The following is a 57,671-nucleotide window of genomic DNA, read 5'->3' on the forward strand; positions in this document are numbered from 1 at the left end:
ATGGGATGTTGAATGGGCCGGCCTCTTCGCGAGCAAGCCCGCTCCCACAGGGGGGCCGTGGCGGTCATAGGATTAAGGTTCACTGGAGATCAACTGTGGGAGCGGGCTTGCTCGCGAAAGCGGTGGGTCAGGCAATGGGATGTTGAATGGGCCGGCCACTTCGCGAGCAGGCTCGCTCCCACAGGGGGGCCGTGGCGCTCATAGGATTAAGGTTCATTGGAGATCAACTGTGGGAGCGGGCTTGCTCGCGAAAGCGGTGGGTCAGGCAATGGGATGTTGAATGGGCCGGCCTCTTCGCGAGCAAGCCCGCTCCCACAGGGGGGCTGTGGCGGTCATAGGATTAAGGTTCACTGGAGATCAACTGTGGGAGCGAGCTTGCTCGCGAAAGCGGTGGGTCTGTCACAGGGATTGTGAATGAGCCTGCGGAAACAGGTTGTTTAATGTCTCCAGCAACCGTATGTGGTAGATGGGCTTGCGAAACAGGTCGAGCACCTGCAGGCGCAGCATGTCGCTGACGTCCTCCATGTCCGCATGCCCGGACGTGACGATCACCGGCAAGTGCTGGCGCGAGGTGTGTTCACGCAAGCGCTTGATCAGCGACATGCCGCTCTCCTCCGGCATGCGCAGATCGGTGATCACCAGGGCGATATCGGGGTTGCGGGTCAGGTGATGCAGGGCGAGCTTGACCGAGGTGGCGGTAAAACAGGTGAAGCCCTCGCCTTCGAGCAGTTCCGCCAGCTCCAGCAGCGCGTCCTCTTCGTCGTCAACCAGAAGCAACTGTTGGCGTGGTGGCGAAGAGGGATTCATGGGCTGCACCTGAAAACTGAATGTAGAACCGAGTGTAGCGTGTCATTCATCCTGCGCAGCCCGCCGTGCTCAAGGCGTTTGCGCCGGCGCGGTCTGGGACGATCCGCCCAGGGCCATTATCAAGTTGTTGAAAATCGCAAAAACCTTGCCGCCGATGGGCGTGACAAACACCACGACCACCACCGCAACCATCGCCACCACAATCGCGTATTCGATGGCCGAAGCCGCTTCGGTATTACTCAGGAACAGACGCGCCCGCGCCATCAAGTATTCAAAGAGCATGGAAGTTCTCCTTCGTGCCAACGGCAGCCAGACAACAACAATCCAAACACCACGCCAGCACCCGAACGTGTCATCCCGTGGCAAAAACGGGTGACGAATGTACGGGCATCACTGATGGGCGAATCAGCTCGATCAAGGCGTTGGTTTGGTCGGCGCCGTGCCGCCCAGCGAAGTCAGAACAGCGCTGAAAATGTTGTAGACCTTGGTACTGACCGGCGACACAAACACCACGACCACCACCGCCACCATGGCTACCACAATCGCGTACTCGATCGCCGATGCGCCTTCAGTACTTTTGAAGAACAAGCGGGCTCTGAGCAACAGATATTCGAGAATCATACGTCTACTCCTTCGCGCCTCTGGCGCCGACGAAACGGTACTGCGACAGGCTTTCACCGTGCCACCAAAGCATTGTCAACAAACCCCCGCGCAACAACTGTAAGAACGGATTAATCACAAAGGATTAGTCAGAATCCGCCCGCAAAAAAGACTCGTTATTTGTTCATTTCTCATACTTTTGTATAGATATTTTCGGTGCGTAATGGCGTTTTGAATTAGATCGACTAGCGTGGAAATAGCGAAATAGTTGCATGTTCATAGCTGCCTGATTGCGAAGACGCCTTGTCAGGAATGGCGAGTTGTCAGTGCAGCGGGAAAGGGAGAGCCGTCATGAACAGTCGCATCACCATGGGCCTTGCCGGCTTGCTTTTACTCGGGGCGATTTTTGTCGGCTATTGGGGGTTGGTGCTCAGTCGTCAGCCGCTGCCTGTTGCGGCTCCAGTTGCCCCGCCGACCGCTGCCGTGACGGTGGAAAAAACCGTCGCCGCCGCCGAAGACCAGACCCGCCAGCCAGTGGTCGTGCTGACCCACGACGTGCCGCCGTTCACCCCGCTGACCGCCGCCGACCTGACCGTGGAAAAACTGCGCAGCGCCCCCGCCGGCAGCCTGAGTAATCTCGACCAGGCGATCGGCCGCACGCCTTGGCGCCACCTGAGCGCCGGCACCTGGCTCAGCGATGACAGCTTCCAGGCCGGCGGCACCCTGGCGCGGATGATCCGCAGTGATGAGCGCGCGCTCGCCGTGGCCGTGGATGAAGTGATCGGGGCTGCCGGGCAATTGGCGCCCGGCGACTATGTAGACGTGCTGCTGTTCCTGCGCCAGGACACCAGCAACTTGCAGCAATCCGCGCAGATCGTCGTGCCGGCCATGCGCGTGCTCGGCGTGGGTGAGCAATACGGTCTGACCAACGACGGTCAACCCGCCAGCCCGGCCCTCAGCGCCGACGACAAACTCAAACAGGAGCAACGCCGCATCGCCGCCCGCACGGTGGTGCTGGCCGTGCCCGAACAACTCTTGAGCCGGTTGATGCTGGCGACCCAGGTCGGCACTTTGCGCCTGGCGGTGCGCAGCAGCGAAGAGCAGCGCCTGGCCAAGTACTGGGCCGGCGAAAACCAGGCGCCGGGCAAGCTCGACAGCGCCAACAGCCAGCTCTTCCAGTTCACCCAACTGGCCCTCGGCGGCGCACCGAAAGGTCCCGCCAGCGGCGCAGCCCCACGACGTGCCATCGAAGTGATTCGCGGCAATCAGCTCACCCAACAAACCCCATGACTGATCAAGGATGCCGCTGCATGCAGAGTCGTTCCATGCCGACCTTCAAACCCGTGCTCTGGGCCTTGATGCTGATAGCTCTGCCCATGGAAGCCGCGTTTGCGGTGACTGGCAATTGCGCCGCGCTGGGGCGTTTGCCACCGGTGATCGAGATCGGTGAAGGCTTGCAACAGGACCTGCAATCCCCCGTTGCAATCACTCGCCTGGCCATCGGCGATCCGAAAATTGCCGACGTACACCCCAACGGCAGCAGCGCGTTTTTGTTGACCGGCATGGCGCCCGGCGCCACCAGCCTGATGATCTGGACCGCCTGCGCCAGCGAACCTCGGCAGAGCATGGTGTTCGTCCAGGGCCGCGCCACGGCGGCCCTGACCAGCGCCAGCACGCTGCCGTCGGATGACACGGCACTGCCGTCACAGGTGCAAACCGACATCCGCTTCGTCGAAGTCAGCCGCACCAAACTCAAGGAAGCCACCGCCTCATTGATCGGCACTCGCGGCAACTTTTTGTTCGGAGCACCGGGCACGTTGCCGGCCATCGACGGTGTGGTGACGCCCAAGTTGCCGGTGGACAACAGCCTGTTCAACTTCTCCTGGATCGGCGGCAAAACCATGATGATCATCAACGCGCTGGAGGGCAGCGGCTTTGCCTACACCCTGGCGCGGCCGAGCCTGGTGGCGCTCAGCGGGCAGAGCGCAAGTTTCCTCGCCGGCGGTGAAATCCCGATCCCGGTGCCCAGTGCCGGCAGCGATAACGTGTCCATCGAGTACAAGGAGTTCGGCATCCGCCTGACCCTGACGCCAACCATCATCAGCCACAATCGCATCGCACTGAAGGTCGCGCCGGAAGTCAGCGAACTGGACTTCAGCAACGCCGTGAACATCGCCGGCACCACCGTGCCGGCCCTGACCATCCGCCGCACCGATACCAGTATTTCCCTGGCCGACGGTGAGAGTTTCGTCATCAGCGGCCTGATCAGCACCACCAACAGTTCCCAGGTGAACAAGTTTCCGGGGCTGGGCGACATCCCGGTCCTCGGTGCTTTTTTCCGTAGTTCGCAGATCAAGCGCGAAGAGCGCGAGCTGCTGATGATCGTCACCCCGCACCTGGTTCAGCCCTTGGCCGCCGAGGCGCAGTTGCCGTCGTTGCCGGGGGAAAAACTGCGCAACTACGACCCGAATTTCTATCGCATGTTCTTCCTCGAAAACGGTAACTTCGACAAACGCAGCGGACTGTCGCAATGAGTCAGAGCCTGAGCCAGACCTTCCTCGCCATCACCCGCAACAGCACCGATCTTGAGTGGCTGCAAGGCGCCCTGGCGCCCCTCGGCCAAGTGGTCAGCGCCGGCGGGGGCAGCCTCGACGAATTGCTGGCACTGGTGGACGTGACCTTCGCCAGCCTGGTGTTCGTCGGCCTCGACCGTGAACACGTGGTGGCCCAGAGCGCGTTGATCGAAGGGGCGCTGGAAGCCAAGCCGATGCTCGCCATCGTCGCCCTCGGCGATGGCATGGACAATCAACTGGTGCTCAATGCCATGCGCGCCGGGGCGCGGGATTTCGTCGCCTATGGCTCGCGCTCCAGCGAGGTCGCCGGGCTGGTGCGGCGCCTGAGCAAACGCCTGCCGCCCGTGACCACCAACACGCAACTGGGCGGCCTCACGGTGTTGTACGGCACCCAGAGCAATGGCGACGGCGCACTGCTGGCCAATCACCTGGCGCTGGTGGTGCAAAAGAGCGGGCAACAAACTTTGCTGATCGACCTCGGCCTGCCCCGGGGCGACAGCCTGGCCTTGCTGGGGCTGGAGAGTTCGTTCCACTTCGGCGATGCCCTGCGCCACTTGCGCCGTCTCGATGCGACGCTGATCGACAGCGCCTTCACCAGCGCCGAAGCGGGGCTGCGCATTCTCGCCTACGCCAGCAACGACGAGCCCCTGGAAAGCACCAGCGCCGCCGAGCTGTACATGCTGCTCAGCGCCTTGCGCCAACACTTCCAGCACATCGTGGTGAACCTCACCGGCCAGCCGGACAGTGAAGCCCTGCGCACCTTTGTCAGCCATTGCGACAAGTTGCTGTGGTACAGCGACCAGAATGTCCTCGACTGCCGGCGCAACCTCGCGGTGCTCAACCTGTGGCGGGAAAAAGGCATGAAGCTTGACCACGGGCGCTTGCTGATCGACCGCTACCTGGGCCACATCGCACCGGACTCGGAAACCCTCGGCAAGACCTTCAACCTGGAAGTGATCGCGGTGCTGGCCTACAGCCCGGAAGTGCGCCTTAACGCCAAGAACCAGGGCGTGACCCTGTTCGAACTGGCGCCTCGGGAAAAACTCACGCAAAGCCTGCGCACCCTCGGCGAACGTCTGGCCAAGCGCTCCGAAGGCCTGGCCAAGCCCAAGACCGGTTGGCTTGATCGTTTGAGGGGCACCTCATGAGCGAAAAACTCTTCGGCGCACCTTCCCGTAGCGCCGCCGGCAACACCGACCATGAAGGCCTGAAACTGGTGCTGCACCGCTACATCATCGATGCCATCGAAGAGTCGGGAAAAAACCTGCTGGAAGGTTCGCGGCCACTGCTGGCGCAGTTCGTTACGGATAAGGTCGCCGAATACATCGCCCGCCTGCACCTGGCGATTTCCCGCTATGAAATGGAGCGACTGGCCGAGGAAATCGTCGACGAACTCACCGGTTTCGGGCCGCTGGAAGTGTTGCTGCGAGACACCGCGGTCACGGAAATCCTGGTCAACGGCCCGCATCGGGTGTTCATCGAACGGGACGGGGTGCTGCACCTGAGCGACCTGCGGTTTATCGATGCGCACCATGTGGAGCGGGTCATGCAGCGCATCCTCGCGCCCCTCGGTCGGCGGCTCGATGAGTCGTCGCCGATGGTCGATGCGCGCCTGCCCGATGGCAGCCGGGTCAACGCGATCATCCCGCCGATTGCCCTGGATGGGCCGTGCCTGTCGATTCGAAAGTTTCGCAAGGACATGCTCAAAAGCAGCGATTTGATGGCGATGCAAACCATCGACCAGGCGATTTTCGAGTTCCTGCAAAACGCCGTCGGCAAACGCTGCAACATCCTGATCAGCGGCGGCACCGGCACGGGTAAAACCACGTTGCTGAATATTCTCAGCCAGTTGATCAACCCCCACGAACGGCTGGTGACCATCGAAGATGTGGCCGAATTGCAACTCGGTCACCCCCATGTCGTGCGCCTGGAAACCCGGCCGCCGAATGCCGAGGGCCACGGTGAAGTGAAGGCCAGCGACCTGATTCGCAACGCCCTGCGGATGCGCCCGGACCGGATCATCCTCGGTGAGATTCGCGGCGTCGAAGTGCTCGACGTACTCACCGCGATGAACACCGGCCACGACGGCTCCATGAGTACGGTGCACGCCAACAACGCCCAGGATGCGTTGCTGCGCCTGGAAACCCTGGTCGGCCTCACCGGCCGCGCGGTGGCCGAGCGCACCTTGCGGCAAATGATCTGCGCGGCCCTGGACGTGATCATCCAACTGACGCGCATGCCCGATGGCCGGCGCTGTGTCAGCGAAGTGGTGGAAGTGGTGGGTGTGCGCGAGGACGTGTACGTCACCAACACCCTGTTCCGCCTCGACCGCCGTACCGGTTTCGGCTTCTTGCGCGAAGCGGTCAACCCGGCGGGTGACAAGCTGCGTCACGAGTCGAGCCTGGGCTGATTCCATGGAGCATCCAGCATGATTGTCCCGCTCATTCTCAGTCTGATTTGCGTGGTGCTACTCGGGCTCTCGGGGTGGCTGTTTTTGCACGGCATCCGCAAGACCGGCAACGAACGGGTGCTCGGTCGACTGGCCCAGGGGCAGCCGCAATTGACGGCGCAGAAAACCACGTGGGTGGGTCTTGAGCGGATGTTTTTGCGTGCGGGCCTGGGTCGTCCAACCGAGCGTCTGGGCCTATGGTTGGCCCTGTGGGCGGTGGCGCTGTTGCTGGGTTATCTGCTCGCCGACTGGATAGGTTTGCTCACGGTTGTGCTCGCGCCGCCACTGCTGCTGCGGCTGTACATTTCATGGCTGTTTCGCCGCCGGATCAAACGCATGGTCGAGCAGTTGCCGCAGTTGCTGGACTACACCGTGCGCAGTCTCAAATCCGGACGCACCCTGGCCGACGCGGTCATGGGCGGGATCGAATCCAGCGAAGATCCGCTGAAACGGGCCATGGGCCGGGTGCAGCGCAACGTGCAGCTTGGGGTGAATCTGCCGGACGCCGTGAGCGATTTCGCCGAGCTCTATGAACAGGACGAACTGCGCATGTTTGCCCTGGGCCTGAAGGTCAATCATCGCTATGGCGGCAACGCCAGCGAGTTGCTGGAGAACCTGATCAAACTGATTCGCGAACGGGACCAGGGTGCCCGCCAATTGCGCGCCTTGACCGGGGAAACGCGGATGACGGCTTGGGTGCTGGGGTCGCTGCCGATGATTCTGGTGAGTTACTTCATGCTGACCAACCCCGGCTACATGCTCGGCATGTGGCATGACTCGGGCGGCCAGGTCATGTTGATTGTCGCCGTGGTGCTGCAGGTGTTCGGCTGCCTGGCACTGTGGCGCATGTTGCGGAGTGTTTGACATGGTTTTGCTGGCCAGTCTGATGCTGTTTCTCGGGGCCTTGCTGCTGGTGGTCAATCACCTGCTGCAAGCACGACGCCGGGTGCGCCTGGTGACCCAGCGCTTGCAGGGGCAACTGGTGCGCGAGAACCGTTTCGGCAATTGGCTGCGGGCGCTCGGCAACAGCCGTTTCGGCCAGCGCTCGGTCAGTATCGACAGCGAAACCCAGAACCTGCTCGGCCGCCTGGGCTGGCGCCGCGCCAATGAGCGGGCGGTGTACGCCGCGTGCCAGATCGGCACACCGTTGTTGCTATTGGGGCTGGGGTTGTTCCTGCGGGAAGTGTTTTTCCCGCAAGCGGCCAACGGCTGGATCGTGCCGCTGCTGGCCACCGGCATGGGTTACTTGCTGCCCAAACGCCTGTTGGCCTACGCCGCGGCACGTCGGCAGCAAACCATCGCCGTGGAAATCTCGACCTTCATCCCCCTGCTGCGCATCCTCTTCGAATCGGGCATGGCGGTCGAACAGGCGTTGCGGGTGCTCAGCACCGAAGGGCAGAAACTCTTGCCCGAGCTGACCAGCGAATTACGCCTGATCCTGACCCGCGTCGACTCCGGCCTGGAACTCAGCCAGGAATTGCACAAGGCCGCGGTGATGCTGGCGGTGGACGAATTCAGCGACACCTGCGTGATCTTGCAGCAGTTGATTCACCAGGGCGGCGGCGCGATGAAATCCCTGCTGGCGCTCAAGCAACTGCTCGACGATCGGCGCCTGACGCGGCTGCAGGAATACATCTCGAAAATGTCGGCCAAGATGTCCGTGGTGATGATGCTGTTTCTGTTTCCGGCCCTGTTGATCGTCCTGGCCGGCCCCGGGTTCACCGCGATTACCCGGGCGTTTGCCAGCTGAGTAACGCACCTTTTGAGGGAACATGATGAAAGCATTGATTGCTGTGGTGAGCCTGCTGATGCTCGCCGGTTGCGCCACCGACGGCCAGGCGCCGTGGTCGGCGATGCTGTCGCCGGCCAGTTGCAGCAAGCTGAGTTCTGATCAGGAACTGGCGTTGAACCTGGCCGATGACTTGGCCAACGACGGCAAGCTGCACGCCAGCCTGGCCAACTTGCAGAGCCTGCCCGACAACCTCAGCGAAGTGCGGTTGCGCAAGGCCAAGGTCTATCGCTTGCTGGGGCGCAGCGAGGCGGAACCCCTGTATCGCAGCCTGCTGGGATCATGCCTGTCGGCGGATGCCGAACAAGGGTTGGGCCAGTTATTCGCGGCTCGCGGAGATTACGGACAGGCCCAGGCCCATCTGCAACGCGCCGCTCGCCTGGCGCCCACCGACGAAAAAATTCGCAATGACCTGGGCGTGGTGTACCTCAATCAATTGCGGCTCGACGATGCGCGTTTTGAATTCCTCACCGCCATCGAACTCAAGCAACACGACAACCTTGCGGCGGCGAATCTGGTGACGCTGCTGTTGTATCAGGACAACTGGCAGCAAGCGGCGGAAGTGGTCAGCCGCGCACACCTGACCCCGGAACAGTTCACCGACGCCCAGGCCCGGGCGGAAAAACTCAAGCAGCCGGTCAAAGGCAAAACGGCGGCGGGTGATCAAGTGGCGACGGTGACGGATACCCAACCGACGTCCGTTAAATAGGAGCTGGCGATGATCAAATTATTCGGCTTGAGCCTGTTGATACTCCCCCTGATCGCCATGGCCATCGACGCCGGCCCGTCCTCGCCCCAACAGGCGGAAACCGAAGGTTGGCTGGTGCTGCAAAGCCGCAACAAAGCCGCCTCCAAAACTCCACAAACCGCGAGCGCGGCGGAACGGGAAGAGGCGATGCAGCGGTGGTTGAGGAAGTATCGGTATGAGATTCCGGATCTGTATGACCCGGATGCGGGGGGGAAGATTGAAATCAGCAAGTAGGGTGTCGCTCACAAATACGGTGCTCGCCGAAAATCCACCGTGGGAGCGGGCTTGCTCGCGAAGGCGGTGTGTCATTCAACTTATAGGTCAACTGGCACGACGCCTTCGCGAGCAAGCCCACTCCCACATTTAGATCGAGGTGCATTCAGTCAAATCAGTGGGCGGTGACTCTCTGCCACATCCCCGAATTACTCGGCGACAACGCCAGTGCCAGTTGCGTGCGGTTATGCATATGGGTCAGGCGCAACACCTGGGACACGTACAGCTTCACGGTGTTTTCGGTAATCCCCAACTCACAGGCAATCTGATAATTGGTCTGCCCTTTGCCCACCAGCCGCGCCACGTCCAGTTGCCGGGGCGAGAGCTGATTGAAGATCGGTGGGATTTCGTCCTGGTTGGCGTCGCTGACCACAAAATCTCCAGGCCCGGTAGACGAACGCGGACTGCGACGCACCTTGTCCAGGTCTTGATAAAGGTCATCGATGGATTCGGACAGGTACTGCAACTTCTGATTCAAATGCCCCAGTTGCACGTCCTTCTGCCGCTCCTGCAACGCCACTTCCTGGCGCTGCAAGCCTTCCAGCAATTCATCCAGGTCGATCGGCTTCTGGTAGTAATCGGCGATGCCGGCACGCAAGGCCTTGATCACATCCTGCTTGTCGGCGCGGCCGGTGAGCATGATCGCTTCGAACGCCCGATGCCGGCCGCACAACCGCTGCATTTCTTGTACAAGCTGGATGCCGTCCATGTCCGGCATGTGCAAATCACACAGCACCAGACCGATGTCCGGATCCTGGGTGAAGCGTTCCAGGGCTTGGGTGCTGGACTCACAAGGAACGCAGCGATAACCGCTGCTTTCAAGGAATTCACAGAGTTCTTCGACAATCAGGGGCTGGTCATCGACCACAAGGACTTTTACCGCAGACGTAAGCTTGTTCACGTGCCACTCCATGTCAGGTCAAAGCTGACCGTTCCTGTACTAGTAGCCACAAGTTGTATAACTACTCTAATTGGAAAGTAGACGTACTTTCCGACTATGTACATAGAACTAGCGGCCCGCCGCGACTAATGGATCCAAACGAGCGTACACACCAAGCCTACCAGCACGAACGGAGCATATGGCGGCTTATTTGACGATTCTGGGCTAAAATATCGAACATTACCCCTAAGCCATTGATTCATATGGAGCCAGACTTTTGGCGCTAACAGCAACCACGCGGCACTCGCCAGGCCAGCACCGATAAATGCCCCGAGCAGGTGCATACCGTCTGTCGCCAGGCCCAAAGCTGTCATTAATTTCACATCGCCGGCACCCATTCGCTTCATCGCGTAGCCCGGCAACGTGAAAGCCAGCGCCAGCAAAAACGCCCAACCGCCCTGCTCCGCTTCAGCGCCGAGCCAGGTGTTGCCGGTCAACAACAGATAAGCCAGCGCCAACCCGGCGGCACCCAATGTCAGGGCATTGGCAATGTGTCGCTGCCGCGCATCCTGCACGGCGCACAGGGTCAGCCAGATAATCAAGACAAGGCTCTGCATCCGGTAAAAACCGTCCGTTTTGGCTGAATGATTCTATGCTGATATTACGCAGTGATTGTCAGGGTAGACGCACTCATGAAAGCAGGCCTCCCCAGCAAGCAAAAAGGCGCCGTGGCGATTGAGTTCGCCCTGGTGTTCGTGATCTTTTTCGCGGTGTTTTACGGTTTGGTGAGCTACAGCCTGCCATTCGTTTTGATGCAGTCGTTCAACCAGGCCACGGCCGAAGCGGTGCGTCGCAGTGTGGCGGTCGATCCCAACACGCCTGGCTATGCGACCGTGGTGCAGAACACCGCGAACGCCACGTTGCAACAGCAATTGTCGTGGGTGCCCACCGCGCTGAACCTGGTGATCGGCGTCGACACCAGTGCGGTCTACGACACCAGCAAAGGCACCCTGACCGTCAGCGTCAATTACCCCACCAGCAAGCTGAATCAGGTCATTCCGTTTCTGGTGTTGCCAGGGCTGGGGACGGTGCCGAACCTGCCGACCAACCTGAGCGCCACCTCGAGTCTGCAATTTTGACCTCCGGGGATAAGCTGTTCGCCCGCTTGCTCAAGCGCCCCACCCTTGCCGCCATCGAGGCGCCCGAGCCGTTGCCGGTGCAAGCCCTGGGCCTGCATGTGCAGTTGGACGACAACGGCCATGTGCTGCAAATGGCCGGCCCGCTCCGACATTCCCTGGCCCAACAACCGCCCCACGACCAGCCGTTGCCGCTGCACCGCTACGTGCTGGCCCACAGCAGCCTGGTGATCGAAGGCCAGCCCGGCGACTGGCAGGGACAGAGCCTGGACCTGGATTTCCTCGGCCTGGCCGACCAGACCCTGCACCTGCGCGGCTGGGTGCAACCCTCGGCCGGCGGCTGGCTGTTGCAGTTGATGGACATCGGCGACCTGTTGCTCGAACGCCATCAGGCCCACAGTCGGGAAGAATGCCAGGTGGTGGCCGGGCAGATCAGCGAGCATCTGCGCGCGTGCAGCCTGGCGCGGTTGTCGGTGATCGTCAGCGAACAACTGCAAACCATCGCCCAGCGCTGGCACATCCCCTGTGTCGCCTTGGCCTTGCTCGATGAACAGGAGGATGGCTGGCAAATCCATTGCCAGTTCAGCGCCCATGACGCGCCATCGCTGTGGCACAACGCGCAGCGCCTGGGCACCGTGCTCGACAGTTTGAACGGCTCCGCGCCCCAGCGTCTGGGCATCAGTCATGGCCTCGACGAACACCTGCGCGTACAAGCCTTGTTCGGCAATGCCGAGGGATTTGCCGTGCCCTACAGCGATGACCACGGTGTCGCGGCGTGGCTGCTCTGCGGTTTTTACCCGGTGCAGGAGCACGCGCCAGACTTGGGTGATCGCGACTGGTTGCTGCTGGTCAGCGCACTGGCCGGGCCCCTGCTCGGTCGATTGCGCGAGCAACACCATCACCTGCAACTGGAGCGAATGGAGTCGCTGCAAGCCTTGCTCGGTACGGGCTGGTGGGAGGTGTTCGGCGCCAATGAAATCCTCTTGGCACCGACCCTCGCTGCCACGTTGCACCTGGAAACGTCCAGGCTGACGCTCCAGGACTGGCTGATGCAGATCCATCCCGCCGACCGCGAAGAGCTGCGCAGTCGGCTGCACGCGCTGCAACATCACGACGAACCGCTGACCCTGTGCGTGCGCCTGCACCGTTGCGACAGCGAGCAGCATCCGCTGTGGTATCGCCTGCAAGGCCAGGCCATCGGCACCGGCGACGGTCGGCGACTGGTGGGCTTCATGCTCGACATCAGCGACATCAAGAACCAGCAACAACACACCGCCGCCGCCCATGCGCGACTGGACAACCTGATCGCCAGTTCGCCGGCGGTGATCTACGTCCAGCGCTACGTCGAAGGCGCGCTGCACCCGACGTTTTTCAGCGCCAGCCTGCAACCGTTGCTCGGCTGGAACCTGGAAAACTGCGATGCCGCCGCGCTGATCGAACGGGTGCATCCCGAGGATCGCGACCGCTACTTCGAACGCACCCGCCACCTGCTGCGCGAAGGCTCGGTGCGTGCGCGTTATCGACTGCGTGACTGTCGCGGCAATTACCATTGGCTGCTCGACGAAGCCAAACTGCTGCGCGATGACCTCGGGTTGCCGGTGGAGGCCGTGGGCCTGTGGCTGGACGTCACCGAAGCGACCCTGGCCGCTGAGCAGGTGAAACAGAGCGAAGAGCGCTATCGGATTCTGGTGGAAGACTCCCCGGCGATGATCTGTCGCTATCGCCCGGACCTGACGTTGAGTTTCGGCAACCGGCCGCTGGCGATGTACCTGGAATGTGAGCCCGATCAACTGCCGGGTGTGAACCTGGGCAGTTGGATGTCGGAGGAACAGCGCGAGGCGTTTGTCCAGCGCCTGAGCCTGCTGACCCCGGAGGTCCCGGTCAGCACCGCCGAAATCAGCCTGCAACTGCCGGGGCGTGAGCATGCGTGGTGGGTCTGGTCGGATCGCGGGGTGTTCGACGAACAGGGGCGCTTGCTGGAAGTCCAGGCCGTGGGCCGCGACAACACCGAAGTGCGGCGCTCCCAGCAACAACTGACCCAAAGCGCCAAAATGGCCACCCTCGGCGAAATGGCCACCGGGCTGGCCCACGAAATCAACCAGCCGCTGAACGTGATGCGCATGGCCATCGTCAACGTGCTCAAGCGCCTGGGCAATGGCGATGTGCAAATCGACTACCTGACCGACAAGCTCAACCGCATCGACGCCCAGGTCCAGCGTGCGGCACGGGTCGTCGATCATATGCGCGTGTTCGGCCGCCGCTCGGAGATCGAGCAACACCCGTTCAACCCGGTCGAGGCCATTGAAGGCACGCTGTCGCTGCTGGCCGAAGGCATGCGCGGCAAAGGCGTCGACCTGCGGGTCAGCGAGACCGGGTTTACCGTGCAGGTGCGCGGGTATGTGGATCAACTGGAGCAGGTGCTGATCAACCTGATGGTGAATGCCCGGGATGCGTTACTGAGCAAGCGCGAAGGGGATCGTGAGTTCAAGCCGTGGATTTCGGTGTACGCCGAACGGGATGCGCAGTGGGTGCGGCTGTGGGTCGAGGACAACGGTGGCGGGATTGACCCACGGTTGTTGGAACGGATTTTCGAGCCGTTCTTCACCACCAAACCGGTGGGGGTCGGCACTGGATTGGGGTTGTCGGTGAGTTACGGCATCGTCGAGAACATGGGTGGGCGGCTGAGTGTGAGCAACTCGGTGGAGGGGGCGCGGTTTTGCATTGAGCTGCCGCTGGTGCCGGACGATCAGATCACTAAGTAGGCTTTGCCGGGTTGGCCGCAGCTCAGGTTGGCGCCCACCTGGATTTTCCCGACCTCGATGCCCAGGGTTTTCAGCACCGTATTGAGCAGGTTATCCAGCAGCGGGCTCAGGATCGAATTCAGGGTGGTGGTCAACAGCGTCAGCACGCCACTGACCAGCGTATTCAACGTACCGAAGACCACCGCCAGTAAGGGGCTGGGGCTGAACGTTGGCGTATGGACGATTAGTTGCACGCCATTGACGGCTTGCGACATGCCGGCAATCGCGTTGGAGGCGGTCAGGGTATAAGGAGGGTTCGAGGGGTCCAACCCGACTTTCGGCGGATTGATAAACGTGGTGCTGGCACTGGTTTGTAATGCTGGACTGTCGATTTTCAACTCGGCGCCACCCCCGGAAAAGGGCACGCCGGCGTACCGGATGTCGAGCAGGGTCAGGGGCGTGACGCTCATGGGGGCCGTTGACGAAGCCCAGTCCGAATTGACCCGCCCGACCCGCAACTCAGCCACGGTGGTGGTGGTCGTGGCGGTCAGGCTTTTGTTGGTATCGCTGAGGCAGGTGTAATCGGTGACGTAACTGCTGCCGCCCCCGGCTTCAAGGCTGATGTCCAGGTTGGGGTTGGGCAATACGTAGAGATTGAGCCCCAATAGCCCGGTGACAACGGACAAGGTGTTGGTGACGACGCCGATCAGGTTGGTGACCAAGGACAAATCCAGCGTGACCAACACACGAACCTGGGCGGTACGCACATAGATTTGATTGGCGCCCAGTGGCGCAACTTTGGCCAGCGCGGGGTTACCCACCACGGAAAACTGTGCAGGCTCGATCACTTTGATCTTTGCGGTAGCGCCGAGGCCAAGCCCGAGCACATTCACTGGAATGGTGCCCGCCACGGCACTCTTGCTGTTGCCAAGTTCGAGGAAGGCCTGGACCAGTTGCAGCGCGTTCAAACTGGCATTCAGACCAGCAGAGGTGGTGCCAGTCTGCAGATTCAATATGTCGCCCAAGTGCACTTTGGTCGGGCTGACGACTGCACTTATCAGCCCATTGAACCCGGCTAGCACATCCGCTGTGGCGCCGTTTAGACGTGCGACTGTCGCGGCAGCCTGGAGCAACTGCCCGACGGTTGCATCGGCACCCAGCAGTTGGGTGTAGTCACCTGCGGTGACATGCAGGTCAACGGCTAGCTGGTCCATAAAATTGAGCAGGTTAATGTTGGCCGCGAGCAAACCGTTCCAACTGGCGGCGGACAAGTTGATTGTGCCTAGTCCCAGGGAAGAGGTGCTTCCATTCAACAAGTTGACGTCGAGCAAGGTGCTGCGAATGGTCAATTGGGCCAACGGTGGTATCGGCAGCGCCGCCACCGCCGAGGCATTGAGCTGGGTCGTGAGACTGACCGACGATCCACTGACCAACGCCTGCACACCACTGGCAAAACTGGTGGTGACGCTGCGGCTGGCGACGACTTTGATCGCCGCTGCCTGGGTGGCATCCACGGTGAAGGTGCGCAGGCCGGTGGCGGCAGTCAGCAGCGTGCCGCAGGTAGTGGCGAGGGTGTTGCTGGCGTCGACGGTGAAGCCATTGCGCGTGGCGCTTTGGCCGGCGTAACTGGCGGCGGTCAGCCCCGGCAGACAGGTGCCGCCACGGCTGACGGCCTCCAGCGCGGCGGTGTCCACCACCCGCTGCAATTTGCGCTGTTCCATGTAGAGCCGACCGGTGTCGACCACCAGCAGCATCAACAGCAACGCCAGCCCGAGGGTCACCGCCGCCATCAAACCGATCGCCCCCCGTTGCCGGGCCGGGCCGCGAAACCGCGACATCGCGCACTCCTTCGCCGGCGCACACCTTGTGCTGCCTCCTTGGGTGAAATGCAGTGTAGACAAGGGTTGGCGAGGTTGCTGGCCACACAAAGCAATGTGGGAGCGAGCCTGCTCGCGAACGCGGTGGGTCAGTCAAATCTCTTTTGAATGTGCTGCCGTCTTCGCGAGCAAGCTCGCTCCCACAGTGGATCTTCTTGGACGCGGGACCAGCATACGGCGCAAATCCCTTGTGGGAGCGAGCTTGCTCGCGAAAGCGGTCTGTCAGTCATATCCATTTTGAATGTGCTGCCGTCTTCGCGAGCAAGCTCGCTCCCACAGTGGATCTTCTTGGACGCGGAATCAGCGTAGGGCGCGGCCCCCTTGTGGGAGCGGGCTTGCTCGCGAAAGCGGTCTGTCAGTCATATCCATTTTGAATGTGCTGCCGTCTTCGCGAGCAAGCCCGCTCCCACAGTGGATCTTCTTGGACGCGGAATCTGCATACGGCACAGACCCCTTGTGGGAGCGAGCTTGCTCGCGATGGCGGTCTGTCAGTCACCGCAGATCCCACATTGGGTTGCGGTGTTTAGCGGGGTGGGTAGTTGGCCAGGATCCGGCCTACGGTTTCGCGTACGGCATTGCTGCGGTCTGCCGGGTTGGGGGTTCGGCTGAGCATTTGCTCGTCGCTGCCGCGCCACACCAGTTTGCCGTCCTTGCCGTCGAGCAGGTCAATCTGGATGGTCGCCACTTTGTAGGTGATGTTGCGGGTTTCGTTGTACATCGGCGCGCCCCAGTAGCCGTTCCATGGGTTGCCCCAACCGCCGCCGTAGTTGGTGGTCACTTGTTGCTGGCGGTCTTCGACGATCAGGTAGGCCTGTACATTGACATCACCCTTCTGGCCCGCAGCCGCCGGGCGCAAGCCCCGTTGATCCAGTTGATCGGCCACCGCCTGGCGAATCCGCTGTTCGGTCAGGTCGCTCTTGATTCGCGGATCATCGGGGCGGTATTGCAGGGCGGGTTCTTTCCAGCTCCAACTGCGATAGGCGGCGAAGTCGCGGCTGGCATCAAAGTCATGATTGACCTGGTTGGCGGCGCAGGCGCTGAGCAGCAGGGCCACGGCCAGTAAAGCAAAAGGGCGGAACATGATTGTTCTCCGGTTGAAGACATGAACCTGCGTAATGCTTCTTATCTACAAGAAGCTAACTAGGAGGATACGCCGACATGGCCTTTTCCACAGCCTCTCGAATCGCATCCGCGCGCCGGCTCTGATTGCCCTGGTTGCCGGTCTCGGCGCTGGCGCTCCATACCGGTTGACCGGTGCCGGCGTCGAACAGATCGACCCGCACCACCACGACCTGTTCCGAATAGGTGCGCACGATCGGCACCGTCTCGTACATGCCGTAGCCACCCCCATAACGGTGATAACCACCGCCATAACCACCGCCGTAATAACCATAGTCGTCCTGGACCTGACGCAAGCGGGTTTCCAGGTGCAGGTTGGCGCTGACAAACAGGTCCGCCGGGCGGTTGTCGTGCAACGGGCGCAAGCCGCGCTGGTCGAGGGCATTGCTCACCGCCTCCGCCACTTGCGCCGAATCCGCCCAGGCCGAACCCGGTGGCAATTGTCCGTTGAGCCAGGCCCAACTGCGGTAACGCCCGTAATCACGGGGCGGCGCCGGGTAGGCACTGCGGTCGAAGGTGTTCGCCGCTTGGGGTGGCGCCGGCGGCAAGGGGTTGGACGTCGCCACATACGGGTTGCTGCCCTGGCAGGCCGCCAACCCCAGACACATCACCAGCAATCCTGAACGCGTGTTCATTTCGTTCTCCGATCAAATCGGCCGACAGATCCAGTGCAAATAGCGCCCAAGCCCGGCAAAGCTTGGGTGACGACGATGGGCCAGTTCCATTTCGAGCAAGTCCACCAGTTCGGCGCGGGCCTGGAATTCCACCGGCATGTAATCGTGAAAAACCCGCACTCCACTTTGGGTTTCGACCTGCCACATCCCTTCAAGTTGCGCCGCCAGTTCCCGTGGATCAAGGGGCTGTTGCGGGGTCAGGCTCTGCTTTTCGCCGGCCATGTCGTTCTTGCGCATCTTGCGGAAGTGGCCCTTGAGCAGGTTGCGGTAGATCAGTGCGTCGCGGTTATAGAAGGCCAGGGACAGCCAGCCCTCCTTGGTCGTGAGTTGATGCAGCACTGGCAGAATCGCGTGAGGTTCGGCCAGCCATTCCAGCACGGCGTGACACAGCACCAGGTCGTAGGGTTCGGTGAGCTGGCCGAGCAGATCCTGCCACGGCGCCTGGATGAAGGTCGCGGTCTGACCGGCGTCGGCGAAGCGTTGGCGGGCGCCTTCGAGCATCGGTGCGGCCGGTTCGGCGAGTGTCACGTCATGCCCGCGCTGGGCCAGCCACAGCGACATGTGCCCCAGGCCGGCACCGATATCCAGTACGCGCAGCGGTCGATCCGGCAAGGTTTCCGCCAGGTCGGCTTGCAGCACCGCGAGGCGAATCGCGCCTTTGGCCCCGCCGTAGATTTTTTCCGCGAAACGGGTCGCCAACTGATCGAAATGACGGTCGCTCATCAGCTGAACCGCCGTTCGCTGTCCGCGAGTTTGCTGCGCACCACTTCGTTCATGTCCAACCCCAACTCGCTGCACAGCAATAAGAGATAGAGCACGATGTCGCCGACTTCCTGCCCGGCGTGGGCCAGTTTGTCGGCGGGCAATTGCCGGGACTGGTCTTCGCTCAGCCACTGGAAAATCTCCACCAGCTCGGACATTTCCACGCTCGCGGCCATGGCCAGGTTTTTCGGGCTGTGAAATTGGCGCCAGTCATTGCGGTCGCGGATGGCGTGCAGGCGTTCGGTCAGTTCAACAAGGTTCATCGGGCTCTCCTGAAGGCGTATAGCTTCGGGGGGATGGAGGGTGAAGGCAAGGCCTTCTCCCGTAGGAGCAAAGCTTGCTCGCGATGGCGCAGTATCAGGCGACATTGATGTTGAATGTTAAGCCGCCTTCGCGAGCAAGCTTTGCTCCTACAGGGTTCATCAACAGACCTGAGACTTTGCGCCATACTCACACGCTCCCGGCATCAGGGAACTCGGCACCACGATCCGCGGCCCAAGTCTGGCGCGGCAACCTTGCCACCACTTTCATCAGGACGCCCACATGCAGGTAGAAAGTTTCTTTGAATGGCTCGGCCAGGCACTCGGTTCGGTCATCCGCTTTATCGTCGACGGCCTCAGCGGCCTGTTCAATATCCTCAGCCACGCCGGCGGCAACTTTGTCGAAGGGCTGTCCCGGGCGCTGGGCATGGACACCTCGATCATCAGCATCATCGCGCTGATCCTCGGGCTGATGCTGCTGTGGTCGGCGATCCGGGCGTTCATGAATGCGTCGATCATCATGGGGATCATCTGGTTGTTACTTGGGCTTTGGTTGCTTAGCTGGATCATCCACTAACACCGCCAATCCCCTGTGGGAGCGGGCTTGCTCGCGAAAGCGGTGTATCAGGCAACTTAAATGTCGGATGTCAGTCAGCCTTCGCGAGCAAGCCCGCTCCCACGATGGATCGCTGCAGTTTCCAAATGTGTCGTTACAATGCCCGCTCCCCAAGGAGCCTGCATGTCCAACCTGATCGCCGACTGGCGCGACCGCCCGACCCACCGCAAGGTCTGGGCCCTCGCCGCGCCCATGATCCTCTCGAACATTTCCGTACCGCTGGTGGCGCTGGTCGACAGCACCGTCATCGGCCACCTGCCCCATGCCCATCAATTGGGCGCCGTTGCGGTGGGTGCCAGCCTGTATACCTTCCTGGCCTGGGGCATGGGTTTCCTGCGCATGGGCACCACCGGTTTCGCGGCACAAGCTGCCGGGCGCGGGGATGGCGCGGCGTTGCGGCAGATTTTGTTGCAGGGTCTGCTGTTGGCGATGGGACTGGCCATCGTGTTGGGGGCGGCGGGGATTCCGTTGAGCGGCGTGGCCCTGCACTTCATGCAACCCTCGGCGGAACTGGATCAGCTGACCCGGGAATTCTTCCACACCCGACTGTTCGGCCTGCCTGCCGCGCTGGCCAGTTATGCGCTGGTGGGCTGGTTCCTCGGGACCCAGAACGCCCGAGCACCGCTGGCGATTCTGCTGGGCACCAACCTGGTGAACATCGCACTGAACCTGTGGTTCGTGCTCGGCCTGGAGTGGGGCGTGGTCGGCGCCGCCCGGGCCTCGGTAATTGCCGAGTGGACCGGCGCCCTGATCGGCATGTTCATGACCCGCAAGGCCCTGCGCGCCTACCCCGGCCACATCGCCTGGGCCGCCCTCGCCTTGTGGCAGAGCTGGCGCCCGTTGCTGGCGGTCAACCGCGACATTTTCATCCGCAGTCTGGCCCTGCAATCGGTGTTTTTCCTGATCACGGTGCAAGGCGCTCGACTGGGGGACGCCACGGTCGCCGCCAATGCGCTGCTGCTCAATGGCTTGCTGCTGACCGCCCACGCCCTCGATGGCCTGGCCCACGCCGTGGAAGCCCTGTGCGGTCACGCCATCGGTGCTCGGGATCGCGATGCCCTGCGCCGCTCATTGGTCGTGGCCGCCGGTTGGTCGTTGATCGCCAGCCTGGGTTTCGCCGCGCTATTCCTGTTCGCCGGGCACCTGTTCATCGAGATGCAGACCAACATCCAGAGCGTGCGCGACACCGCGTTCATCTACTTGCCCTACCTCGCCGCCCTGCCGCTGCTCGCGGTCTGGAGCTACCTGCTCGACGGCCTGTTCATCGGCGCCACCCGCGCCCGGGAAATGCGCAACGGCATGCTGCTGACCGTGGTGCTGTTACTGCCGTTCGCCTGGGCGCTGCAAGGTTTGGGCAACCATGGGCTGTGGATAACCTTCCTGCTGTTCATGGTGCTGCGCAGCCTGACCCTCGGCGCATTCGCCTGGTATCTGCGCAAGAACGATGGCTGGTTTGCCGGCCGCGCTCACTGAGTCGGCGGGGCTTTGACGAAGGCCGCGACCTCATCCAGCACCGGGGCCAAACCGCGCATGGGCCGGGACAGGCTCGCCACCAGCGTGGCGTGGCTGGTGCGGGAATAATAGCGATCCTGCACTGGCACCCCGGCCGCCCGCAGTTTGCTCGCCAAACCGCCGGTGTTGCGGGTCGGGTTGACCACATCATCGTCCTTCGATGCCATCAACAAGGCCGGAGGCGCGCCGCGACTGACGTGATTGATCGGCTGGGATTGTGGCGGTGAATCCGGCCAGAAAAACACCGGGCGCACCTCAGGATTCTGGATCGGCAGGAAATCATACGGCCCGGCCAGGCCGATCCAGCCGCTGAGATCCTCCGGCGACATGCCCACCGCCCCCAGCCACTGCGGGTCCAGCGCCAGCATCGCCACGTTGTAGGCGCCGGAACTGTGGCCCATCAGGAATAACCGTTGGGGGTTACCGGAATACTGGCGGATGTGTTCATGGGTCCAGGCCACCGCGTTGGCGCCGTCCTCGAGAAACAACGGATAACGCACCTGTGGGTACAACCGATAATCCGCCAGCACCGCGACGATCCCTCGGGACGCCAGCGCCTCGCCGACAAAACTGTAATCGCTGCGCGAACCGCTGTTCCAACTGCCGCCGTAGAAAAACACCACCACCGGAGCGTTTTGCGCGGGATGCCGGGGCACGTACACATCGAGTTTCTGCCGTGGATCACGGCCATAGGCAATGCCTTCGGTCTTGTCGAAGGTGCCGTCGGGAGTGAGGGCATTGAGCATTTTCAACGGCGAACACGCCTCCACCACAATCAACAGAACACCGCTGATCAACACCTTGAACAGTCGCCGGATTGCGTTCGCCATATCGATGAATCCTCTCGTTCAGGGTTGATCGCCCTGCCACAGATAGCGCAGGTAATCGAGTCGTTCCTGTTGGGTGCGCCCCGGCAAGGGCTGCGTCGGCAACGCGCCGGGACACTGCAAGCGTAGCCACAACCAGTCATCCAGTACGGGCCGTTCGCTGAAGCCCAGGACCAGGCCTTCCTGGACATGGGACCACAAGCGGTTGTAATCGGTGCCGGTGGATCGACTCCAATGCCAGGCATGCTGCTCCAGCAGGCAGGTTTGCAATTTTTCCCGCTGGCGCAGGCTGAGGTTTTCTTCGAAGGCCAGCGGGCTTACCGCCAATCCGGGGTTGAGCAATTGCTGCCAGCCCTGGCTGCCAATCGCGCGGTCGGCCCAGGTGCCACCGAACCAGCGCAACTGGCTGATCGGGCCAAGCCAGCGACTCAGTTCCTCGGCATCGCAGGCATCGAAGAAGTAGCTGGCGCAGTGCGGGTTGTAATAGCTCAGCAGCGCCCGGTGATGCAGGCCGAGGGTTACCGTGAGCATGCGCCGCAAATGCTCCAGCAATACGGCTGCCGAGGCTTCGCTGAACAGCAGCAAGCCTTGCCAGGCGTGCGGCTCGCGGTAGCAACGTTCGAGCAGCGCCGGACTGTCCCGCACATCCACCAGCGCCGGTCCCCGTTCGCGCAAGGCATGCCATTCGGTGCCCTCGAATAGCCAGGACCAGCGCACATCGCTCAATTGCCCGAGCAAGGTGGCGGACGTCCGGGGCGCACCCGGCACGTCCAGCAGCAGCCATTGTGCAACCGGGTCAGGCGTCTGCACGCCGTTCATGCCGCACCGCTCTGGCCAAACTGCATCAGCGCCCGACAGGTGCACACCCCCTGTCGACAATGACTGTAACTGCCGCCGCCGGGCAGCAGGCACAGCAACACCAGGGGTTCGCTGGTTTGCAGCAAGGCCAGCAAAGCATCCGGTTCTGGCCGCACGGGAGGTGACACTTCAACGACCTCTGCAATGGGCGAGCGCTGAAGCAGACCGGTAATCAGCGGTTGATCCGGATCCCCCTCGATAAAACTGACCACCACCTCCGCCCCTGCCCGCCATTGTGAAACGGCCGAGCCTTGCAGATCGGCGGCCAACGGCAGCCAACAATGACCGTTTTTTGCGCCCTCGCCCTGATAGAGCCAGTCGAACTGCACAGCCACGGGGCGCGACGGATCGGGTTGCGTTTCTTCGACATCGACCACCCACGCCCTTTGCAGGCTGAGCATGCGTGGTTTCATGGGTTCCGGAGTCGCCACCCAGGGCGCTTCCCACGGCACGGCACGGATTGTGTTGGAGTAGGTAAACAGCGGATCCTGACCGCCCTGATGCTCGATCTCGATCAACCGCCACAGATCATTCCACTCGCTGACCGGGTGCCCGGCCAGGGGCATCAACTGACCACTGCGCAAGGTCGTCAGGCCGGTCCGGCCCTCGGCCATCGGCACCGTCGCCACCCCGACCTGAACCTCGAACCGGCACTGCGCCGCCAGCTCGCTTTCAGCCTGCAACACCAGGGTTTGCCCACGGCTGAAAGGCCCTTGACCATCCCCGACGACCAAGCAGTGGCCGCGCCTGGAATGCTCGAAGTGGTAGTGCAGGCGTTCCTCGGCGCACAGGCGCTGGAAAAACTGCAGGTCCGACTCGCGGTATTGCGTGCAGAAATCCCGGGGCGGGTAATCGTCATTCAATTCCAGACGCCAATCCTTGCCGGCAATCCCGTGCTCCTTGAGCACCTGGGCCAGAATCTGCGGCACCGAACGGCCACTGAAAATACGCTGGCTGAAACGCTGGCCCAGGCACGCCAGTTTCGGCCGCAGACGCACACGGCACAGCCGGGACAAGACGCCATGCTCACGCTGGACCAGTTCATGCAACTGCCCATGGATACCGTTGCCGACACCTTCGAATTGCAAAAACGCCGAACGATAAAGCAGGCTCGCAAGGTCCAGGGTCGGGTCATTGATCAACAGGTCCACCTCGAACACAAACGGTTCGCTGATGGCTTCAGTGCCGGTAAAGGCCAGGACCTCAAAGGCGTCGGGCAGGCCCGCTACATCCAGCCGAAAGGACGGCTCGTTGACTGGATAGAACATCGGCGATTCTCTACAGGAGGGGCGGCCGGGGATTCTCGCTGAGAGACATGGCCGAGTAGAGTGCCGAAATACAACTTAGGAAATGACCTACGCGAAAAGAAGACTACATCGCTGTAATAGCCGTTGCTGTGAGTCATTTCGCTTGGAAAGCGGGAAGCGTCCCACCAGGTCATCTGAAATTTCCGCAGCGCGGAGTACATTTTCAGACAACCCGGTGGAAGCAGTGCCTTACCTCAAGAAGACAGGTAAGACGAGCGGGTCAGGCCCAGGCGCAGTGCGTCGAGGAACTGGGTCCGCTCGGCGGCGGTGATGCGCGCACTGGCGCATTTGTCGCGGTAGTGAGTCATCAACTCCTCCGGCGACAAGTGCACGTAGCGCAGCATGTCTTCGATGGTGTCGTGGGTCTCGATACCGGCGTGGTACACGCTGCCGTCGGCGTTCTGGTAGATGTTCACCGAGTCGGTGTCACCGAACAGGTTGTGCATGTCGCCGAGAATTTCCTGGTAAGCGCCGACCAGGAAGATCCCCAGCAGGTAGTCTTCACCTTCGTTCAGGCCGTGCACAGGCAGGCTGGTTTCGATGCTCTGCTCGTCGACGTATTGCTTGATCTTGCCGTCGGAGTCGCAGGTCAAATCCTGCAGCACCGCACGGCGCATCGGCTCTTCGTCGAGACGGTGCAGCGGCAGGATCGGCAATACCTGGCCGATAGCCCAGGTGTCCGGCAGGCTCTGGAACACCGAGAAGTTGCAGATGTACTTGTCGGCGAGCTTGTCGTTGAGTTCGTCGAGCACCTGACGGTGCGAACGCTGACGGGCCTTCAACGAGTTGTGCAGGCGACGGCAGACCGCGAAGTAGCACTGCTCGGCCAGGGCTTTCTCGGCCAGGGTCAGCTTGCCATCGGCGTACTGGGTGGCGATGTCGCTCATGTAGTGCGTGGCGCGCCAGTAGGTTTCGGTGACCATCTCGATGTCGGTCGGGCCCAGCAGGTCAACCAGCCACTGCACGGTTTCCGGCAGCGCTTCCTTGTTGTCGATCTGCGGCACGTCGTCGTTGTGTTTCTCGACGTCGGTGACTTGCACCACCAGCATGGCGTGGTGGGCGGTCAGGGAACGGCCGCTCTCGGAGAAGATGTTCGGGTGCGGCAGGCTCTGCGCGTCGCAGAATTCCTTGAGCATCCCGACCACGACACCGGCGTAGTCGTCCATGTCGTAGTTGATCGAACTGGCGTTACGCGAGTGCGTACCGTCGTAGTCCACGCCCAGGCCGCCGCCGACGTCGATGTGGTCCACCGGAAGGCCGAGGTTGCGCAGCTCGCCGTAGTAGCGGATCGCTTCCTTGAAACCGTGCTGGTAGTCCGCCAGGTTGGCGATCTGCGAGCCCATGTGGAAGTGCAGCAGGCGAATGCCTTGATCCAGGCCAGCAGCGCGGAAACGCTCGACCACCGACAGCAATTGCGCCGCCGACAGACCGAACTTGGATTTCTCGCCACCGGTGTCCGCCCACTTGGACGAAGCCAGGGACGACAGGCGCACGCGCAGGCCGACCTGTGGCTTGACCTTCAGCGAGGCCGCTTCTTCGATCACCAGCTCAACTTCGGATTCTTTCTCGATCACGATGAACACGTTGTGGCCGAGCTTCTGGCCCATCAGCGCCAGGCGGATGAACTCGCGGTCCTTGTAACCGTTGCAGACGATGGTGCCGCCCTTCGGCGCCAGGGCCAGCACGGCCAGCAACTCAGGCTTGGAGCCGGCTTCCAGGCCGATGGACACGTCCTGGGTGGCGATGATGTTCTCGATCACCGCTTCTTGCTGGTTAACCTTGATCGGGTACAGCGCGGTGTACTTGCTCTGGTATTCCAGGCGTTCGATGTTGGCATCGAAGGCACCGGTCAACTGACGCACGCGGTCTTGCAGGATATCCGGGAACCGCACCAGCAATGGCAAGGACAAACCGCTTTTGCGCAGCTGGTCGACTTGCTCGAACAGGTCGATAGGCGAACTGGTCGGACCGTTCGGACGAACTTCGACGCGACCGGCGTCATTGATCGCGAAATATCCGGCCCCCCAATGGCGGATCCCGTAAACACTGCGGCTGTCCGCAACTGTCCATTGGCTGCCATCGTCTTTGCGTGTGCGTCTTACGGACATTGAAGTCCCCTATAAAGAAGTCATAGAGCGTCGCCTGGGTTCAGGCCGGCGCAGTCTAAAGAATGAAAATGACGGTTCGTCAACGAGGGGATAGACCTCGCTGAGCGCAGTGAGTTTAGAAACCAGTCAGAACAGGCTCTGTGAAAACCATGTAGGCGACGCCGGACCCGAAGGGAATCAGGACCGGATCAAGCCGAGGGTGGTTTTCACAGAGGCTGCTAGCCGCCGGACTTCTTTGCTTTAAAACCCAGTTTGATCAGTTCGGCCAAGAGTAGCTCAACGTGATCGCCCTGGATTTCGATGATGCCGTCTTTCAACGCACCGCCGGTGCCGCAACGTTTCTTCAACGTTGTCGCCAGGGCCGTGAGCTCGTCGAGGGCCAACGGCACGCCGGTGATGGTGGTCACCGTCTTGCCGCCACGGCCCTTGCTTTCGCGACGCACGCGAGCAATGCCGTCGCCGGCCGGGATAACGGTCTGTTTGCAGATACAGGCGTCCACCGGCTTACTGCAATCCGGGCAATGACGACCTGCGTCGGTGGAAAATACCAGGCCACCAAGGGCGGCGAAGGATGCGGCTTTTTTGGCCACCGGCAATCCTCTTGGGAGGACAAAGACTGGTCGCGGCACTTGGGCAAGTGCCATCGACCGCGAAGCCCCACTCAGGCAGGGGCAGCGCTACTGAACCATTACAACTCTGCGTAGGAGCTGTCTCGTGCAACGAGGCTGCGATCTTTTGATATTGCCGTTAAATCAAGATCAAAAGATCGCAGCCTTCGGCAGCTCCTACGCAGGCACCGCAGGTTCAGCTTGAAAAGGTCGCGCAGTGTAACGGCAAAAAGCCGACTTGCTAAGAGCCAATCGGCGCCAATTTATGCCTTCTTTGCGACGTCTGTTTGCTGCGCCTTCAGATAACGCTTGAGCGCGGCCAAAGAGTCCGGGCAATAAGGCTTTTGCTGGATTTCCAGCATCACCTGATCGATGGGAATAAAGCGCGCTTCGAGCACCTCTTCCGGTTGCAGGATCAGCGGGCCGTCCCACACTGCGGAAAATGCCGAACACCACAGCCGATTGCCGGTGTCTTCGAAGAAAAAATGATCATGGGCGGTCAGTTCCACACCGCTCACCCCCAGTTCTTCCTCCAGCTCACGGGCGGCGGACTCGGCGTAGCTCTCGTTGGCCTGCACCATGCCGCCCGCCGCCACGTCCCAGTAGCCGGGATAGATGGCTTTGCTCAGGGTGCGACGGTGCACGCAGAGTTCACCGGCGGAGTTGAACAGCATGATGTAGGTGCCGCGCCCGATCAGCCCGCGTTCGCGCAAGTCGCTGCGGACCAGGCCGCCGAGCAGGTTGTCCTGCTCGTCGACCCAGGCGATCTGTTCGGCATCGGAGGCCGCGCGATGGGCGGCCTCCCTGGCGTTATCGACCATGACTCAGCCCTGGTTAAGCAGTTGACGCAAATCGATCACCGCCGCGTTGGCCCGGGAAATGTAGTTGGCCATGACCAGCGAATGGTTGGCCAATACGCCAAAGCCGCTGCCGTTGAGGATCATCGGGCTCCACACAGGTTCCTGCGAAGCCTCCAGTTCACGGATGATCTGGCGCACGCTGACCGTGGCGTTTTTCTTCGCCAATACGTCGGCGAAGTCGACTTCGATGGCGCGCAGCAGGTGGGACAAGGCCCAGGCCTGACCGCGAGCTTCGTAGAACACGTTGTCGATCTGCATCCACGGGGTTTCGACGATTTCCTCGTCAACCTGCGGCACCTGGCCCGGCACCACCACTTCGGTTTTCAGCGAAGTGTTGAGCTTGACCCGGCCGACACTGGCCGACAGCCGTTGCGACAACGAACCCAAACGGGTGCCGACATCGCCCAGCCAGTTGTTCAGGTTGTCGGCGCGAGCATAGAACAAGGCGTTTTTCTGCGCAGGATCGGACAGACGCGCCTGGTAGCGGCTCAGGGAATTGATGCCTTCCTGATATTCCGACTCGCTGGATGGCAGCACCCAGCTCTTGTTATCGAAGTTGAAACGCGGCTCGGCCTTGGCCAGGTCCGAGTCTTCCGCCGACTGCGACTGCGATCGGGCAAAGTCTTTACGCAGGGCACGGGTCAGGTCGCGGACCTGGACCAGCACGCCATATTCCCAGCTCGGCATGTTGTCCATCCACAGGCCCGGCGGGAAACGGTCGTTGGAAATGTAGCCGCCCGGTTTGTTCAACAACGTACCGGCGACGGACTTGAGGGTTTCCACCGTGGTGTAACCGACGACCATCTGCCGGCCATCCTTCTCCGCCGCCACTTGGGCATTTTGCTGGACCGGGAACAGCGCAGGCTCTTCGCTCCAGTACCAGCCCAGGCCGATGGTCACCAACAGGTAAATGGCAATCAGGGTGGCCAGCGCCCGGCTGAACAACAGGCCGCTGACGTAGCTGCGGGTGGCCGATTTCGGTTCAGCGGCACGTTCAGGTGCGCTGCCCGCGCGGTTCTTCCAGTCCAGCATGGCGATATCCTTTCAATCACTTGAGTTCATCGGTTCGACCACAACCCTACGCCATCGTGCCGCTTTTTACCGCACCTGAATCCTGCGGGAAACAGCGAGCCATACAATCGCATCGATCGAGGCGCCACTATAAATGAAGCACAGCCTTGTAGCAGCTGCCGAGCCTGCGAGGCTGCGTTCGGCGGCGAAGCCGTCGTAAAACCTGAGTGCCAGTTCTTCATGAAACACCGCACGACCTGATTTCACGACTGCTGCGCAGCCGAACGCAGCCTCGCAGGCTCGGCAGCTGCTACAAAGACCCTTCTCGACCGCCTGGTCAGAAACTGAATGATGTCGCTTTACAGATTATTGATGCAGGACACTCATGTGATCGAAAAGAGGTGCTAGCATAGAGCCACCAGTCGATCTCAGCATGCACCCTAACTAGTAGTCAGGATATGACCGAGCCAGAAGACCCCAGCCGTGAGCGCCTCAAGCACCACTTTGCCCAGCGGGTAATTCATCAGGCACGTCAGATACTTGAGATATGGCAGCGCCTGCAACGCAGCGAGTGGTCCACCACCGATTTATCCGAGCTCAGCGAGGCCAACCTGCGCCTGCTGCGTTTTGCCGAGCGCTTCGAACAACCGGAACACTCGCAACTGGCACGCCACATCGGCCAGTCCCTGGAAGCGGTGGACGCCAATCGCGGACGCCTTAGCAGCGGCCTGATCACTGACCTCAACCGTTTGATGCAACGCCTGTCCCGCACCGGCCTGCGTCACGGCGATCAACTGGACCAGACGTTCCTGCCGCCGCTGCGCAAACCGATCTATGTAATGTTGCAGGATCACGACCGGGCCGAGCGGCTGGCCAAGCAACTGGAATTCTTCGGGCTCAGTGCCCAATCCCTGGACAGCGTGTCGGCGTTCCGCTCCTCGATGGTCGAGCGCCTGCCGGCGGCGATTGTCATGGACGTGGATTTCAGCGGCCCCGGCATCGGCCTGAAACTGGCCGCCGAAGCCCAGGTCGGCCTCGACGAACCGCTGCCGCTGCTGTTTTTCAGCCTGCACGAAACCGATACGCCGACCCGCCTGGCCGCTGTGCGCGCCGGTGGCCAGGAATTTCTCACCGGCACCCTCGAAGCGTCGAGCCTGCTGGAGAAGATCGAAGTCCTGACCTGCGTCGCCCAGTACGAACCCTATAAAGTGTTGATCATCGACGACTCCCGCGCCCAGGCCTTGCACACCGAGCGCCTGCTCAACAGCGCCGGGATCGTCACGCGGACCTTGATCGAGCCGATCCAGGCCATGGCCGAACTCGCGGATTTCCAGCCCGACCTGATCATCCTCGACATGTACATGCCAGCCTGCACCGGTACGGAACTGGCCAAGGTGATCCGCCACAACGACCGCTATGTCAGCGTGCCGATCATTTACCTGTCCGCCGAAGACGACCTGGACAAGCAACTCGACGCCATGAGCGAGGGCGGCGATGACTTCCTGACCAAGCCAATCAAGCCCCGGCACCTGATCACCACCGTGCGCAACCGCGCCGCCCGTGCCCGTAACCTCAAAGCACGGATGGTCCGCGACAGCCTCACCGGTTTGTACAACCACACCCATATCCTGCAATTGCTCGAAGACTGCTCGTTCCGCGCCCGCCGCGAGAACAAGCCGCTGAGCTTTGCGATGCTCGACATCGACCACTTCAAACGGGTCAACGACAGCCACGGTCACCCCATGGGCGACCGGGTGATCAAGAGCCTGGCGCTGTTTCTCAAGCAGCGACTACGCAAGACCGACTTCATTGGCCGTTATGGCGGTGAAGAGTTCGCCATCGTGATGCCGGACACCGATGTCGAATCGGCCCACAAGGTGCTCGACGAAATCCGACAGCGCTTTGCCGAAATTCACTACCCGGCACAGCCACAGGACCTTTGGTGCACCTTCAGCGCCGGGGTGGTGGAGCTGCGCGAAGATTCCGACAGCCTGATGATGGCCAGCCAGGCGGACGAGGCGCTGTACCGCGCCAAGGACGCCGGACGCAACCGCGTGCAAGCGGCGCGGGCGTCAAAGCAAAGTGCCACTTTTTCATCGGAATCCACCGAGTCGGTCATAACCCTGTAACACAAACGCAATAAATTCAGGCGCTTACCATTCTGCCGTTGGTAGACCCGTTATGCGCCTGAAGCTGCTGACCAATCTCAATACTCTCCTGCTGGTCGCCGTGTGCGTCGCCCTCGGCGCCACATTGTGGTGGTCGCAAAAGGCCTTGGAGCGTCCCTATCTATTGATGGAACGCTACCTGGGACTGTCCCAGCAGTTTCAAAATGAAGTGGCGCGCAATGTCGAGGATTACCTGTCCAGCGGCGATGCCTTGCGGTTGAGCAGCGCCAGCCAGGCCATCGACAGTCTGCAAAAAGAACTCACCGAACTGCCCCCGGCCTTGGCCGACACCTTGCGCCCGAGCCTGTCGAGCCTGGAAGAATTCAGCAAGACTGACCTGCTGGCCGCCGGCAAACTCGCCGGCGATCCCCAAGCATTGTTGCTGCAAGCTGAACGGGAATTGAGTGCGAGCCTTGATCAGCTCAGCCAATACGCCAGCAGCAACGCGACGTACCTGACGCCATTGCTCGCCGCCTCCCAGCATTTGGGCAAACTGTCCCTGGCCCGGGACAAACTGGTCAGCAGCGGCCGCAGTGAACTGGCTGCCGATGTCGAGCGCGAAGTCACCAGCATTCGCGCCCAAGCGACGCAACTGGATGCCTTGCCGCTGCTCGGCGTGACGACCAGCGCGGAATCGAGCGCCGACGATTTCAACGCGATGATGGGTCTGGAAAACACCGAAAAAGCCGTGGCCGAAGATGCCGGCGTCGGCCTCAAGCGTGAACTCAACAGCCTGCTTACCCGCTACCCCGCCGAACTGGCGCGTACCCGTGACCAGATCCAGAAACGCACCGACCTGAGCGCCGCGACCCACCTGAAAATCGCCGCCGTGCAGCAAGCCATCGCCGGTCTGGAGCCGGTGGTGCGCGCTCAACACGGGCAGATCCAGGGCGAAGTGCGCTTGATGCAAGGGCTGATGATCGGCCTGATCCTGCTGATCGCGCTGTTGATCGACACCTTGCAACGCCGCCTGGCCCGGACCCTGACCAATCTGGCGCCCGCGCTGTCGACCTGGGCCGAAGGCGACTTCAGCCAGGACATCCAGTTGGGCAAGACCAACCGCGAGCTGCATGACATCCAGGCCTCGCTCAATCGCTTGCGCGCCTATCTGGTGGATTTGGTGGGGACCATTCGCCTCAACGCCGAACAGGTTGCCGGCAGCAGCCGCACCCTGGCCGAACTGAGTAACGACCTGCACAGCGGCGCTGAACATCAGGCCGGCGACACCGCGCTGATCCGCGATTCCCTCGGTGAACTGGAAGCCACCATCCAACAAGTGGCCGGCGATGCCAGCCAGGCCGCCGACGCCAGCCGTCATGCCGGGTTGGCGGTGGAGCATGGGCAGAAAGTGATCGGCCTGAGCCTCACCGGGTTGCATGCGTTGGTGGGCGAGGTGCAAGGCAACGCGCAGATGATCGAACACCTGGCCGAAGAGTCGGCGACCATCGGCGGCGTGCTGACCGTGATCCGTTCGATTGCCGACCAGACCAACCTGTTGGCCCTGAACGCGGCCATTGAAGCTGCCCGCGCCGGGGAGATGGGCCGGGGTTTTGCAGTGGTCGCCGAAGAGGTTCGCTCGCTGGCGCAACGCACCGCCGGCGCCACCGCCGAAATCCAGACTTTGATCGCCGGCCTGCAAACCGCCGCCCGGCAATCGGTGGAAGGCATGCGCGCCCAGGTCGAACACGCCGAAGCCACGGCCAATCAGGCACAAGACGCTGACGGCGCGCTGGATAAAATCGTCGACGCGATCCAGACCATCGCCGACACGGCGGTGCGCATTGCCGATGTCACGGCGCAGCAGAGTGGCGCGGTCAGTGAGATCCGCGATCACAGCGAGCGAATTCACCAGTTGGGTGGGGATAACTTGCTGAGGATTGGTGAAGGGCGCGAGCAAGGGGAGAATCTGTTGGTGTTGGGCGGGCGACTTCACACGGCCGTTCAGGCCTTCCGCGTCTGATACACCGCTTTCGCGAGCAAGCCCGCTCCCACATTTGGAATGCGTTCCCCTGTGGGAGCGGGCTTGCTCGCGAAGACGCCAGAACAAGCAGCATAAAATTCCAGGCCCTGCACACCCGCCGACTGTCCGCTATCATGCCCCCACTTCCGATACGCGAGATTGTCATGCGCCGCTTGCTCTGCCTGTTGCTATTAGTCCTAGCCCTGCCGGCCTCCGCCACCGGGTTGCTGGACAGTCGACCCAGTTCGACCCTGGGCTCGATCAACAACAGCGCCGATTTCCTGCCGGTGCGCGAAGCCTTTCAATTGAGCCTGGTAGAGAGCACGCCGCAATCAATCAAGCTGCGCTTCGTCGCCACCGAGGGGTACTACCTCTATCGTCACCGCTTCCAGTTTCGCGCCGATCCGGTCGATGTCGTGCTCGGCGCGGCGCAACTGCCCGACGGTGAAAAGAAGCACGACGAGTACTTCGGCGATGTCGAGGTCTACCACGGCATTCTGGACGTAGAATTGCCGCGCACCGATCAACGGGCGTTCACCCTGGCGGTGACTTATCAGGGCTGCGCCGATAAAGGCCTGTGTTATCCGCCGGAAACCGAGCGGTTGAGCATTGATGGCAACGGTGCGGTTATCGCCGACAAGTCTGCTCCCACCGTGGCGAACTGGAGCTGGCGCGAACTGGCGCTGTTTTTCCTCGCCGGCCTGGGCCTGACGTTTACCCCGTGTGTGTTGCCGATGCTGCCGATTCTCTCCGGCGTAGTGTTGCGCGGCCAGGTCGGCGGGCTGCGCGGGTTTAATCTGTCCTTGGCGTACGTACTGCCGATGGCGGCGTGTTTCGCCCTGCTCGGCGCGTTGATGGGGATGTTCGGCGCACAACTCAATCTTCAGGCACGCCTGCAATCGGCCTGGGTGCTAGTGCCGTTCGCAATGTTCTTTGCGGTATTTGCGCTGGCGATGTTCGGCGTCTTCGAACTGAAACTGCCGCACTTCATCAGCAGCCGACTGGACCGGATTGCCGGGCGCACCGAAGGCGGCTCGTTGTGGGGTGCCGCGGTGTTGGGCGTGGTTTCCAGCCTGCTGGTTTCACCTTGCGTCTCGGCGCCCCTGGCCGGTGCGTTGCTGTACATCAGCGCCAGCGGCGATGCCTTGGGCGGCGGTTTGAAACTGTTTGTGCTGGGCCTGGGCATGGGCGCGCCACTGTTGCTGGTGGCCACTGGCGGCGCAGCCTGGCTGCCGAAAAGCGGACCGTGGCTGGTTTATGTGAAAAACGCCATTGGCGTGCTGCTGCTGGGGCTGGCGGTGGGATTGCTCAGTCGAGTGTTGCCGGGCCAGATCACCTTGCTGTTGATCGGTTTACTGGCCGGCGGCGTCGGTTTGTTCATGGGCGCACTGGAGTTCGTCTACAAACCTCCTCGAAAACGCCTGGGGCAATTGCTGGGGATGTTCCTGGTGTTTTATGCCCTGGCCTGTTGGTACGGCGCATTCAGCGGCCAGACCGATCCATTCAGTCCCATTGGCCAGCCACGCACTGTCGTAGCCACCGAACAGACGCAAAACACCGGCACCTGGCAAACCGTCACCACCCCTGGCGACCTCGATCGCGTCCTCGCCGAAGCGAAAGCATCGGGCACCCCACTGCTGCTGGACTGGTACGCCGACTGGTGCATCAGCTGCAAAGTGATCGAACACCAAGTGCTGAACGACGCCAAAGTCGTGGAAGGGCTCAAGGGTTATCGCCTGATTCGCTTCGACGTCACCGCCAGCAACGCCGAGCAACGCGCCCTGCTCGACCGCTACACATTGTTCGGCCCTCCGGCGCTGATGTTTTTCGATGAAGACGGCATCGAGCGCACCGATGTGCGGGTAATCGGCGAGATCAATGCAAAAGACTTCGCCGAACGTGTCGACAAAGCGAATGACCGGATTTAATCACTCGGTCATATATTTCGCGCAAACATCGGCCATCGTGCTGGCTATTGCATAGAACTGGACAGTCACAAAGGCTTTGCGGCATAGTCGCCGGGTTCTGACAATTGCACACAGATAACAAGGAACAGCAGATGGCGACGCTACTGGTTCTGCACGGACCCAACCTGAACTTGCTCGGCACCCGTGAACCGGGCACCTACGGCGCTACGACACTGGCGCAGATCAACCAGGACCTGGAACGCCGTGCTCGCGAGGCCGGTCATCATTTGCTGCACCTGCAAAGCAACGCCGAGTACGAATTGATTGACCGCATCCACGCTGCCAGCAGCGAAGGTGTGGACTTCATTCTGATCAATCCAGCAGCTTTTACACACACAAGCGTCGCATTACGTGACGCGCTGCTGGCGGTGAGCATCCCATTCATCGAAGTGCATTTGTCCAACGTGCACAAACGCGAACCTTTCCGCCATCACTCTTACTTCTCCGATGTAGCGGTGGGAGTGATCTGCGGCCTTGGCGCCAGCGGTTATCGACTGGCCCTGGAGGCCGCACTAGAGCAACTTGAAAGACAGGCAACGGCTTGAACAACAAGCGTTGAACGCCCCTGACCGACCCTTGGGAGTTGATGATTCATGGATATCCGTAAAGTTAAGAAACTGATCGAATTGCTGGAAGAGTCCGGCATCGACGAGCTCGAGATCAAGGAAGGCGAAGAGTCCGTACGCATCAGCCGTCACAGCAAGACCCCGGCTCAGCAGTACTACGCTCCAGCGCCAATGCACGCTCCGGCCCCGGCACCTGTTGCCGCCGCTCCGGTGGCTGCCGCCGCCCCTGCTGCTCCGGCCGCACCCGTACTGAACGGCACCGTTGCCCGTTCACCTATGGTCGGCACGTTCTATCGCAAATCTTCCCCGTCCTCGCCATCCTTCGTTGAAGTCGGCCAGACCGTGAAGAAAGGCGACACCCTGTGCATCGTTGAAGCCATGAAGATGATGAACCACATCGAAGCTGAAACCAGCGGTGTGATCGAATCCATCCTCGTCGAAGACGGCCAGCCGGTTGAGTACGACCAACCGCTGTTCACCATCGTTTGAACCGCGGAGAGACTTTGATGACTGCGAAGTTGGAAAAAGTTCTGATCGCCAACCGCGGTGAGATCGCCCTGCGGATCCTGCGTGCCTGCAAAGAGATGGGCATCAAGACCGTCGCCGTGTACTCCACGGCAGACAAAGAGCTGATGCACCTGGGTCTGGCGGACGAATCCGTCTGCATCGGTCCGGCATCGGCTGCAAAGTCTTACCTGCACATTCCGGCAATCATCGCCGCCGCTGAAGTGACCGGCGCTACCGCCATTCACCCAGGCTACGGTTTCCTCGCGGAAAACGCCGATTTCGCCGAACAGGTCGAGAACTCCGGTTTCGCCTTCATTGGCCCGAAAGCCGACACCATTCGCCTGATGGGCGACAAGGTTTCGGCCAAGCACGCCATGATCGCTGCCGGCGTCCCGACTGTTCCGGGCTCCGACGGTCCGCTGCCGGAAGACGAAGAAACTGCCCTGCGCATCGGCCGTGAAGTCGGCTACCCGGTGATCATCAAAGCCGCAGGCGGCGGCGGTGGTCGCGGCATGCGCGTTGTGCATAAAGAAGAAGACCTGATCTCTTCGGCCAAACTGACCCGCTCCGAAGCAGGCGCGGCGTTCGGCAACCCGATGGTCTATCTGGAAAAATTCCTGACCAACCCACGTCACGTGGAAGTCCAGGTTCTTTCCGATGGTCAGGGTCATGCGATCCATCTGGGCGACCGTGATTGCTCGCTGCAACGTCGTCACCAGAAGGTTCTCGAAGAAGCGCCGGCACCGGGCATCGACGAGAAAGCTCGCGCCGAAGTCCTCGCTCGCTGCGTCAAGGCGTGCATCGACATCAACTACCGTGGCGCAGGTACTTTCGAGTTCCTGTATGAAAACGGCGCGTTTTATTTCATCGAAATGAACACCCGCGTTCAGGTTGAGCACCCGGTTTCGGAAATGGTCACCGGCATCGACATCGTCAAGGAGATGCTCAGCATCGCCGCCGGCAACAAGCTGTCGTACACCCAGGAAGACGTTGTCATCCGCGGTCACGCACTTGAATGCCGGATCAACGCGGAAGACCCGAAAACCTTCATGCCAAGCCCAGGCACGGTCAAGCATTTCCACGCTCCAGGCGGCAACGGCGTTCGCGTCGATTCGCACCTGTACAGTGGCTATGCCGTTCCGCCGAACTACGATTCGTTGATCGGCAAGCTGATCACCTACGGCGCAACCCGTGACGAAGCCCTGGCGCGCATGCGCAATGCGCTGGACGAAATCGTTGTCGACGGGATCAAGACCAACATCCCGCTGCACCGCGACCTGGTCCGCGATGAAGGCTTCTGCAAAGGTGGAATCAACATCCACTACCTGGAACACAAGCTGGCTAACCAGCATTAAGATGTGATCCAGACCAACAAAGCCGCTTTCGAGCGGCTTTGTTGTTTCTGGAGGTTTCATCCAATTTAACTGTCAGTTATTCGTCTGTCGGGGCTGGCTATAATCGCCCCCTAATCAACGCAACGTTGACGAACCAGAGCCTGCCTATGTCTGAAAAACTGCCCATCAATCTCAACGACCTCCTACGCCAGCGGACCGTCGAGAGCGAGCGAATCGAATACAAAACGGGGTGGAATCCTGACCCGATCATTCGCACGCTCTGCGCCTTCGCCAATGACTTTGAAAATCTGGGCGGCGGCTATGTGGTGATTGGGCAAGATTGTGACGCCGACGGCCAGCCGATCTTCCCTCCCCAGGGGCTGACTGATCAGGTGCTCGACAAAATCCAGCTCGAACTGCTGGCAGCTTGCCAATCGATTCAACCTGCCTATTTTCCAGTTCTGAGCGTGGAAGAAGTAGAAGGCCGCAAACTGATCGTCTTGTGGGCCCCGGGCGGGCAGAATCGCCCGTACAAAGCCCCGGCTGCGGTGACAGCCAAGCACCGGAGCCTGCACTACTACATCCGCCGCTACACCAGCACAGTTGAAGCCAAGGGCGAAATAGAACAGGAACTATTGAGCCTGGCTGCCAAGGTGCCTTTCGATGACCGCTTCCATCAGAGCGCGCGTATCGGCGACCTGTCCAAAGCGCTGATGCAAACTTTCCTGCAAGAAATTGGCAGTGCCCTCGCGCAAGATGCTGACAACCTGTCTATAGAGGCATTGGGCCGGCAAATGAATGTGGTGGGCGGCCCAACCGAATCTCCGTGGCCCAAAAATGTGGGCCTGATGTTCTTCAATAACGCCCCGGACCGATTCTTTCCCGGCACGCAGATAGATGTGCTGTGGTTTCCTGAAGGCGCTGGTGGCGACCGCTTTGACGAAAAAATCTTCAAAGGCCCTCTGGCGACCATAACCCGCGAAGCCCTGGCCTACATCCAACGTAATTACTTGCATCAAACGATTATCAAACACCCGGACAGTGCCGAGGCGACAAGAGTCTGGAATTTCCCCTATGCAGCGATTGAAGAAGCGTTAGTCAACGCGGTGTATCACCGGTCCTATGAGGAACGCGAACCGATCGAGGTCCGCATCAGCCATGAGGAACTGGTGATTTTGAGCTTCCCCGGACCCGATCGCTCAATCCGCCTGGAAGACTTACGAACCGGTCGCGCCGTGAGCCGCCGTTACCGCAACCGGCGAATTGGTGAGTTCCTGAAAGAGCTGGACCTGACCGAGGGCCGTTCGACCGGGATTCCGAAAATACTTAAGGTCATGGCTGCCAACGGCTCGCCCGCGCCGCTATTTGAAACCGACGACGACAGGATTTCATATGTCGTGCGGCTGCCCGCACACCCTCAATCACAGAGCACTGATACAACGAACATGGAAGTCACCATGGAAGTCACCATGGAAGTCGCCATGGAAGTCGCTGCTTTGCTGAAGGTGATCGACGGCGAAATGAGCAGACAGGAGCTTCAAGCTTCTATGAGCCTGAAAAACGCCGACCACTTCCGCAAGGCCTACATACTGCCGGCCATTGCTGCCGGGGTCATTGAAATGACGCTCCCAGAACAACCTAACAGTCGATTACAACGCTATCGCGTGACGAACAAAGGACTGCAATGGCTCAAAGCCAAAAATCCAGGGAGTTAACATCAAGATGTGAGCCAGACCAACAAAGCCGCTTTCGAGCGGCTTTGTTGTTTCTGCCTTGCGAGTTATCCCTGCGGGTTACACCGCCATAGCCTCATGGACCGCCATGCTCTTGAGATAGTCGGCCCAGGGGTCGCGCCCCTTGATCGCATCCTCCAGACTTATCGCGTTACCTGCCGATGCACGCAGCCCCAGGCTCGCGGCGAACAGCGTGTTACTGAGGACCTCTATGGCGAGTCTGCGGATGCGGAATGAGGTCATGGTTTGCGGCACGCTCAGGAGACTGGCATCCGCCGCAGCCTGGTCGAGTACGGGGCTGATCTGGCCAAATTTTTCCAGGATGACGGTTGAGGTCGCGTCAGGCGTGGGCATTTCCCCCTGGTCATAAGCGACCCAGTCGAGGGGCAATGGTGTTGGCAGACTTTGCGTAGCCGTGCCCCCAGTCACCGTTTCGCCATTCACCGATAGCAGCCGGGCATTCAAGTCCGTGCGCTCGACGACGGTCATTTGCCGTGGGAAAAACTCGTAGGCGCAATCGGCATAGGCCGGGTGCTGGCACAGCACCAGGACGCCAAAACGCCCTTTCGTGACGGTCCCCGCTACCGACTGACCGACCAAGAACAGCGTCAACGCTCCATATTCCAGGCGTTTGCGCTGACTCAGGGACATCAACGACACGCTGTATTGGAGCGCCCGCACGTAGGTCGTCCACAACTCGCTGTCTCGAGCGATGAAACCCTGGCCATAGCTCCGGTTGACGTCACCCAGCAAATGGAAACGCTGGGCCATGACCGAGAAATCGAGGGCCTCGAGCGTGGAGTGCCAACGGTTTGAATCCGAGACCAATTGCCCGGCCAGGTGCAAGTCGACGCAAGAAACCCGCTCGACGTTTTGCTCCTGCGCCGTCCCGGTCACTCGCTCGTCGTTCGACGTTTCCGACTGTCGCGCCAAGACCTTCATTTCCAACCGCTCATTCCCCGGGAACACCCGCATCAGATCCGCCAGGGCCGATTCCCGGCGCGTGGCGTCAACCCGATGAAGCGCTGCAATCGCCGATTGAAGCCCATCGAACTGCGTCAACAGGGCGGCTTTCGCCGTGGAGAACTCCGCCGGCGTAAACACCTCGCCGTTATTCGGCAGCAGACCGTTGGCCCTCGCCCAGTCAATCACCGGGCCGGAAAACTCTCTCAAGCTCCAGTATCCCGGCTTGATCGCTCTCAGCCGCTCGCCGCTCATGATGTTTTCGAACGACAATCGGCGGGACGAACCCGGGTATTTCCCTTCCAGATAGGCGACACAGTGCTTGAAGTGCACCCAGACCTGGCTGGTCATGTAGGCGATCTGCTCGGGGATATCGCGCACCAGGAACTCCGGGGCCACGCCACTGAGCAGCAGATGCGCCGCCAGCGGTGCGGTTTCGGCGCTCAACCGGTGATTAGCCACCAGCCTGGTCTCGATGATCGCCAGCAGATTGGCGTAGCTGTCCGCCCAGAATTGCTCGTCGGCCAGGTTGATCCCGGCGATTGTGTTCCTGTTCTGCCCCGCCTGCGGATCAAGGCTGAGGATCGCTGCCGCCAGCACCAGCGAGTGACGGCCGGCTCGGGTGACTGCATTGCGGGCCTGGTCCCCTTGCCAGGTCACGGCGCGGGTCAACCTGTCAGCCAGTTGCTGCGCCCGTGGGCAAGCGAGCATCTGCGAAATCAAGAGATCGGCCCCGGCCCGCACGCTCTCGCGGGACTTACCACTGACTGGCTTCTGTGCCAGGTAGTCGAATAACGAGCCATTGATCCCGGACATGAATTGCACGACGGCATCGCGCACCTGCTGGCGTTGCGCCGCTGAAAGCACCACGGTGACCTCGGCCCTCTTCAGCGCCGCCCAGTAATACAGCGACGTACCGATCCGGGGCATGAAATGCTCAGGCTCTTCGATGATCTGCAAGCGGCGCGACAACAACGGCGACGATACCGAGGCGAACGTGCCGCCCAGGGCATTCCAATACTCCTGCGCCGATTGCGGGCGCAACGGCACCGCGCGCAGACGCAGCGCCATGATCCGGGCATCTTCAGCCGTGACGGGCGGTGCGAGGCTGTAAAACTTCAGCATCTGTTCCAGGGTGACATCGCCGTTGGAGCGCAGGGCGCCGCCCAATCGCGCAGCGATCAAGGTGAGGGACTGGAACTTGCCTGCAAGCACCGCGCTTGCCTTCACAACGTTGTCCAGATCTATCCAGGTCCCGTCCAGCTTGCGGGCACCGACATAGCCGGAACCGTTCACCAGCACATGCCCGGCGGGATCGATCTGCCGGGTCGTCATCAGCTGTTTGAACTCATCGAGCGCCATGACCGCCAACAGCTCGGTCTTGCCCACTTCGGTCAGTTCCGACAGCGGAGAATCAGGATCGATGTAGGCATTGAGCCCCGCCGTGGAAACCGCCGCGGCATCCGCTTGGGCGCCGCTCAAGACTTGCAGCTTATAGCCCATCAGGTAGCGGTTATTGAGCAAGCCGATGTAACGCCGATGCCTGAGCAGTGCCGCAGCGGAATGGGCCGACGCATGGACGTAGGGTGTCAACGAATCCGGTGCCTGCCTCAGGGTGGCGGCGAGCACACGGACCTCGGTGGCATTCGCCGGTGTTTCTCGCTCGTAGGCCCTCAGTACATTGGCCAGGCTGAAACAGCCATCGGAGTGAACGTCCGAACCGAGTTTTTCCGCCTGCGCCGCCAGCTCAAGTAAATCGCGGGCCACCTCGGGCGCCGCGAGCCTCTCGGCAGCCACGGCTTGCGGAACGGAAAAACGGTCAATCTCCATCAGGGCCCGGTCGACCCGGGAAAAATAGTACCCGGTGGGCGCGGTCATTCTGCCGACATTCAATTTGATGCTCAGGCCTTGCAGCAAACGCAGCGCCGAATTCATCGTTTGCGCGAGCATCGAACCGGAGTCCAGCTTGATGCGCCGTCGATAGGTTTCCAGAAAGTCGTACTCTTCGCTGCTCTCGGACTGATCCTGCAGCGCCCTTTCCAACTCGCTGGCCAGCTTCGCGCAGTCCTTGAGCTGTTCCGCCTGCTCCACCGAGACAGAGGTAGAAATATGGCCACTGCTGTCGATCACGGGAAACCCCGACAGCCGTCGTAACTCATCCACCAGCACATGGGCCTGGGGGCGATTGGCCGGCAGCGGATAACCGTGGAACGCCAGGGTCGCGCCCAAGGAAAACGCCTGGCTGGAGGCTGTGGACGGGTCCCGCAGACCAAACGGGTCGATGCCGGCCGGGTCGATGATCTGTGCGACGGCATTGATGGGGCCGGCCACCTGCCACCAACCGGAATCATCGTGCAACGCCATGACCCGTGGGGTCGTGACACCCGCGTCAACGGCGTTCACATACAAGGTGCCGCCCTGTACCCGCAGGCTCTTGAGGTCCAGATGATGCTGCGCTGCCCAGGTCACGAATTCCGTGTGCTGGATAGCCTTGAGGTAAACATCCAGCCATTGCCACAACATGCAGTGCGCCGGAAGTGCAAAGGTGTCGGGCATTTCATAGCGCAAGGTGTCCCGGCGAATGGCGCCGGACAGGCTGTCGATCAGCGCTTCGATGAGCGCCCGATCCCCCGCGTCGCCCTTGACTTGAATGTCCGCCAGCCGAATCGAATCAAGGTCTTTGCCGGCCACCTGACCCCGGATAAATAGATGTTCTTCCATGAATAACCTACTGCTGCTTGGCAGCCCCAGACAGTGGGGAACCCCTGAGCCCAATAATCCATTTGCGGGAAAATGTTACATAGAGGCCCTTTCCGCCAGAGCGGCGAGGTAATTCCCTGAAACAAGTAGGGCGCTGGACCTCAGCCTGTGGGAACAAGGCCTTGGGCCTTTGATCACAGCAATCCGGTCGTCTTCTGCCCCGCGCTCGCGTAAACTTGCGCGCTTCTCGCAGCCCGCTAGGCTGCAATCAATATTTTTCAAAGGTGCCCGCCATGCCTTGGCTGCAAGTCCGTCTCGCCATCAGCCCAGAACAAGCCGAAACCTACGAAGACGCGTTCCTTGAAGTGGGCGCCGTGTCGGTGACCTTCATGGACGCCGAAGACCAGCCGATCTTCGAACCGGAACTCAACACCACGCCGCTGTGGTCGCACACCCATCTGCTGGCCCTGTTCGAGGACGGCACCGAAGCCGCCAGCGTCCTGGCCCATATGGAACTGCTGACCGGCGGCCCGCTGCCCGAGCATCACAGCGAAATCATCGAAGACCAGGACTGGGAACGCAGCTGGATGGATGGCTTCCAGCCAATGCGTTTCGGTGAGCGCCTGTGGATCGTCCCGAGCTGGCACGCCGCTCCTGAGCCAGACGCCGTGAATCTGCTGCTGGACCCGGGCCTGGCGTTCGGCACCGGCACCCACCCGACCACCGCGCTGTGCCTGGAATGGCTCGACGGCCAGGACCTGAAGGACTGCAACGTGCTGGACTTTGGCTGCGGCTCGGGGATCCTGGCCATCGCCGCCCTGCTGCTGGGCGCCAATGAAGCCGTCGGCACCGACATCGACGTGCAAGCCCTGGAAGCCTCCCGCGACAACGCCGGGCGCAACAACATTGCCGAAGCACTCTTCCCGCTGTACCTGCCGCAAGATCTGCCGCAGGTTCAGGCCGACGTATTGGTCGCCAATATCCTGGCCGGGCCGCTGGTGTCCCTGGCGCCGCAATTGTCCAGCCTGGTCAAATCCGGCGGTCGCCTGGCGTTGTCCGGCATCCTCGCCGAACAAGGTGAGGAAGTGGCAAAGGCCTATGCCCAGGACTTCGATCTGGACCCGATTGCCAATCGCGATGGCTGGGTGCGCATCACTGGCCGTCGGCGCTAGAATGAGCGCCTGCATAATCCGGATCGCCGCATGACCGACAGCTTCGTCACCCAGTGCCCGCATTGCCAAACCAGCTTCCGCGTCAGCCATGCTCAATTGAGCGTGGCCCGTGGGGTGGTTCGCTGTGGCTCCTGCTTGCAGGTGTTCAACGCCGCCAAGCAACTGCTTGAGCAACGGGCCGGCAAAGAAGCCGTCAAACCGGTGGCCCCGGCCATCGTCGAGCCGCCGGTACGGGCCATCAGCCAAAAGCAGTGGTCCGCCACCGAGATGGATCTGGACAGCCTCGACCTGGACCAGGAACTCGCCCGGCTCGAACAGCGGGAAATCCAGCCGACCACGGAGTTTGGCCGGCACCGCGAAAACGGCCTCAGCGCGCGCCGCGACTCTGTCGAGCATGACGATGAACCCTGGTCCGACAGCCTCTTCAGCGAATCGGCGGCTGATCGCGCCCAGGCCGTCGAAGCCGACCAGCGGGAAACGCAGGCAGATCCGGGCAAGCACTCGCGCACTGAACCTTCGTTCTCGCTGGAACCGGTTGAGCTGGACGACGAGCCCCAGGTGCCGCAACTGCGCCTGAATGATCCACTCGACATGCCCCTGCACCATGATCGTCTGTCGGCCACCGATATCACTGACGACGACCGGCCCCCGATTGCTCCCTTGCGCAAGCGACACGAACGCAGCGAGGCGACCGAACGTGACGAAGCCTTGCTCGACCTGACCGACGACCCGCTGCAACTCGATTGGCAGAAGCGTCGCTCGCCCTGGGGCCGACGGTTTTTCTGGCTGGTGCTGATCCTGCTGGGGGCCGCCGGCCTCGCTGGCCAGTACGTGGCCTATCATTTCGACGAACTGGCGCGCCAGGACCAATACCGTCCGTGGTTCCAGCAACTGTGCCCGCAAATCGGCTGCACGGTGCCGTCCAAGGTCGACATCGCCAAGGTCAAAAGCAGCAACCTGGTGGTGCGCAGTCACCCGGATTTCAGCGGCGCGCTGGTGGTGGATGCCATCATCTATAACCGCGCAGCGTTCTCCCAACCCTTCCCGCTGTTGGAACTGCGCTTCGCCGACCTCAACGGCCACCTGATCGCCAGTCGTCGCTTCAAACCCGGCGAGTATCTGAACGGTGACCTCGAAGGCATGGCGGAGATGCCACCACAGACGCCGATCCACATCGCGCTGGACATCCTCGATCCAGGCCCTAAAGCGGTGAACTACAGCCTGAGCTTCCATTCGCCCGAGTGAAACGCTTCAGTGCTCAGGGATTGACGGCGGATTTCTGACTGCCCCCGCTCGGACCAAACCGCTGGCGATAACAGAATAACTGTTCAGATTTTGTTCAATTCAGCCTTTATCCAGTCATCGAGAGCGGGTATCATGCCAACCCTTTTTCGAACTCTAATGATCCGGCCCCACAACAGGGAAGTCCTATGTCGGCGGTACGCATCGGTCCATATATATTGCACAACGGCTTGATCCTCGCCCCAATGGCGGGGGTCACCGACCAGCCCTTTCGTCAGCTATGCAAGCGACTGGGCGCAGGGCTTGTAGTCTCGGAAATGGTCACCAGCGACATGAGCTTGTGGAACACCCGCAAATCGCGGATGCGCATGATCCACGAAGGTGATCCCGAGCCACGCTCGGTACAGATCGCCGGTGGCGATGCGCAAATGCTGGCGGACGCGGCCCGGGCCAACGTGGAACTGGGCGCACAGATTATTGATATCAACATGGGCTGTCCGGCGAAGAAGGTCTGCAACAAGGCCGCCGGTTCCGCGCTGTTGAAAGATGAAGCACTGGTGACCGAGATCCTGCAGGCCGTGGTGGCTGCGGTGGATGTGCCGGTCACGCTGAAGATCCGCACGGGCTGGGACCGGGATAACAAGAACGGCCTGACCGTGGCGAAGATCGCCGAACAGGCAGGCATCACGGCGTTGGCGGTCCATGGCCGCACCCGGGCCGACCTCTACACCGGCGAGGCCGAGTACGACACCATCGCCGCGATCAAGCAGGCGGTGTCGATCCCGGTCTTCGCCAATGGCGACATCGATTCACCCGAGAAGGCCCGGTACGTGCTCGATGCGACCGGTGCCGATGGCCTGTTGATAGGCCGGGCCGCCCAGGGGCGGCCATGGATTTTTCGTGAGATCGACCATTTTCTGCGTACCGGCGAAAAACTCCCGGCACCGGAGTTGATCGAGGTGGAACGTATTCTGCTTGAGCATCTGGCCGCGCTTCACGCCTTCTATGGAGACGTGATGGGCGTACGCATCGCTCGCAAGCATGTGGGCTGGTATCTCGCAACCCTGCCGGGCGCCAGGGAGTTCCGCGCCCACTTCAATCGTTTGGATGGTACGGAAACACAATGCGCCAACGTCCGGGAGTTCTTCGCCGAACGTTACAAGAGCCTGACAGGGGACGGAGAAGGGGTGGCCGCATGACGATGATGACCGAGACTTTAGTGAGTGGAACAACACCCGTGAGCGACAACGTGAATTTGAAACAGCACCTCAATACGCCGAGCGAAGAAGGTCAGACCCTTCGCGGGAGTGTCGAGAAGGCGCTGCACAATTATTTCGCCCACCTTGAAGGCGCTGCCGTCACGGATGTGTACAACCTGGTGCTCTCCGAAGTCGAGGCTCCCCTGCTCGAATGCGTGATGAACTACGTCAAGGGCAACCAGACCAAGGCCAGCGAGCTGCTCGGGCTGAACCGAGGCACGCTGCGCAAGAAACTCAAGCAGTACGATTTGCTGTAAGCATTCAATCAAACCAGAAAGGCGCCCGCGTAAAACCGGTCGCCTTTTTTGCTGACTCCTTTGCTTTTGATGGAAATTGAAATGACCGACCAGACTACCCGCCTGCCGATCCGCCGCGCCTTGATCAGCGTCTCCGACAAGACCGGGATCCTCGAATTCGCCAAGGAGCTTGAAGCCCTGGGTGTCGAGATCCTCTCCACCGGCGGGACGTTCAAGCTGCTGCGCGACAACGGTGTTGCCGCAGTGGAAGTCGCGGATTACACCGGTTTCGCGGAAATGATGGACGGTCGGGTCAAGACCCTGCACCCGAAAATCCACGGCGGGATCCTTGGTCGTCGCGGTATCGACGACGCGATCATGAACGAGCACGGCATCAAGCCGATCGACCTGGTTGCGGTCAACCTGTACCCGTTCGAAGCCACCATCAACAAGCCAGGCTGCGACCTGCCGACCGCCATCGAGAACATCGACATCGGCGGCCCGACCATGGTCCGTTCGGCAGCCAAAAACCATAAAGACGTGGCCATCGTGGTGAATGCCAGCGACTACGCCAACGTCCTGGAAAGCCTCAAGGCCGGCGGCCTGACCTACGCTCAGCGTTTCGACCTGATGCTCAAGGCTTTCGAACACACCGCGGCCTACGACGGCATGATCGCCAACTACATGGGCACCGTGAACCAGGCCGCTGAAACACTCAGCACCGAAGGTCGCAGCGAATTCCCGCGCACCTTCAACAGCCAGTTCGTCAAGGCTCAGGAAATGCGTTACGGCGAGAACCCGCACCAGAGCGCAGCGTTCTACGTGGAAGCCAAGCCTGCCGAAGTCGGCATCGCCACCGCGACCCAACTGCAAGGCAAAGAGCTGTCGTACAACAACGTGGCCGACACCGACGCCGCGCTGGAATGTGTAAAGAGCTTCGTCAAGCCAGCCTGCGTGATCGTCAAGCACGCCAACCCGTGCGGCGTTGCGGTCAGCCCGGACGCTGAAGGCGGCATCCGCCAGGCTTACGAACTGGCCTACGCCACCGACACCGAGTCGGCGTTCGGCGGCATCATCGCCTTCAACCGCGAGCTGGATGCTGAAACCGCCAAGGCTATCGTCGAGCGTCAATTCGTCGAAGTGATCATCGCGCCATCCGTCAGCGCAGAAGCCCGCGCCATCGTCGCCGCCAAAGCCAACGTGCGCCTGCTGGCCTGCGGCGAGTGGTCGGCTGATCGCGCCGCTGCCTGGGACTACAAGCGCGTCAATGGCGGTTTGCTGGTACAGAGCCGCGACGTCGGCATGATCAGCGCCGATGACCTGAAAGTCGTGACCAAGCGTGCCCCGACCGAACAGGAAATCAACGACCTGATCTTCGCCTGGAAAGTCGCCAAGTACGTTAAATCCAACGCCATCGTCTATGCCAAGAACCGCCAGACCATCGGTGTCGGTGCCGGCCAGATGAGCCGCGTGAACTCCGCTCGTATCGCCGCGATCAAGGCTGAACACGCCGGTTTGCAAGTGGCAGGCTCGGTGATGGCCTCCGACGCGTTCTTCCCGTTCCGCGACGGCCTGGACAATGCGGCCAAGGTCGGCATCACCGCAGTGATCCAGCCGGGCGGCTCGATGCGTGATGCGGAAGTGATTGCCGCGGCTGACGAAGCCGGCATCGCCATGGTCTTCACCGGCATGCGCCACTTCCGTCACTGAGTCAACTTGATCGAAATGTGGGAGCGGGCTTGCTCGCGAAAGCGGTCTTTCAGTCACATTGATGCTGGATGCGCCGCCGTCTTCGCGAGCAAGCCCGCTCCCACATAAAGCGCTACTGCAGCGCCTTACAGAATTTGAGGTTTTTGAAATGAATGTTTTGATCATTGGCAGCGGTGGCCGTGAACACGCCCTGGCCTGGAAAGTGGCTCAGGATCCGCGTGTGCAGAAGGTTTTCGTGGCTCCGGGCAACGCCGGCACCGCCATCGAAGCCAAGTGCGAGAACGTCGCCATCGACGTGCTGGCCCTTGAGCAACTGGCCGATTTCGCCGAAAAGAACGTATCCCTGACGATCGTTGGCCCTGAAGTCCCGCTGGTGGCCGGCGTTGTCGATCTGTTCCGCTCCCGTGGCCTGGATTGCTTCGGCCCGACCGCTGGCGCTGCCCAGCTGGAAGGTTCGAAAGCGTTCACCAAGGATTTCCTGGCGCGCCACAAGATCCCGACCGCTGACTACCAGAACTTCACCGAGATCGAGCCGGCCCTGGCTTATCTGCGTGAAAAAGGCGCACCGATCGTGATCAAGGCCGATGGCCTGGCCGCCGGTAAAGGCGTAATCGTCGCCATGACCCTGACTGAAGCCGAAGACGCCGTGCGCGACATGCTCGCCGGCAACGCTTTTGGCGACGCCGGTTCCCGTGTCGTAATCGAAGAATTCCTCGATGGCGAAGAAGCCAGCTTCATCGTCATGGTCGACGGCAAGAACGTACTGCCGATGGCCACCAGCCAGGACCACAAACGCGTCGGCGACGGCGACACCGGCCCGAACACCGGCGGCATGGGTGCCTACTCCCCTGCCCCGGTCGTGACCGCCGAAGTGCATCAACGCGTGATGGACCTGGTGATCTGGCCAACCGTGCGCGGCATGGCTGACGAAGGCAATGTCTACACCGGTTTCCTCTACGCCGGCCTGATGATCGACAAAGCCGGTAACCCAAAAGTCATCGAGTTCAACTGCCGGTTCGGCGACCCTGAGACCCAACCGGTGATGCTGCGTTTGCAGTCGAGCCTGGTATTGCTGGTCGAAGCGGCCCTGGCGCAAGCCCTGGACAAAGTTGAAGCGCAATGGGACCCACGTCCGAGCGTCGGCATCGTATTGGCAGCGGGCGGCTATCCTGGCGACTACGCTAAAGGCGTGGCGATCAACGGTCTGGATGCAGCGGCGGCATTGGAAGGTAAAGTCTTCCACGCCGGTACTGCGCTCAAGGACGGTCAGGTGGTGACGGCCGGTGGTCGGGTGCTGTGCGCCACGGCCATGGGCGCCAGCGTTGATGCTGCACAGCAGCAGGCTTACAAGCTGGCGGCGAAGATCGACTGGGAAGGCAGCTTCTATCGCAAGGACATTGGCTACCGTGCCATTGCCCGCGAGCGTGGCGAAAATCAGGAATAGGCCAGCCATTCGGCCAGGCAAGGGCTCGGGGCCCTTGCCGGACTATTCCAGCGCCGCGCATAGTTATATTCTGGCATCAACCTACGAAGGGATTTCGCCGTGCGCTGGCTCAGGATTGCCATAGGTCTTACCGTCACTCTGTTGACCTTGCTCTGCATGCTCCCGGCCCAGGCCGCGCAAGGCAGTGGCTGGTCGGTATTGCTCGACGAACAGGGCGACCTGGCGTTGAGCGACATCCGTTCCGCACGTTTCACCAATCAATTCAGCCCCATCGAACTCGACCGCCTCACCGCAGCCGAGCCCGATGGTGCGTTATGGCTGCGTTTCCGCCTGGCCCCTGGCAAGCATGAACAACTGCTGCGGGTGTTCGCCCCGGACCTGTCGCACCTCAATCTGTATGTGCTGGACGGCGACAAGCTGGTCGAGCAACTGAACACCGGCACCCAACAGCCCCAGGCTGATCGGCCGTTGCCCAGCAGCGATTTCATGTTGCCGCTGCCGCAAAGCGACAAAACCCTCGACGTTTACCTGCGACTGGTGTCCGAACACCAATTGCGGCCTTACATCACCCTGCAATCGGCGGTGATGACCGCAGCCAACCAGAACCTCACGCTGATCTACGGCCTGCTGTTCGGCTGCATCGCGATGCTGATCCTGCACAACATCGTGCGGTACGCCTACACCCGCTCGCGCAGTAGCCTGTGGTTGGCGGCGTGCGAGTTCCTGCTGATGCTCAGCTTGATCCTGCTGCTGAACCTGGTCGGGCCGTGGCTGCCGAACTGGCACGCGATCCAGACACCCGGCGCTTACCTCGCCCTGTTGCTGACGGCGCCCTGCGGGCTGATGTTCGCCTACCGCTTCTTCGCGCCGCTGGGTCCGCATCCGCTGAACAAACTGCTGCTCGGGGACATCCTGTTCACCGTGGTCAGCGGGTTGCTCCTGTTGTTCGTCAACACCCTGCCGCTGAACATCATCACCTATGCCCTGGTCGCCCTCGCCGGCCTGAGCATGTTGTTCGTCAGCGCCTTTCACTGGCAAAAGGGCTATCGCCCGGCGCGGCTGTTCGTGGCGGCGATGGTGGTGTTCAACATCGGCGCGTTAATTATCCTCCCGGCACTGCTGGGGCTGACCCTGATAGCGCCGCAAGGCCTGATCATCACCCTGCTGGCCTTCATCTGCATCAGCGGCCTGTTGATGAGCATTGCCCTGGGCGAACGCCAGCGCAGCATCACCGAAGACCGTTTCAGCGTCAGTCGCGACTTGGCTGCCAGCAATGCCGAGATCAACGCCAAGGCCGAATTCCTGGCCAAGATCAGCCACGAAATCCGCACGCCGATGAATGGCGTGCTGGGCATGACCGAGTTGCTGCTGGGCACACCGTTGTCGGTCAAACAGCGGGATTACGTGCAGACCATCCACAGCGCCGGCAATGAATTGCTGACCCTGATCAACGAGATTCTCGACATTTCCAAGCTCGAATCCGGGCAGATCGAACTGGACGACGTGCAGTTCGACCTCAATGCCCTGATCGAAGATTGCCTGAGTATTTTCCGGGCCAAGGCCGAACAGCAGAACGTCGAGCTGATCAGCTTTATCCAGCCGCAAGTGCCACGGGTGATCAGCGGCGACCCGACGCGCCTGCGCCAGACCCTGCTGAGCCTGCTGGAAAACGCTCTGAAGAAAACCGACGAAGGCGAGATTCTGATCGTCGTCGCCCTCGACGAACGCAGCGCCAAACCGCGCCTGCGCATCGCCGTGCAGGACAGCGGCGTGCCGATGGAAGCCGAAGAGCGCGATGCACTGATGCACGCCGAGTTGCACAGCAAGCACTTCCTCTCGGCCACGCGCCTGGGCGGCAATTTGGGGCTGGTGATCGCCCGACAACTGATTCGCCTGATGCAAGGGGAGTTCGGGATCAAGAGCGGCGCCAACCAGGGCAGCACCTTGTGGCTGACCTTGCCGCTGGACCCTGATCGCCTCGAACACCCGACCTCCGACCTCGACAGCCCATTGCAAGGCGCACGGGTGCTGGTGGTGGACGACAACGACACCTGCCGCAAAGTGCTGGTGCAGCAATGCAGCGCCTGGGGCCTGAATGTCAGTGCCGTGCCGTCCGGCAAAGAGGCATTGGCGTTGCTGCGCACCAAGGCGCATCTGCGTGATTATTTCGACGTGGTCCTGCTGGACCAGAACATGCCCGGCATGACCGGCATGCAACTGGCGGCCAAGATCAAGGAAGACCCGAGCCTCAACCACGACATCCTGTTGATCATGCTCACCGGCATCAGCAATGCGCCGAGCAAGATCATCGCCCGCAACTCGGGGATCAAGCGCATCCTCGCCAAACCGGTGGCCGGCTACACCCTCAAGACCACCCTGGCGGACGAGCTGAACCAGCGCAACAAAGGCCTGGCCGTGTCCCATCACCTGCCCGCCGGCCCGCCCCTGCCGGTCAAGGTGCCGAGCGATTTCAGGATCCTGGTGGCCGAAGACAACAGCATCTCGACCAAAGTCATTCGCGGCATGCTGGGCAAGCTCAACCTGCAACCGGACACCGCCAGCAACGGCGAGGAAGCCTTGCAGGCGATGAAGGCCCAGCGCTACGACCTGGTACTGATGGACTGCGAAATGCCGATCCTCGACGGTTTCTCCGCCACCCAGCAGTTGCGGGCGTGGGAAGTCGGTAACCAGCGGATTCGCACCCCCGTGGTGGCGCTGACCGCGCATATCCTCGCCGAGCACAAAGAGCGTGCGCGCCAGGCCGGCATGGACGGGCACATGGCCAAACCGGTGGAGTTGTCGCAGTTGCGCGAATTGATCGAGCACTGGGTCGCCGAGCGCGATCAGCAGAACCGGGTCACGACGCCAGCGTCCTGAGCCGACAGACGCCATGGCGCCTGATAGACTCCGCCTCGACTTCCCTCGCCAGTGAGCTAGCACCATGCTCCATGTGTTGTTCAGTGTTTACCTGAAGATGCTGGTGCTCTACAGCCCGTTCTTCGTGTTGTCCTGTTTTATCAGCCTGACCCGTGGTTATTCGCGCAAGGAGCAACGTCGCCTGGCCTGGAAAGTGGCGCTCGCCACCCTGGTGTCCAGCGTCCTGCTGTACTTGTTCGGGCGGGTAATATTCAGCGTGTTCGGCATTACCGTGGATGCGTTTCGCATCGGCGCCGGCAGCGTGCTGTTCATCTCGGCATTGGGCATGGCCCAGGGCAAGGCCGTGGTGCAGACCGACAATGTGCAGCAGGACGTGACCATTGTGCCGCTGACCATCCCGCTGACTGTCGGCCCCGGCACCATCGGTGCGCTGCTGGTGATGGGCGTAAGCCAGCCGCATTGGGATGACAAGCTCACCGCGATTCTCAGCATTGCCTTGGCCAGTTTCACCGTTGGGGTGGTGCTTTATTTGTCCAACCACATCGAGCGGATTCTTGGTGATCAGGGCTTGCAGATTGTCAGCCGACTGATGGGGTTGTTTGTGTGCGCATTGGCGGCGCAGATTATTTTTACCGGGGTGAAGGGTTACCTGGTGCCGTAGACGTTTTGTCTGACGCTGGCACCTCGCCTCGTTGGGCGCCTTGACCGGTCGCGAGCGGTGTAGAAGAGATCAATGCAGTTCCACAATCTCGTCTTCGCGCCGCGTACCGAGTATCGACAGCACCGTTGATCGGGAGAAATCTTCGTACTCATCAGTTAGCTGGGCCTGAAAGCACGATAGATGAACGCTGCCCCTGATCCGGTCAGCCATAAACTGTTGACTCATAAAGTTTGAGCTCAACGGCTCGGCGACTGCAAAGCTAATCCTGAGCATCTTCAACGTCGCGGTTTCGTCGACAAGGCCAACTTGCAGCCGGATTCGGGTCAGGCCCTGGCTATCCGTTGACTCGCTCGTTCCAATCACCGGTTCCACAGCGTGCCGCGTCAGAACTTGCAGGCTCGTGCAGTTTGAAGCACCAGTGGAAAGAGATTGCAGGGCCGGATGTATTAACGCTATTTGCTCACGCGAAAAAAAACGTTCCAACGCGTTGTCGATCACACTGGCAACCGATACGTGGCCTTCTCGCCCTAATGTATAAACATCCCCCGCCGTTCCCAAAACATTAAAATGCAGCCGGCGCAGCAATATTGAATACACTTCGCACCACAGGTCAAAGTCTTTAAATTCCGGATGCTTATTAGTTGACGCCAACTGCATGTAAAGCGTAGATGCCGTAACGTCATCACGCTGCGAACTTCCCAGCACTGGAGACAAAACCAAAACACTGCCGCCACTGACATAACGGTGACTGTCCATATCTTTAATTTCCTCTTGGAAAAAAAGCCAAGCGCGTTAACGCTTGGCTTCCAAAAAATTACTTGATGCCGAACTCCAGTTCCAGCGCCTGGTCTGCGGCTTCAAAGAACGCATTGGCTGCCGCTTCTTTTTTGGATGTGTAGTCATCTTCATAAATAGTAAAAGTGGCTTTACCTTGGTACACCTGTGCCCCGGCATGCATTTTGTCGAAGAAGACTATTTTTTTATTACCGGCGTCAGAGAAATAGGAAGTTGTTCCCAGTGCGGCCCAGACATCTTCTCCGGCGTCCTGTGCCACGGTCATTACCCCCATCGAGGCGCCATAGGCTTTCTGGCCGTTTTTCTCATACAACTTCAACGCTTCCGGGCTCTTCGCCAAGCCTTCGATCGTCTTGTTCGCGACCGCTTTCAAGACAGCAGCGGTGGTGCCGGCCGCGCCACCAATGGCTGCCTGAACAATATCGAGAACAATATTGCTCATGCTAAGACCACTGTATTCGGACTCATAACCCGTGTAAGACGCGTTCATTTTGGTCCACCCCATCGCCCTCATACCCAGGACGTAGTGTTCCCAGCGCAGAACCTGCTGGTCTTTTTTTGGATATTTGATTTCAGCGGAAAGGTCCGCAAAAAACTGAGTCCGCTTGATAATGGTCTTGTAACGGCGACTCATACCTTCGGGAAAACCAATCAAAGTTGTATTAGAAATGGCCGCATTCAATTTATCTCGATCAATCGGCAAATCCACTGCCGCACGCATTGTTTGACGGGGCGCCAATGCCTGGATAACCGGCATGCAAGTTTCCATGCAGTCTTCGATAAATGCCAGACTTTCGGCTTCAGTCATTTTTACATCAGGTACATTATTCATAATCAAAGTTCCTTTTAGATAGATATGAGCCAACTCCGGCTCGACGAGAAAATTAACGCACCCCGCGCTTCAACTTCAACTTAACAAGAAGAACAAAACATTTCAAAAACAAAGTATAAGCAACTAACAAGTGATCAAAAACACTGTCACAACACAAACTAATAAGCCAAGGCACGCACCAAGGTCGAAACGGCAACGTCCCGATGAACAAATAACTTTGCGACGGATAAAAAAAACGCCTCCGAAGAGGCGTTTTGACTTAACCGGCAGGCTTGTCGCCATACCAGCGCGGCGTGTAGACCCACTCGCCCCCCTCGGCGCGGGGGAACACGCACGTCGTGGACGAACCGATCAGCACCATCGTGCGCATGTCCACTTGGTCCGGGGTCAACTGGCCCAGGGTGGTCACACGCAATGTCTGGCCCGGCCGGCCGATATCACGGCCCAGCACCACCGGTGTGTCGGCGGTGCGGTGTTGCGCGACGATCTCCAGCGCACGGCCCAATTGCCACGGACGGGAACGGGAAATCGGGTTGTAGAAGGCCAGCGCCAGATCGGCCTGGGACGCCAGGTCGAGGCGTTTCTCAATGATCGCCCACGGCTTGAGGTTGTCCGACAGCGACATCACACAGAAGTCATGCCCCAGCGGTGCCCCGGCCTGGGCCGCGGTGGCCAGGGACGCGGAGACGCCGGGCAGGATTTCCAGGTCGACGTTATGCCAGTTCGCATCGCTCGATTCGTGCAAGGCTTCGAGCACTGCGGCGGCCATGGCGAACACGCCCGGATCGCCGGACGACACCACCACCACCGAACGCCCCTGGGCCGCGAGTTCGAACGCGTGGCGGGCACGCTGCATCTCTTCGCGGTTATCGGTGCAGTGCATCACCTGATCGGCGCGGAACGGCCCGGCCATGCGCACGTAGGTTTCGTAACCCAGTACGTCATTGGCCCGGGCCAGTTCGGCTTTCACCGCTGGCACCATCAGTTCGGCGGCACCGGGGCCGAGTCCGATCACGGCCAGACGACCACGCGGGCGACCGATCAGCAGTGGATCGACAGGTTCGGCGGCGACGGCAATGGCCATCGAGTCGTTGATGTCGATGGATGTGAGCAGCGACGGCGCGACACTTCGGGCCAGCTCAAACACAGTGCCGGACCGGGCGCTGAAACGCAGCGGCACACCCAGTTCCAGCGCCGCTTCACGCAATGACGGGTTGGCCATCTCGCGCTCATCGCTCAGCAAACAGGCCAACGATTGCAGCGCAATATTGGCTTCACGCAACGCGGCACGAATGGCATCAGCCGTTCCCGCCGTCACGGCCACAACCACATTACGCGGGTAAATCAGCAGCTCATTGGCACTCGGCTGACGCTCGGCATGCCCGACATGAATCGCCAATCGCGCCTGTCGGTCTTCCGGCAACTGCGCCGCATCCAACCATGGCGCAGGGCCTTCGATACGCACCGATTCGCCCGCGAGCAGGTCAGAAACGAAGCGCTTGCCCAACTCCAGATCGCCCAAGGCATAACCGCTGGGCGGGTTGAGCAGGCAAGTGCCAAAACGCAATTCACCGCTGGTGGTGATCGCGGCGGCGACGTCCAGCGCGGCGGCGATCTCTCGCGCCAGCACGTTCACCCCGCCTAAACCGCCGAGCAGCGGCACCACGGCGCTACCGTCTTCAGCCACGGCCAGCACCGGCGGCTCGGCACCCTTTTCCAGCAGCAACGGCGCCAGAGTGCGGATGACGATGCCGGCGGCGCACAGGGCAATGATCGGTGTGTCTTGCTGATAGAGCTCGCGCAACGTCGTGCCGAACTCTTGATAGTCGCGGTCGGCGCCCTCAACCCGCCCGGCCAGTCCGTGGATCACGGCGTTCGGGTAGCGTTGCTGAATGCGCCGCGCCGTGGCGAGGCTGCCATTGCCAAGGATGACAATCGCCGGAGCCGGACGGCCGATCACCCTTGCCACCGTTCACCGGGCACGATGATCAGCGAGAAGTACGGCGAAGACATCGGCTCGACTTCATCCAGCGGGACGATTTTCTGGTTGGCCATGGTTGCGCGTTCGACGTACAGCGCGCGCCCGGCCAGACCGAGGTCTTCCAGCACTTGCCGCACCTTGGGAAAGTTGCGCCCCAGCTTCATGATCACTGCGGCGTCGGCATCCGCCAGGCGTCGCTTGAGCTCGTCATGGGGCAGCACGCCGGACAACACCGACAAACTCTGATTGCGATACACCAACGGCGCACCGAGCACCGAAGCGCCGCCGAGCATCGAGCACACACCCGGCACCACCTCGGCGACGTAACGCTCGGCCAGGCGATCGTGCAGGTACATGTAGGAACCGTAGAAGAACGGATCACCTTCGCAAATCACCGCCACGTCACGGCCGGCATCCAGGTGTTGCGCCAATTGCTCGGCGGCAGTGTCGTAGAAATCGCTGATCACCTGCTCATAGGACAGCGGCGCCGGCAACGCTTCGGTGGTCACCGGGTACACCAGCGGCAGCAGGTTTTGCGCATCGACAAGGTGCGCTTCGATGATGCCGAACGCATTGCCCTTTTTGCCCTTGGCGACGAAGTACGCCACCACCGGCGATTCGCGCAGCAAGCGCAGGGCTTTGACGGTAATCAGTTCCGGATCACCGGGGCCGACGCCCAGGCCGATCAAGCGTCCAGGCTGCTGCATCATTCGATCTCCGTGGCGAGCGCGTTGACAGCGGCGGCGGCCATGGCGCTACCGCCCAACCGGCCTTGCATGATCACGAACGGCACACCGCGACTGTCCGCCGCCAGCGCTGCTTTCGATTCGGCGGCGCCGACGAAGCCCACCGGGAAGCCGAGGATCAGCGCCGGTTTCGGGGCGCCGGCGTCGAGCATTTCCAGCAGGTAGAACAGCGCGGTCGGCGCGTTGCCGATCACTACCACGCTGCCTTCCAGGTGCGGACGCCACAGTTCCAGCGCGGCGGCGGAACGGGTGTTGCCCAGCTCGCGGGCCAGCTCCGGCACGCTGTCGTCGCGCAGGGTGCAGATCACTTGATTGTTGGCGGGCAGGCGCGTGCGGGTCACGCCTTCGGACACCATTCGCGCATCGCACAGGATCGGCGCGCCGGCGGCCAAGGCATCACGCCCGGCCTTGCCCGCGCCTTCG

50 protein-coding genes (1 of these 50 cut by a window edge) are annotated in these 57,671 nt (G+C 61.1%); 27 read left to right on the forward strand and 23 right to left on the reverse strand.

Annotated features, from left to right (window positions below; translation table 11 throughout):
* Positions 1-399 precede the first annotated feature (399 nt).
* The 3 genes from BK665_RS00205 to BK665_RS00215 form a co-directional block, all read right to left on the reverse strand.
* A complete protein-coding gene (locus tag BK665_RS00205) occupies positions 400-807 on the reverse strand; it encodes a response regulator (protein WP_123402316.1) in 408 nt (135 codons plus the stop codon).
* A 69-nt stretch (positions 808-876) separates the two neighbouring features.
* Positions 877-1,089, reverse strand: a complete 213-nt coding sequence (locus BK665_RS00210; protein WP_123402317.1) for a Flp family type IVb pilin — start codon at positions 1,087-1,089, stop codon at positions 877-879.
* A 132-nt stretch (positions 1,090-1,221) separates the two neighbouring features.
* Positions 1,222-1,428, reverse strand: a complete 207-nt coding sequence (locus BK665_RS00215; protein ID WP_123402318.1) for a Flp family type IVb pilin — start codon at positions 1,426-1,428, stop codon at positions 1,222-1,224.
* A gap of 330 nt (positions 1,429-1,758) precedes the next feature.
* Here BK665_RS00215 and cpaB point away from each other — a divergent pair, with 330 nt between their 5' ends.
* The 8 genes from cpaB to BK665_RS00255 are packed head-to-tail and all read left to right on the forward strand — an operon-like array spanning position 1,759 to position 9,200.
* Positions 1,759-2,697: a Flp pilus assembly protein CpaB gene (gene cpaB / locus BK665_RS00220; protein ID WP_123402319.1), complete on the forward strand. Its 939-nt coding sequence runs from the start codon at positions 1,759-1,761 to the stop codon at positions 2,695-2,697.
* Positions 2,698-2,717: 20 nt separating this feature from the next.
* Positions 2,718-3,941 (forward strand): type II and III secretion system protein family protein, encoded by a 1,224-nt coding sequence (locus tag BK665_RS00225; protein WP_123402320.1) that lies wholly within the window; start codon positions 2,718-2,720, stop codon positions 3,939-3,941.
* Positions 3,938-5,128, forward strand: a complete 1,191-nt coding sequence (locus BK665_RS00230) for a CpaE/TadZ family protein (protein WP_123402321.1) — start codon at positions 3,938-3,940, stop codon at positions 5,126-5,128. Before BK665_RS00225 ends, BK665_RS00230 begins: the two co-directional genes overlap by 4 nt.
* Positions 5,125-6,390 (forward strand): TadA family conjugal transfer-associated ATPase, encoded by a 1,266-nt coding sequence (locus tag BK665_RS00235; protein WP_123402322.1) that lies wholly within the window; start codon positions 5,125-5,127, stop codon positions 6,388-6,390. Before BK665_RS00230 ends, BK665_RS00235 begins: the two co-directional genes overlap by 4 nt.
* Positions 6,391-6,408: 18 nt before the next feature.
* On the forward strand, positions 6,409-7,293 hold the full coding sequence (locus tag BK665_RS00240) for a type II secretion system F family protein (RefSeq protein ID WP_123402323.1): 885 nt from the start codon (positions 6,409-6,411) through the stop codon (positions 7,291-7,293).
* Position 7,294: 1 nt separating this feature from the next.
* Positions 7,295-8,179: a type II secretion system F family protein gene (locus BK665_RS00245; protein ID WP_123402324.1), complete on the forward strand. Its 885-nt coding sequence runs from the start codon at positions 7,295-7,297 to the stop codon at positions 8,177-8,179.
* Between the two features lie 25 nt (positions 8,180-8,204).
* A complete protein-coding gene (locus tag BK665_RS00250) occupies positions 8,205-8,927 on the forward strand; it encodes a tetratricopeptide repeat protein (protein WP_123402325.1) in 723 nt (240 codons plus the stop codon).
* Between the two features lie 9 nt (positions 8,928-8,936).
* Positions 8,937-9,200 carry a DUF3613 domain-containing protein gene (locus tag BK665_RS00255; protein WP_123402326.1) on the forward strand — a complete coding sequence of 88 codons (264 nt, stop codon included), beginning with the start codon at positions 8,937-8,939 and terminating at the stop codon, positions 9,198-9,200.
* A 154-nt stretch (positions 9,201-9,354) separates the two neighbouring features.
* Here BK665_RS00255 and BK665_RS00265 read toward each other — a convergent pair whose 3' ends face one another.
* Together BK665_RS00265 and BK665_RS00270 are read right to left on the reverse strand one after the other, a co-directional pair.
* The gene (locus BK665_RS00265) at positions 9,355-10,140 is read right to left on the reverse strand and encodes a response regulator transcription factor (protein WP_123402754.1); all 786 of its coding nucleotides are present in this window, start codon (positions 10,138-10,140) and stop codon (positions 9,355-9,357) included.
* A gap of 125 nt (positions 10,141-10,265) precedes the next feature.
* Entirely contained in the window at positions 10,266-10,736 is a 471-nt protein-coding gene (locus BK665_RS00270; RefSeq protein ID WP_123402327.1) for a prepilin peptidase, read from the reverse strand.
* A gap of 75 nt (positions 10,737-10,811) precedes the next feature.
* Between BK665_RS00270 and BK665_RS00275 the strand changes: the two genes are divergently transcribed.
* Complete coding sequence (locus BK665_RS00275) at positions 10,812-11,258, forward strand: TadE/TadG family type IV pilus assembly protein (RefSeq protein ID WP_123402328.1); 447 nt, start codon at positions 10,812-10,814, stop codon at positions 11,256-11,258.
* Positions 11,255-14,017, forward strand: a complete 2,763-nt coding sequence (locus BK665_RS00280) for a PAS domain-containing sensor histidine kinase (RefSeq protein WP_123402329.1) — start codon at positions 11,255-11,257, stop codon at positions 14,015-14,017. The genes BK665_RS00275 and BK665_RS00280 overlap by 4 nt, the downstream gene beginning before the upstream one ends.
* Here the strand turns inward: BK665_RS00280 and BK665_RS00285 are convergent.
* The 5 genes from BK665_RS00285 to BK665_RS00305 form a co-directional block, all read right to left on the reverse strand.
* Entirely contained in the window at positions 14,002-15,834 is a 1,833-nt protein-coding gene (locus tag BK665_RS00285) for a pilus assembly protein TadG-related protein (RefSeq protein WP_123402330.1), read from the reverse strand. The genes BK665_RS00280 and BK665_RS00285 overlap by 16 nt on opposite strands.
* 562 nt (positions 15,835-16,396) lie before the next feature.
* Complete coding sequence (locus BK665_RS00290) at positions 16,397-16,954, reverse strand: DUF4136 domain-containing protein (RefSeq protein ID WP_123402331.1); 558 nt, start codon at positions 16,952-16,954, stop codon at positions 16,397-16,399.
* A gap of 55 nt (positions 16,955-17,009) precedes the next feature.
* Positions 17,010-17,627 carry a DUF4136 domain-containing protein gene (locus BK665_RS00295; protein ID WP_123402332.1) on the reverse strand — a complete coding sequence of 206 codons (618 nt, stop codon included), beginning with the start codon at positions 17,625-17,627 and terminating at the stop codon, positions 17,010-17,012.
* 12 nt (positions 17,628-17,639) lie between these two features.
* Positions 17,640-18,389 (reverse strand): methyltransferase, encoded by a 750-nt coding sequence (locus BK665_RS00300; RefSeq protein ID WP_123402333.1) that lies wholly within the window; start codon positions 18,387-18,389, stop codon positions 17,640-17,642.
* Positions 18,389-18,691, reverse strand: coding sequence for a MazG-like family protein (locus tag BK665_RS00305; RefSeq protein WP_017336358.1), 303 nt, complete (start codon positions 18,689-18,691; stop codon positions 18,389-18,391). The genes BK665_RS00300 and BK665_RS00305 overlap by 1 nt, the downstream gene beginning before the upstream one ends.
* Positions 18,692-18,971: 280 nt before the next feature.
* Between BK665_RS00305 and BK665_RS00310 the strand changes: the two genes are divergently transcribed.
* Both BK665_RS00310 and BK665_RS00320 read left to right on the forward strand, forming a co-directional pair.
* Positions 18,972-19,265: a hypothetical protein gene (locus BK665_RS00310; RefSeq protein ID WP_123402334.1), complete on the forward strand. Its 294-nt coding sequence runs from the start codon at positions 18,972-18,974 to the stop codon at positions 19,263-19,265.
* Positions 19,266-19,427: 162 nt separating this feature from the next.
* Positions 19,428-20,777: an MATE family efflux transporter gene (locus tag BK665_RS00320; protein ID WP_123402336.1), complete on the forward strand. Its 1,350-nt coding sequence runs from the start codon at positions 19,428-19,430 to the stop codon at positions 20,775-20,777.
* Here the strand turns inward: BK665_RS00320 and BK665_RS00325 are convergent.
* The 7 genes from BK665_RS00325 to BK665_RS00355 all read right to left on the reverse strand — a co-directional run bounded on the left by BK665_RS00325 (position 20,771) and on the right by BK665_RS00355 (position 28,416).
* Positions 20,771-21,646: an alpha/beta hydrolase gene (locus tag BK665_RS00325; protein WP_123402337.1), complete on the reverse strand. Its 876-nt coding sequence runs from the start codon at positions 21,644-21,646 to the stop codon at positions 20,771-20,773. The genes BK665_RS00320 and BK665_RS00325 overlap by 7 nt on opposite strands.
* An 18-nt stretch (positions 21,647-21,664) precedes the next feature.
* A complete protein-coding gene (locus tag BK665_RS00330) occupies positions 21,665-22,462 on the reverse strand; it encodes a DUF4123 domain-containing protein (protein ID WP_123402338.1) in 798 nt (265 codons plus the stop codon).
* Positions 22,459-23,769, reverse strand: a complete 1,311-nt coding sequence (locus tag BK665_RS00335; RefSeq protein ID WP_123402339.1) for a contractile injection system protein, VgrG/Pvc8 family — start codon at positions 23,767-23,769, stop codon at positions 22,459-22,461. The genes BK665_RS00330 and BK665_RS00335 overlap by 4 nt, the downstream gene beginning before the upstream one ends.
* A 233-nt stretch (positions 23,770-24,002) precedes the next feature.
* A complete protein-coding gene (gene speA, locus BK665_RS00340; RefSeq protein WP_123402340.1) occupies positions 24,003-25,916 on the reverse strand; it encodes an arginine decarboxylase in 1,914 nt (637 codons plus the stop codon).
* A 218-nt stretch (positions 25,917-26,134) separates the two neighbouring features.
* On the reverse strand, positions 26,135-26,506 hold the full coding sequence (locus BK665_RS00345; protein ID WP_054044017.1) for a translation initiation factor Sui1: 372 nt from the start codon (positions 26,504-26,506) through the stop codon (positions 26,135-26,137).
* Between the two features lie 281 nt (positions 26,507-26,787).
* A complete protein-coding gene (locus BK665_RS00350; RefSeq protein ID WP_123402341.1) occupies positions 26,788-27,345 on the reverse strand; it encodes an NUDIX hydrolase in 558 nt (185 codons plus the stop codon).
* A gap of 3 nt (positions 27,346-27,348) precedes the next feature.
* A complete protein-coding gene (locus BK665_RS00355; protein WP_123402342.1) occupies positions 27,349-28,416 on the reverse strand; it encodes a DUF2333 family protein in 1,068 nt (355 codons plus the stop codon).
* A gap of 437 nt (positions 28,417-28,853) precedes the next feature.
* Between BK665_RS00355 and gcbA the strand changes: the two genes are divergently transcribed.
* The 7 genes from gcbA (at position 28,854) to BK665_RS00395 (ending at position 38,612) form a co-directional block, all read left to right on the forward strand.
* Positions 28,854-30,524: a diguanylate cyclase GcbA gene (gene gcbA / locus BK665_RS00365; RefSeq protein ID WP_054044020.1), complete on the forward strand. Its 1,671-nt coding sequence runs from the start codon at positions 28,854-28,856 to the stop codon at positions 30,522-30,524.
* A gap of 955 nt (positions 30,525-31,479) precedes the next feature.
* Positions 31,480-32,523, forward strand: coding sequence for a methyl-accepting chemotaxis protein (locus BK665_RS35270; protein WP_375538919.1), 1,044 nt, complete (start codon positions 31,480-31,482; stop codon positions 32,521-32,523).
* A 164-nt stretch (positions 32,524-32,687) separates the two neighbouring features.
* Positions 32,688-34,451, forward strand: coding sequence for a protein-disulfide reductase DsbD (locus BK665_RS00375; protein WP_123402344.1), 1,764 nt, complete (start codon positions 32,688-32,690; stop codon positions 34,449-34,451).
* Between the two features lie 131 nt (positions 34,452-34,582).
* Positions 34,583-35,035: a type II 3-dehydroquinate dehydratase gene (aroQ, locus tag BK665_RS00380; RefSeq protein WP_007994226.1), complete on the forward strand. Its 453-nt coding sequence runs from the start codon at positions 34,583-34,585 to the stop codon at positions 35,033-35,035.
* A 48-nt stretch (positions 35,036-35,083) separates the two neighbouring features.
* Positions 35,084-35,545, forward strand: a complete 462-nt coding sequence (gene accB, locus BK665_RS00385) for an acetyl-CoA carboxylase biotin carboxyl carrier protein (protein WP_054044024.1) — start codon at positions 35,084-35,086, stop codon at positions 35,543-35,545.
* Positions 35,546-35,562: 17 nt separating this feature from the next.
* A complete protein-coding gene (gene accC, locus BK665_RS00390) occupies positions 35,563-36,918 on the forward strand; it encodes an acetyl-CoA carboxylase biotin carboxylase subunit (protein ID WP_054044025.1) in 1,356 nt (451 codons plus the stop codon).
* A 146-nt stretch (positions 36,919-37,064) separates the two neighbouring features.
* On the forward strand, positions 37,065-38,612 hold the full coding sequence (locus tag BK665_RS00395; protein WP_123402345.1) for an RNA/DNA-binding domain-containing protein: 1,548 nt from the start codon (positions 37,065-37,067) through the stop codon (positions 38,610-38,612).
* 78 nt (positions 38,613-38,690) lie between these two features.
* On the opposite strand, the gene BK665_RS00400 is transcribed toward BK665_RS00395, so the two are convergent.
* Positions 38,691-42,314, reverse strand: a complete 3,624-nt coding sequence (locus BK665_RS00400; protein WP_123402346.1) for a hypothetical protein — start codon at positions 42,312-42,314, stop codon at positions 38,691-38,693.
* A 272-nt stretch (positions 42,315-42,586) separates the two neighbouring features.
* Between BK665_RS00400 and prmA the strand changes: the two genes are divergently transcribed.
* The 8 genes from prmA (at position 42,587) to tspR (ending at position 52,894) form a co-directional block, all read left to right on the forward strand.
* Entirely contained in the window at positions 42,587-43,465 is an 879-nt protein-coding gene (gene prmA / locus BK665_RS00405; protein WP_123402347.1) for a 50S ribosomal protein L11 methyltransferase, read from the forward strand.
* A gap of 30 nt (positions 43,466-43,495) precedes the next feature.
* Positions 43,496-44,710 carry a DUF3426 domain-containing protein gene (locus BK665_RS00410; protein WP_123402348.1) on the forward strand — a complete coding sequence of 405 codons (1,215 nt, stop codon included), beginning with the start codon at positions 43,496-43,498 and terminating at the stop codon, positions 44,708-44,710.
* A 185-nt stretch (positions 44,711-44,895) separates the two neighbouring features.
* Positions 44,896-45,906: a tRNA dihydrouridine synthase DusB gene (dusB, locus tag BK665_RS00415; RefSeq protein ID WP_123402349.1), complete on the forward strand. Its 1,011-nt coding sequence runs from the start codon at positions 44,896-44,898 to the stop codon at positions 45,904-45,906.
* Positions 45,903-46,223, forward strand: a complete 321-nt coding sequence (gene fis / locus BK665_RS00420) for a DNA-binding transcriptional regulator Fis (protein WP_007907419.1) — start codon at positions 45,903-45,905, stop codon at positions 46,221-46,223. Before dusB ends, fis begins: the two co-directional genes overlap by 4 nt.
* Before the next feature lie 81 nt (positions 46,224-46,304).
* Entirely contained in the window at positions 46,305-47,912 is a 1,608-nt protein-coding gene (gene purH / locus BK665_RS00425) for a bifunctional phosphoribosylaminoimidazolecarboxamide formyltransferase/IMP cyclohydrolase (protein WP_123402350.1), read from the forward strand.
* Positions 47,913-48,060: 148 nt separating this feature from the next.
* Complete coding sequence (gene purD, locus BK665_RS00430) at positions 48,061-49,356, forward strand: phosphoribosylamine--glycine ligase (protein ID WP_123402351.1); 1,296 nt, start codon at positions 48,061-48,063, stop codon at positions 49,354-49,356.
* A gap of 99 nt (positions 49,357-49,455) precedes the next feature.
* Positions 49,456-52,233 (forward strand): hybrid sensor histidine kinase/response regulator, encoded by a 2,778-nt coding sequence (locus BK665_RS00435; protein ID WP_123402352.1) that lies wholly within the window; start codon positions 49,456-49,458, stop codon positions 52,231-52,233.
* A gap of 64 nt (positions 52,234-52,297) precedes the next feature.
* Positions 52,298-52,894: a type III secretion system genes modulator TspR gene (gene tspR, locus BK665_RS00440; RefSeq protein WP_123402353.1), complete on the forward strand. Its 597-nt coding sequence runs from the start codon at positions 52,298-52,300 to the stop codon at positions 52,892-52,894.
* Between the two features lie 69 nt (positions 52,895-52,963).
* Here the strand turns inward: tspR and BK665_RS00445 are convergent, their stop codons facing one another.
* The 5 genes from BK665_RS00445 to BK665_RS00465 form a co-directional block, all read right to left on the reverse strand.
* Positions 52,964-53,650 (reverse strand): hypothetical protein, encoded by a 687-nt coding sequence (locus BK665_RS00445; RefSeq protein WP_123402354.1) that lies wholly within the window; start codon positions 53,648-53,650, stop codon positions 52,964-52,966.
* Between the two features lie 58 nt (positions 53,651-53,708).
* Entirely contained in the window at positions 53,709-54,521 is an 813-nt protein-coding gene (locus tag BK665_RS00450) for a hypothetical protein (protein WP_123402355.1), read from the reverse strand.
* 259 nt (positions 54,522-54,780) lie between these two features.
* Positions 54,781-56,478 (reverse strand): precorrin-3B C(17)-methyltransferase, encoded by a 1,698-nt coding sequence (gene cobJ / locus BK665_RS00455; protein ID WP_123402755.1) that lies wholly within the window; start codon positions 56,476-56,478, stop codon positions 54,781-54,783.
* On the reverse strand, positions 56,478-57,209 hold the full coding sequence (locus tag BK665_RS00460) for a precorrin-2 C(20)-methyltransferase (protein ID WP_123402756.1): 732 nt from the start codon (positions 57,207-57,209) through the stop codon (positions 56,478-56,480). Before BK665_RS00460 ends, cobJ begins: the two co-directional genes overlap by 1 nt.
* Positions 57,209-57,671 carry the 3' portion of a precorrin-8X methylmutase gene (locus BK665_RS00465; protein WP_123402356.1) on the reverse strand. It continues 164 nt past the right edge of the window, so only the last 463 of its 627 coding nucleotides appear in the window; its start codon lies beyond the right edge, outside the window; it ends in the stop codon at positions 57,209-57,211. The genes BK665_RS00460 and BK665_RS00465 overlap by 1 nt, the downstream gene beginning before the upstream one ends.

It is taken from the genome of Pseudomonas frederiksbergensis, from assembly GCF_003732665.1.
GTDB lineage: Bacteria > Pseudomonadota > Gammaproteobacteria > Pseudomonadales > Pseudomonadaceae > Aquipseudomonas > Aquipseudomonas frederiksbergensis_G.

Coding starts and splice junctions, on each gene's coding strand:
- BK665_RS00355 (WP_123402342.1), bottom strand. CDS start 28,416: ATGCTGGACTGGAAGAACCGCGCGGGCAGCGCACCTGAACGTGCCGCT.
- BK665_RS00325 (WP_123402337.1), bottom strand. CDS start 21,646: ATGGCGAACGCAATCCGGCGACTGTTCAAGGTGTTGATCAGCGGTGTT.
- BK665_RS00350 (WP_123402341.1), bottom strand. CDS start 27,345: ATGGTCGATAACGCCAGGGAGGCCGCCCATCGCGCGGCCTCCGATGCC.
- BK665_RS00210 (WP_123402317.1), bottom strand. CDS start 1,089: ATGCTCTTTGAATACTTGATGGCGCGGGCGCGTCTGTTCCTGAGTAAT.
- tspR (WP_123402353.1), top strand. CDS start 52,298: ATGCTCCATGTGTTGTTCAGTGTTTACCTGAAGATGCTGGTGCTCTAC.
- BK665_RS00320 (WP_123402336.1), top strand. CDS start 19,428: ATGTCCAACCTGATCGCCGACTGGCGCGACCGCCCGACCCACCGCAAG.
- BK665_RS00395 (WP_123402345.1), top strand. CDS start 37,065: ATGTCTGAAAAACTGCCCATCAATCTCAACGACCTCCTACGCCAGCGG.
- BK665_RS00205 (WP_123402316.1), bottom strand. CDS start 807: ATGAATCCCTCTTCGCCACCACGCCAACAGTTGCTTCTGGTTGACGAC.
- purH (WP_123402350.1), top strand. CDS start 46,305: ATGACCGACCAGACTACCCGCCTGCCGATCCGCCGCGCCTTGATCAGC.
- BK665_RS00335 (WP_123402339.1), bottom strand. CDS start 23,769: ATGTTCTATCCAGTCAACGAGCCGTCCTTTCGGCTGGATGTAGCGGGC.
- speA (WP_123402340.1), bottom strand. CDS start 25,916: ATGTCCGTAAGACGCACACGCAAAGACGATGGCAGCCAATGGACAGTT.
- BK665_RS00250 (WP_123402325.1), top strand. CDS start 8,205: ATGAAAGCATTGATTGCTGTGGTGAGCCTGCTGATGCTCGCCGGTTGC.
- accC (WP_054044025.1), top strand. CDS start 35,563: ATGACTGCGAAGTTGGAAAAAGTTCTGATCGCCAACCGCGGTGAGATC.
- aroQ (WP_007994226.1), top strand. CDS start 34,583: ATGGCGACGCTACTGGTTCTGCACGGACCCAACCTGAACTTGCTCGGC.
- purD (WP_123402351.1), top strand. CDS start 48,061: ATGAATGTTTTGATCATTGGCAGCGGTGGCCGTGAACACGCCCTGGCC.
- prmA (WP_123402347.1), top strand. CDS start 42,587: ATGCCTTGGCTGCAAGTCCGTCTCGCCATCAGCCCAGAACAAGCCGAA.
- BK665_RS00275 (WP_123402328.1), top strand. CDS start 10,812: ATGAAAGCAGGCCTCCCCAGCAAGCAAAAAGGCGCCGTGGCGATTGAG.
- BK665_RS00400 (WP_123402346.1), bottom strand. CDS start 42,314: ATGGAAGAACATCTATTTATCCGGGGTCAGGTGGCCGGCAAAGACCTT.
- cpaB (WP_123402319.1), top strand. CDS start 1,759: ATGAACAGTCGCATCACCATGGGCCTTGCCGGCTTGCTTTTACTCGGG.
- BK665_RS00215 (WP_123402318.1), bottom strand. CDS start 1,428: ATGATTCTCGAATATCTGTTGCTCAGAGCCCGCTTGTTCTTCAAAAGT.
- BK665_RS00305 (WP_017336358.1), bottom strand. CDS start 18,691: ATGAACCTTGTTGAACTGACCGAACGCCTGCACGCCATCCGCGACCGC.
- BK665_RS00290 (WP_123402331.1), bottom strand. CDS start 16,954: ATGTTCCGCCCTTTTGCTTTACTGGCCGTGGCCCTGCTGCTCAGCGCC.
- BK665_RS00460 (WP_123402756.1), bottom strand. CDS start 57,209: ATGCAGCAGCCTGGACGCTTGATCGGCCTGGGCGTCGGCCCCGGTGAT.
- accB (WP_054044024.1), top strand. CDS start 35,084: ATGGATATCCGTAAAGTTAAGAAACTGATCGAATTGCTGGAAGAGTCC.
- BK665_RS00285 (WP_123402330.1), bottom strand. CDS start 15,834: ATGTCGCGGTTTCGCGGCCCGGCCCGGCAACGGGGGGCGATCGGTTTG.
- BK665_RS00330 (WP_123402338.1), bottom strand. CDS start 22,462: ATGAACGGCGTGCAGACGCCTGACCCGGTTGCACAATGGCTGCTGCTG.
- BK665_RS00270 (WP_123402327.1), bottom strand. CDS start 10,736: ATGCAGAGCCTTGTCTTGATTATCTGGCTGACCCTGTGCGCCGTGCAG.
- BK665_RS00235 (WP_123402322.1), top strand. CDS start 5,125: ATGAGCGAAAAACTCTTCGGCGCACCTTCCCGTAGCGCCGCCGGCAAC.
- BK665_RS35270 (WP_375538919.1), top strand. CDS start 31,480: ATGATCGGCCTGATCCTGCTGATCGCGCTGTTGATCGACACCTTGCAA.
- BK665_RS00375 (WP_123402344.1), top strand. CDS start 32,688: ATGCGCCGCTTGCTCTGCCTGTTGCTATTAGTCCTAGCCCTGCCGGCC.
- BK665_RS00300 (WP_123402333.1), bottom strand. CDS start 18,389: ATGAGCGACCGTCATTTCGATCAGTTGGCGACCCGTTTCGCGGAAAAA.
- BK665_RS00450 (WP_123402355.1), bottom strand. CDS start 54,521: ATGAATAATGTACCTGATGTAAAAATGACTGAAGCCGAAAGTCTGGCA.
- BK665_RS00295 (WP_123402332.1), bottom strand. CDS start 17,627: ATGAACACGCGTTCAGGATTGCTGGTGATGTGTCTGGGGTTGGCGGCC.
- dusB (WP_123402349.1), top strand. CDS start 44,896: ATGTCGGCGGTACGCATCGGTCCATATATATTGCACAACGGCTTGATC.
- BK665_RS00245 (WP_123402324.1), top strand. CDS start 7,295: ATGGTTTTGCTGGCCAGTCTGATGCTGTTTCTCGGGGCCTTGCTGCTG.
- BK665_RS00445 (WP_123402354.1), bottom strand. CDS start 53,650: ATGGACAGTCACCGTTATGTCAGTGGCGGCAGTGTTTTGGTTTTGTCT.
- BK665_RS00240 (WP_123402323.1), top strand. CDS start 6,409: ATGATTGTCCCGCTCATTCTCAGTCTGATTTGCGTGGTGCTACTCGGG.
- gcbA (WP_054044020.1), top strand. CDS start 28,854: ATGACCGAGCCAGAAGACCCCAGCCGTGAGCGCCTCAAGCACCACTTT.
- BK665_RS00255 (WP_123402326.1), top strand. CDS start 8,937: ATGATCAAATTATTCGGCTTGAGCCTGTTGATACTCCCCCTGATCGCC.
- BK665_RS00310 (WP_123402334.1), top strand. CDS start 18,972: ATGCAGGTAGAAAGTTTCTTTGAATGGCTCGGCCAGGCACTCGGTTCG.
- BK665_RS00410 (WP_123402348.1), top strand. CDS start 43,496: ATGACCGACAGCTTCGTCACCCAGTGCCCGCATTGCCAAACCAGCTTC.
- BK665_RS00230 (WP_123402321.1), top strand. CDS start 3,938: ATGAGTCAGAGCCTGAGCCAGACCTTCCTCGCCATCACCCGCAACAGC.
- BK665_RS00225 (WP_123402320.1), top strand. CDS start 2,718: ATGCAGAGTCGTTCCATGCCGACCTTCAAACCCGTGCTCTGGGCCTTG.
- fis (WP_007907419.1), top strand. CDS start 45,903: ATGACGATGATGACCGAGACTTTAGTGAGTGGAACAACACCCGTGAGC.